Source organism: Glaciimonas sp. GNP009 (assembly GCF_054343755.1).
Genome location: NZ_JBTGUV010000004.1, coordinates 2,421,729 through 2,479,399, shown reverse-complemented (window position 1 = coordinate 2,479,399; position 57,671 = coordinate 2,421,729). Strand labels below are relative to the sequence as shown.

Annotated in this window: 42 protein-coding genes (1 of these 42 only partly in view); 22 read left to right on the top strand and 20 right to left on the bottom strand. The window is 49.7% G+C overall.

Annotated features, from left to right (window positions below; genetic code table 11):
- The 4 genes from guaD to xdhA form a co-directional block, all read right to left on the bottom strand.
- Positions 1 to 1,299: the 5' portion of a guanine deaminase gene (gene guaD, locus ACXX82_RS11755; RefSeq protein ID WP_458562972.1), read on the bottom strand. Its footprint begins 39 nt before the window's first position; only the first 1,299 of its 1,338 coding nucleotides appear in the window; its start codon is at positions 1,297 to 1,299; its stop codon lies beyond the left edge, outside the window.
- A 130-nt stretch (positions 1,300 to 1,429) separates the two neighbouring features.
- Positions 1,430 to 2,584 carry a xanthine dehydrogenase accessory protein XdhC gene (gene xdhC, locus ACXX82_RS11750; protein WP_458562971.1) on the bottom strand — a complete coding sequence of 385 codons (1,155 nt, stop codon included), beginning with the start codon at positions 2,582 to 2,584 and terminating at the stop codon, positions 1,430 to 1,432.
- Between the two features lie 96 nt (positions 2,585 to 2,680).
- Positions 2,681 to 5,050 carry a xanthine dehydrogenase molybdopterin binding subunit gene (gene xdhB, locus ACXX82_RS11745; RefSeq protein WP_322234876.1) on the bottom strand — a complete coding sequence of 790 codons (2,370 nt, stop codon included), beginning with the start codon at positions 5,048 to 5,050 and terminating at the stop codon, positions 2,681 to 2,683.
- Positions 5,051 to 5,084: 34 nt separating this feature from the next.
- Positions 5,085 to 6,677: a xanthine dehydrogenase small subunit gene (xdhA, locus tag ACXX82_RS11740; protein ID WP_458562970.1), complete on the bottom strand. Its 1,593-nt coding sequence runs from the start codon at positions 6,675 to 6,677 to the stop codon at positions 5,085 to 5,087.
- A gap of 577 nt (positions 6,678 to 7,254) precedes the next feature.
- Between xdhA and ACXX82_RS11735 the strand changes: the two genes are divergently transcribed.
- Positions 7,255 to 8,556, top strand: a complete 1,302-nt coding sequence (locus ACXX82_RS11735) for an NCS2 family permease (RefSeq protein ID WP_458562969.1) — start codon at positions 7,255 to 7,257, stop codon at positions 8,554 to 8,556.
- 277 nt (positions 8,557 to 8,833) lie between these two features.
- The gene (locus ACXX82_RS11730) at positions 8,834 to 10,357 is read left to right on the top strand and encodes an argininosuccinate lyase (RefSeq protein ID WP_458562968.1); all 1,524 of its coding nucleotides are present in this window, start codon (positions 8,834 to 8,836) and stop codon (positions 10,355 to 10,357) included.
- Between the two features lie 134 nt (positions 10,358 to 10,491).
- On the opposite strand, the gene ACXX82_RS11725 is transcribed toward ACXX82_RS11730, so the two are convergent.
- On the bottom strand, positions 10,492 to 11,187 hold the full coding sequence (locus tag ACXX82_RS11725) for a Crp/Fnr family transcriptional regulator (RefSeq protein ID WP_458562967.1): 696 nt from the start codon (positions 11,185 to 11,187) through the stop codon (positions 10,492 to 10,494).
- 184 nt (positions 11,188 to 11,371) lie between these two features.
- On the opposite strand from ACXX82_RS11725, the gene ACXX82_RS11720 reads away from it, so the two are divergent.
- Entirely contained in the window at positions 11,372 to 13,006 is a 1,635-nt protein-coding gene (locus ACXX82_RS11720) for an acyl-CoA synthetase (protein ID WP_458562966.1), read from the top strand.
- A gap of 242 nt (positions 13,007 to 13,248) precedes the next feature.
- Here the strand turns inward: ACXX82_RS11720 and ACXX82_RS11715 are convergent, their stop codons facing one another.
- The 6 genes from ACXX82_RS11715 to rocD form a co-directional block, all read right to left on the bottom strand.
- The gene (locus ACXX82_RS11715; protein ID WP_322234864.1) at positions 13,249 to 13,647 is read right to left on the bottom strand and encodes a hypothetical protein; all 399 of its coding nucleotides are present in this window, start codon (positions 13,645 to 13,647) and stop codon (positions 13,249 to 13,251) included.
- Complete coding sequence (locus ACXX82_RS11710; protein WP_322234862.1) at positions 13,644 to 14,051, bottom strand: hypothetical protein; 408 nt, start codon at positions 14,049 to 14,051, stop codon at positions 13,644 to 13,646. The genes ACXX82_RS11715 and ACXX82_RS11710 overlap by 4 nt, the downstream gene beginning before the upstream one ends.
- Positions 14,021 to 14,863 carry a DUF6402 family protein gene (locus ACXX82_RS11705; protein ID WP_458563985.1) on the bottom strand — a complete coding sequence of 281 codons (843 nt, stop codon included), beginning with the start codon at positions 14,861 to 14,863 and terminating at the stop codon, positions 14,021 to 14,023. The genes ACXX82_RS11710 and ACXX82_RS11705 overlap by 31 nt, the downstream gene beginning before the upstream one ends.
- A 495-nt stretch (positions 14,864 to 15,358) precedes the next feature.
- A complete protein-coding gene (gene metH, locus ACXX82_RS11700) occupies positions 15,359 to 19,117 on the bottom strand; it encodes a methionine synthase (protein ID WP_322234858.1) in 3,759 nt (1,252 codons plus the stop codon).
- Positions 19,118 to 19,284: 167 nt separating this feature from the next.
- Complete coding sequence (locus tag ACXX82_RS11695) at positions 19,285 to 20,247, bottom strand: dimethylarginine dimethylaminohydrolase family protein (protein ID WP_323506466.1); 963 nt, start codon at positions 20,245 to 20,247, stop codon at positions 19,285 to 19,287.
- Positions 20,244 to 21,479 (bottom strand): ornithine--oxo-acid transaminase, encoded by a 1,236-nt coding sequence (gene rocD, locus ACXX82_RS11690; RefSeq protein ID WP_322234854.1) that lies wholly within the window; start codon positions 21,477 to 21,479, stop codon positions 20,244 to 20,246. Before rocD ends, ACXX82_RS11695 begins: the two co-directional genes overlap by 4 nt.
- 118 nt (positions 21,480 to 21,597) lie before the next feature.
- Between rocD and ACXX82_RS11685 the strand changes: the two genes are divergently transcribed.
- Together ACXX82_RS11685 and ACXX82_RS11680 are read left to right on the top strand one after the other, a co-directional pair.
- Positions 21,598 to 22,065, top strand: coding sequence for an Lrp/AsnC family transcriptional regulator (locus ACXX82_RS11685; protein ID WP_322234853.1), 468 nt, complete (start codon positions 21,598 to 21,600; stop codon positions 22,063 to 22,065).
- Positions 22,066 to 22,328: 263 nt separating this feature from the next.
- The gene (locus tag ACXX82_RS11680; RefSeq protein WP_323506465.1) at positions 22,329 to 22,727 is read left to right on the top strand and encodes a tautomerase family protein; all 399 of its coding nucleotides are present in this window, start codon (positions 22,329 to 22,331) and stop codon (positions 22,725 to 22,727) included.
- Between the two features lie 86 nt (positions 22,728 to 22,813).
- On the opposite strand, the gene ACXX82_RS11675 is transcribed toward ACXX82_RS11680, so the two are convergent.
- Complete coding sequence (locus ACXX82_RS11675) at positions 22,814 to 23,713, bottom strand: LysR family transcriptional regulator (RefSeq protein ID WP_458562965.1); 900 nt, start codon at positions 23,711 to 23,713, stop codon at positions 22,814 to 22,816.
- Positions 23,714 to 23,975: 262 nt separating this feature from the next.
- On the opposite strand from ACXX82_RS11675, the gene ACXX82_RS11670 reads away from it, so the two are divergent.
- The gene (locus tag ACXX82_RS11670) at positions 23,976 to 24,743 is read left to right on the top strand and encodes a class II glutamine amidotransferase (protein WP_322234846.1); all 768 of its coding nucleotides are present in this window, start codon (positions 23,976 to 23,978) and stop codon (positions 24,741 to 24,743) included.
- 73 nt (positions 24,744 to 24,816) lie between these two features.
- On the opposite strand, the gene ACXX82_RS11665 is transcribed toward ACXX82_RS11670, so the two are convergent.
- On the bottom strand, positions 24,817 to 30,429 hold the full coding sequence (locus tag ACXX82_RS11665; RefSeq protein WP_458562964.1) for an autotransporter domain-containing protein: 5,613 nt from the start codon (positions 30,427 to 30,429) through the stop codon (positions 24,817 to 24,819).
- A 598-nt stretch (positions 30,430 to 31,027) separates the two neighbouring features.
- On the bottom strand, positions 31,028 to 31,801 hold the full coding sequence (locus ACXX82_RS11660) for an exodeoxyribonuclease III (RefSeq protein WP_322234842.1): 774 nt from the start codon (positions 31,799 to 31,801) through the stop codon (positions 31,028 to 31,030).
- Between the two features lie 393 nt (positions 31,802 to 32,194).
- Here ACXX82_RS11660 and ACXX82_RS11655 point away from each other — a divergent pair, with 393 nt between their 5' ends.
- On the top strand, positions 32,195 to 32,788 hold the full coding sequence (locus ACXX82_RS11655; RefSeq protein WP_458562963.1) for an IMPACT family protein: 594 nt from the start codon (positions 32,195 to 32,197) through the stop codon (positions 32,786 to 32,788).
- A 142-nt stretch (positions 32,789 to 32,930) separates the two neighbouring features.
- On the opposite strand, the gene ACXX82_RS11650 is transcribed toward ACXX82_RS11655, so the two are convergent.
- Complete coding sequence (locus tag ACXX82_RS11650; protein WP_322234838.1) at positions 32,931 to 33,230, bottom strand: DUF2917 domain-containing protein; 300 nt, start codon at positions 33,228 to 33,230, stop codon at positions 32,931 to 32,933.
- Positions 33,231 to 33,416: 186 nt separating this feature from the next.
- Here ACXX82_RS11650 and gcvA point away from each other — a divergent pair, with 186 nt between their 5' ends.
- The gene (gene gcvA / locus ACXX82_RS11645) at positions 33,417 to 34,331 is read left to right on the top strand and encodes a transcriptional regulator GcvA (protein ID WP_322234837.1); all 915 of its coding nucleotides are present in this window, start codon (positions 33,417 to 33,419) and stop codon (positions 34,329 to 34,331) included.
- A gap of 144 nt (positions 34,332 to 34,475) precedes the next feature.
- Here gcvA and ACXX82_RS11640 read toward each other — a convergent pair whose 3' ends face one another.
- From ACXX82_RS11640 to ACXX82_RS11630, 3 genes are all read right to left on the bottom strand, one after another.
- Positions 34,476 to 34,751, bottom strand: a complete 276-nt coding sequence (locus tag ACXX82_RS11640) for a DUF493 family protein (RefSeq protein ID WP_322240341.1) — start codon at positions 34,749 to 34,751, stop codon at positions 34,476 to 34,478.
- A gap of 84 nt (positions 34,752 to 34,835) precedes the next feature.
- Positions 34,836 to 35,693, bottom strand: coding sequence for a D-amino acid aminotransferase (locus tag ACXX82_RS11635; RefSeq protein ID WP_458562962.1), 858 nt, complete (start codon positions 35,691 to 35,693; stop codon positions 34,836 to 34,838).
- Positions 35,694 to 35,935: 242 nt separating this feature from the next.
- Positions 35,936 to 36,646 carry a LuxR family transcriptional regulator gene (locus ACXX82_RS11630; protein WP_458562961.1) on the bottom strand — a complete coding sequence of 237 codons (711 nt, stop codon included), beginning with the start codon at positions 36,644 to 36,646 and terminating at the stop codon, positions 35,936 to 35,938.
- A 1,122-nt stretch (positions 36,647 to 37,768) separates the two neighbouring features.
- Here ACXX82_RS11630 and ACXX82_RS11625 point away from each other — a divergent pair.
- The 14 genes from ACXX82_RS11625 to ACXX82_RS11560 all read left to right on the top strand — a co-directional run bounded on the left by ACXX82_RS11625 (position 37,769) and on the right by ACXX82_RS11560 (position 55,264).
- Entirely contained in the window at positions 37,769 to 38,389 is a 621-nt protein-coding gene (locus tag ACXX82_RS11625) for an acyl-homoserine-lactone synthase (RefSeq protein WP_322234832.1), read from the top strand.
- A 577-nt stretch (positions 38,390 to 38,966) separates the two neighbouring features.
- Positions 38,967 to 40,358, top strand: a complete 1,392-nt coding sequence (locus ACXX82_RS11620) for an undecaprenyl-phosphate glucose phosphotransferase (protein WP_458562960.1) — start codon at positions 38,967 to 38,969, stop codon at positions 40,356 to 40,358.
- 837 nt (positions 40,359 to 41,195) lie between these two features.
- Complete coding sequence (locus tag ACXX82_RS11615; RefSeq protein WP_458562959.1) at positions 41,196 to 42,065, top strand: EpsD family peptidyl-prolyl cis-trans isomerase; 870 nt, start codon at positions 41,196 to 41,198, stop codon at positions 42,063 to 42,065.
- A 135-nt stretch (positions 42,066 to 42,200) separates the two neighbouring features.
- On the top strand, positions 42,201 to 43,001 hold the full coding sequence (gene epsE / locus ACXX82_RS11610) for a polysaccharide export protein EpsE (RefSeq protein WP_322234822.1): 801 nt from the start codon (positions 42,201 to 42,203) through the stop codon (positions 42,999 to 43,001).
- A gap of 127 nt (positions 43,002 to 43,128) precedes the next feature.
- Entirely contained in the window at positions 43,129 to 44,487 is a 1,359-nt protein-coding gene (gene epsF, locus ACXX82_RS11605) for a chain length determinant protein EpsF (protein WP_458562958.1), read from the top strand.
- A gap of 165 nt (positions 44,488 to 44,652) precedes the next feature.
- The gene (locus tag ACXX82_RS11600) at positions 44,653 to 45,927 is read left to right on the top strand and encodes a polysaccharide polymerase (protein ID WP_322234818.1); all 1,275 of its coding nucleotides are present in this window, start codon (positions 44,653 to 44,655) and stop codon (positions 45,925 to 45,927) included.
- A gap of 12 nt (positions 45,928 to 45,939) precedes the next feature.
- The gene (locus ACXX82_RS11595) at positions 45,940 to 46,206 is read left to right on the top strand and encodes a hypothetical protein (protein ID WP_458562957.1); all 267 of its coding nucleotides are present in this window, start codon (positions 45,940 to 45,942) and stop codon (positions 46,204 to 46,206) included.
- A gap of 125 nt (positions 46,207 to 46,331) precedes the next feature.
- The gene (locus ACXX82_RS11590) at positions 46,332 to 47,432 is read left to right on the top strand and encodes an acyltransferase family protein (RefSeq protein ID WP_322234815.1); all 1,101 of its coding nucleotides are present in this window, start codon (positions 46,332 to 46,334) and stop codon (positions 47,430 to 47,432) included.
- Between the two features lie 95 nt (positions 47,433 to 47,527).
- Complete coding sequence (locus tag ACXX82_RS11585; protein ID WP_458562956.1) at positions 47,528 to 48,523, top strand: glycoside hydrolase family 5 protein; 996 nt, start codon at positions 47,528 to 47,530, stop codon at positions 48,521 to 48,523.
- A 190-nt stretch (positions 48,524 to 48,713) separates the two neighbouring features.
- Positions 48,714 to 50,228 carry a lipopolysaccharide biosynthesis protein gene (locus ACXX82_RS11580; protein WP_322234811.1) on the top strand — a complete coding sequence of 505 codons (1,515 nt, stop codon included), beginning with the start codon at positions 48,714 to 48,716 and terminating at the stop codon, positions 50,226 to 50,228.
- A 62-nt stretch (positions 50,229 to 50,290) separates the two neighbouring features.
- Complete coding sequence (locus ACXX82_RS11575) at positions 50,291 to 51,067, top strand: WecB/TagA/CpsF family glycosyltransferase (protein WP_458562955.1); 777 nt, start codon at positions 50,291 to 50,293, stop codon at positions 51,065 to 51,067.
- Between the two features lie 90 nt (positions 51,068 to 51,157).
- On the top strand, positions 51,158 to 52,393 hold the full coding sequence (locus tag ACXX82_RS11570; RefSeq protein WP_458562954.1) for a nucleotidyltransferase family protein: 1,236 nt from the start codon (positions 51,158 to 51,160) through the stop codon (positions 52,391 to 52,393).
- Positions 52,390 to 53,808, top strand: coding sequence for a mannose-1-phosphate guanylyltransferase/mannose-6-phosphate isomerase (locus ACXX82_RS11565; protein ID WP_458562953.1), 1,419 nt, complete (start codon positions 52,390 to 52,392; stop codon positions 53,806 to 53,808). Before ACXX82_RS11570 ends, ACXX82_RS11565 begins: the two co-directional genes overlap by 4 nt.
- Before the next feature lie 61 nt (positions 53,809 to 53,869).
- Positions 53,870 to 55,264, top strand: a complete 1,395-nt coding sequence (locus ACXX82_RS11560; RefSeq protein ID WP_322240339.1) for a phosphomannomutase/phosphoglucomutase — start codon at positions 53,870 to 53,872, stop codon at positions 55,262 to 55,264.
- Between the two features lie 206 nt (positions 55,265 to 55,470).
- On the opposite strand, the gene ACXX82_RS11555 is transcribed toward ACXX82_RS11560, so the two are convergent.
- On the bottom strand, positions 55,471 to 56,625 hold the full coding sequence (locus tag ACXX82_RS11555) for a D-alanyl-D-alanine carboxypeptidase family protein (protein WP_322234803.1): 1,155 nt from the start codon (positions 56,623 to 56,625) through the stop codon (positions 55,471 to 55,473).
- Positions 56,626 to 56,890: 265 nt separating this feature from the next.
- A complete protein-coding gene (locus ACXX82_RS11550) occupies positions 56,891 to 57,541 on the bottom strand; it encodes an alpha/beta hydrolase (protein WP_458562952.1) in 651 nt (216 codons plus the stop codon).
- Positions 57,542 to 57,671: the final 130 nt, after the last annotated feature.

Genomic DNA, 57,671 nt, shown 5'->3' with positions numbered 1-57,671 from the left:
CAGAATACTGCGATCATCCCCTAGCAATGCTATTGCAAACAGTAGCTCTTCAAGGCCGTCAGTATTAGCGGTGCGTCGCGCCAGCAGCGGCGTGGCATGCGGGTCCAGCACGATAAAATCCGCCTCCGCACCGGCGACAAAATTGCCGATCGTGTTTTCCAGTTGCATACTGCGCGCGCCACCCAGTGTCGCCATGTAAAACATCTGCAATGCTGGCAGAAACGTGCCGCCCATGCGTGCGACTTTGTACGCCTCATTCATGGTTTGCAGCATCGAAAAACTGGTGCCACCGCCGACATCGGTCGCTAACGATAGCGGCACGCGATGCGTATCAGCCCGTTCAAAATCGAATAAACCACTTCCCAAGAACAGGTTCGAGGTTGGACAGACCGAGATTGCCGATTGCGTTTCGGCCATTCTCCGACGATCACTATCATCTAACCAGACGCAATGCGCATACATTGAGCGTGGGCGTAGCATGCCATATTTGTCGTAGACATCCATGTAGCTGCGCGAATCTGGGAACAGTGATTTGACCCACGCCACTTCATCCGTATTTTCCGCCGCATGCGTCTGCAAATAGACGTCAGGATAGGCCGCTGCCAATTCGCCCGCCAGTTGCAATTGCGCGTCACTGGACGTGGGTGCAAAGCGTGGCGTGATGGCGTACATCTGACGCCCGCGGTTGTGCCATTTTTTGAGCAGGTCTTCACTTTCACGGATACCGCGTTCGGCAGTGTCTTGCAGAAAATCGGGGCAATGTCGGTCCATCAAGACTTTGCCGGCGACCATCCGCAGGTTGCGCGCTTCGCTTTCCGCAAAAAAAGCCTCGACGGACTCTGGATGCACGGTGCAATACACCATCGCGGTTGTGGTCCCGCAACGTAGTAACTGATCCAGAAAAAAATCTGCCACGTTGCGCGCATGCACCGGATCGCTGAACTTGCGCTCGGTCGGAAAAGTATATTTTTCCAACCAAGGCAGCAAACCCGGCGATGGCGACGCGATCATATCGGTCTGCGGATAATGAACGTGTGTATCAATGAAACCCGGCATGATGATCTTGCCGCGATAGTCGTGGATTTCTTGACCGTCTGGCAGCGATCCTTTTAAATACTGATAATCCCCAGCCGCGACCACCTGTCCGCCTTTGATCAACAACAGGCCATCTTCATACCAGCAAGTCGCATCGGCTTGATGCGCGGGGTCTGCAGGATCCGCAGTAAAGTGCAACACACTGGCGCGATAGGCCTGAAGCGTTGCGTGATCGGATTGCGCGGTGTTGTCGCCTGCTGCCATGAGATACATTCCTTTAGTAATCAAAATCTATTTTTTTACATCTATTCTGAGATGCGGTTTACACATGTTTCAACATCCAAGTGTTTCTGGTATCTATATACGAAAGTAACTTACCAAACCGAAGAGAATCTTAGAGAAGCGTTCCAGCGTCACTAAACATCTGCGGTGCTACTGTATTCGACACGCTGGAAACTTCGGATATAGCGGATAAAACAGGCGTGACCGGCAATGTGCGGCCGATGCTTTCCCACACCTGAAGCAGTTGTGCCGTCACTGAAGCAGCGATCACCGCTGGCTCTTTGCCAATGATTCCCGGAATGCCGATTGGACACACCATCTCGGCCAATCGCTGCGGTGGTATGCCGCGCTCTTCGAGTCGATGCTCGAACTGCATGCGCTTGGTTTTTGAACCAATCAAACCAAACCACGCCACATCGTCGCGCTGCAAAATAAGCTCCGATAAGCGTTGATCCAGCGCGTGGTTATGCGTCATCACCAAAAAGCTTGCGCCGGCCGGAGCGCTGGCGACCACGGCTTCGGGAATGTCAGTGGCTTCTATCGTGACATTGGCAGGCTGAAGATCGGGAAACATTTCTTCCCTTTCATCGATCCAGGTTATCCGACAAGGCAAATCGGCCAACGCGCGAACGATGGCTGCGCCGACATGGCCTGCGCCAAATAGAAATAATTGTGGCCGCGGCGCAAGGCAACCATCCAGTAACCAGCGCTGACCTGCGCTATCGCGTATCAGCATTGCGCCATCTATCAAGGCCGGTAACCGCGGCAACATACCAGGACCGTGCAGGCGCCGACCATCTACATCGCAGAGACTAGGCGCGGCTGCGCTATTCACGCTTTCCGTGCCGTCGACGCGATCCAAGGCAACTAAACGCCAGCTGTCCTCGGCTTTGCGCAGGCGTAATTGTAGATAATTAAAATATTCCGCGGCATTGGCATCGACGCGTTCAAACGCCAAATGCACCACACCGCCGCAACATTGGCCAAGCGACGGCCCCAACGAAAATCGTTGCAAGCGCCGCTCACCGGCTCCGCTAAAAGCGTCCGATTCGGCATCCAAAAGCATCTGATGCGCGATGTCGATGGCACACAACTCCAGGTGACCGCCACCGATGGTGTCAAACTGCGCCAACGTCGTCACCACCATCTTTGCGCCAGGCGCGCGCGGGCCGGAACCCTCGACCTGCGCGACCGTGATCAAGATCGCTGGATTGGCCGGTGTCGGCTGCTTCATCAGCGTGATCAATGCATTTAACCAAAGTGTCATGGCGGTTTACCTTTTTTGAAGATCATGTGCAGTGATCGACGTTTGCATCAATTTTCGATTTACAGCGCTTTAGCTGGCTTTGCAACTAGCGCCATTTCAAGCACCAGCGGCCATCGCTTCAACCGCCGTAATCGCATTCAAGATTGCTTCACTGGTCGCTGGCGCATTTAACGGCGGGTTGTAGCGATGATCAACGACGCTGGCAACGGCGTCACGGATCGCAAAAAACACCGAGAAAGGCAACAATAATGGCGGTTCACCAACAGCTTTGGAGCGATGAATACTGTCTTCTACGTTGCGATTCTTGAACAAGCGCACGCGGAAGTCTTGCGGACAATCGGATATGGCCGGAATTTTGTAAGTCGATGGCGCGTGCGTCATTAACTTACCATCCTTGTTCCACCACAATTCTTCGGTGGTTAGCCAACCCATCCCCTGAATGAACGCCCCCTCAACTTGCCCTATATCCAGTGCGGGATTGAGCGATTCACCCGCGTCGTAAAGAGCATCTGCGCGCAACAGTCTCCACTCGCCAGTAAGCGTATCGACCACCACTTCGGAGACCGAAGCACCGTAGGCAAAATAAGAAAATGGATGACCGGTCATGGTCTTGGAATCCCAATACAAACCCGGCGTGGCATAAAATCCGTCGGACCATAACTGCACTCGCGCCATATACGCTTTTTGCACCAGATCAGCGAAAGTAATGCTGTGTTCGCCCATTTGTATCAGACCCGCGGCAAAGGTCACCGCCGTCACATCGCCCGCATATAAGGTGATGAAGAATTCGGCCAGACGCTGACGTATTTTGTGCGCTGCATTTTGTGCTGCTTTACCGTTCAAATCAGCGCCAGTGGAGGCTGCGGTGGCGGACGTATTGGCAATCTTGCTAGTATCAGTTGCCGTGACGCGCACTAAAGCCAAAGGAATACCCAGCGCGTGCGCGACAACCTGCGCAACTTTGGTGTTAACGCCTTGCCCCATTTCGGTGCCGCCATGGTTGACCAGCACAGAGCCGTCGGTGTAGACATGCACTAGCGCACCGGCCTGATTCAAGTGGGTGACGTTAAAGGCGATACCGAATTTGACTGGCGTGAGCGCGAGGCCTTTTTTGAGCACCAGACTGTTGGCGTTAAAAGTATCGATAGCTGCACGGCGCTGGCGATAGTCACTGGTACTTTCCAGCTCTTCAACCAGTTCATGGATGACGTTGTCGACGACTATTTGACCGTACTGCGTCACATTGCGGCCTTCTTGCTCATTACGACCATAGAAATTATGTTTGCGAATATCCAACGCATCACGGCCAAGATTACGCGCAATCTCGTCGAGTATGTATTCAATCGCAATTGCACCTTGCGGTCCGCCAAAGCCCCGGAACGCCGTATTCGACTGGGTATTGGTTTTGCCGCACATAGCGCTGATGTCTACGTCTGACAAATAATAGGCATTGTCAAAATGGCAGACCGCGCGCGTGGCAACCGGTGCCGACAAATCGGCTGAATAACCCGCCCGACTGACCATCTGTACCCGCGCGCCAACTATGCGTCCGCCGTCGTCATAACCGACCTCATACTCATAATGAAAGCAATGCCGCTTGCCAGTCACCATCATGTCATCGTCACGATCAGCCCGCAGTTTGACAGGACGCTTTAATTTATGCGCAGATATTGCTGCAACCGCTGCCCATAAAGCCGATTGCGATTCCTTGCCGCCAAATCCGCCGCCCATACGACGACATTCAACCACCACATTGTGCGCGTGCAAACCCAGCGCGTGCGCTACAACGTGCTGCATTTCGGACGGATGCTGGGTCGAGCATTGAACCAACATGCCGTTACCTTCTTTCGGAATCGCATACGAGATCTGACCTTCCAGATAGAATTGCTCCTGACCGCCGACCAGCAACTCGCCGCTTAATTTATGCGGCGCATTGGCAAACGCCGACTCAACATTGCCGCGTGCCAGATGCATCGGCGGCAACACATACGACTTTGCCGCATGCGCTGCCTGCGGCGTCAAAATCGCTGGCAGTTCATCATAATCGACCACCGCTTTGCGCACTGCACGGCGGGCGTTGTCGTGGCTGTCGGCGACGACCACAAATATTGGTTGTCCGACATATTGGACCAGACCATCGGCAAGAATTGGATCATCATGAATGATCGGACCGCAATCATTGGTACCAGGAATATCGCCGGCAACGTAGACCGCGACCACGCCTGTGGCGCTACGGACCGCTTCCAGATTGATCGAACGAATCCGCGCATGCGCCTTTTGAGACATCCCGAGCGCGGCGTGCAACGTGCCTTGCGCTTCGGGTATGTCGTCGGTATAGGTAGCTTCGCCCAGTACATGGAGAACCGCCGATTCGTGCGGATGTGACTGGCCGACTTCCGCCCAGGTAGTCTTATCGGCGGGTGCGCCACTATCAGTTTTTAAAAAAGCGTCAGTTTGGGTATTCATAATCTTTCTTCCTTATGCCGAATGGCGCTTAATGTCAGGCAGCGCACGCAACGCTGGCAAACGCATTAACCTGGTCCGGCCGTAACGGCGCGTCAATACGGGTTTCTAACCAGAAGCGACGTAATAGATTCTGCGCTGTTTTCATCCGATAGGTGCTGGATGCGCGCATGTCTGATAAAGGTGCAAAATCTTCTGCCAATAAGGCCATGGCCGATTGCAAACGCGTTTCGTCCCAAGGCTGCCCTATTAGCGATGCTTCGGCTTTGGCGGCGCGTTTCGGTGTCGCCGCCATGCCTCCAAAAGCGATACGGATCGCACCAATGTTGTCGCCGTCCATCACCACAGAAAACGCGGCACATACCGCAGAAATATCCTGATCAAACCGCTTCGCCAGTTTGTAAGTGCGGAACTGCGTAGCGCCATTTGGAAGCGGCACCCTGACCGATTCAACGAACTCATCGGGTTGCATGTCTTTTTTCATGTAATCCAGATAGAGCGACTCCAATGGCATCACGCGTTGACCGGTCGGTCCGCGTAACACCACTTCCGCACCGAGTGCGATCAACCATGGTGGAGAATCGCCAATCGGGGAGCCATTCGCGACATTGCCACCGAGTGTGCCAGCATTCCGAATCGGTAACGAAGCAAATCGTTGCCACATCTCACGCAATTCCGGGTAATGCGTGCTGAGCGCTGAATACGCATCGTTAAGTGTGACGCCTGCGCCGATGTGAAGTTGACCGTCTTTGATGACGACGGTGGCGAGTTCTTTGACTTGCCCCAAAAAGATGATGTCGCCCAGGTCGCGCATTTGTTTGGTGACCCATAAACCAACGTCGGTCGATCCCGCCAGCATGCGCGCCGCTGGATGCATGGCGCGGATGTCGACCAATTGTTGTAAGGTGCGCGGCGCGTAAAAATGTTGTCCTTCGTAACTATAGGTAAACAGTTCGTCGCGCTGTAGTAGCTGCAACGATGCCTGCAATCTGTCGCGGTCGAAATTGACCAGCGGCAACTCGCCCATTCGGTGCGCCGCATCAATAATCGGACGATAACCCGTACAGCGGCATAGATTTCCGGACAATGCCAGATCGATATCCTGGCGCTGCAAAGGCTGCCATTGGATGGATTGCTGGGATTGCAAGCATTGGCTAGTTGGCGCAGCAGATGTCGCGGGCGATGACGAAAGCGCGTGCACGCCTTCGTTTTTGAGATATAAATCCCACAACGACATGACGAAGCCGGGCGTACAAAAGCCGCACTGCGAGCCATGGCATTCAACCATTGCTTGTTGTACCGGATGCAACGCGCCATCCTGTTGTTTCAAATCCTCGACTGTAAACAAGGCTTTGCCATCCAGCGTTGGCAAAAATTGAATACAGGAATTCACTGATTTCATCTGGACGCCATCAGCGCCGATTTCACCGATCAACACAGTGCAGGCACCACAATCGCCCTCGGCGCAACCCTCCTTGGTTCCGGTGCAATGCAGATCTTCGCGCAGATGCTGGAGAATGGTACGGGTTGGTGCGGCGCGGTCGACCGTGTGCACCTCGCCACGATAAAAAAACCGAATTGGGCTGCTGGCTGCGCCGGATGGTGCGGTGGTTTGGATGGCAGTAGACAAGAAAGACTCCAATATGATTTATTTATACACTATAGATTAGCAGTCGCGCACGTTGACGAGTGCGCTATACCGATGATGTCGACTATTTGCAGAATGAAATATCGATACGGTTTTTGATGCTGGCTGGTTGATACCGGTCTTGTATCTACTTTTTATCGACCCAAAACTTTTCAATTATTACTATGCGTCATCTTTCACCATCATTAACTACGATGATTCAGCATAGATCACCTTCATTATAGTAATCATTTAGTACCATAAATATTAACAATTGCTATGCGCTGACGTGTGCCGTTTTGCCCTGCAATTGCAATTAGAAATAACAATATTCCTAATTGGACGTTTATCTTTTACTTGCATCCATAATAAGTAAAATCAGGCGAGCGCAGTTATCATCTATTTTATATACCTATTATTCGCAAGGAAGCATCCTCCAGCCCGCAATCTGGAACACATTACGTTGCCCGAACGCTGCTTAATGCGCAATTAACGGGTAACCTCACAAAAACTAAAAACAGGTCAAAAGGGCAACTGTGGACGTCGACCACTGCGGCCTTACAATAATAAAGGAGACACCATGCAATTTCTCGAGAAATTTTTTAAGCTGAAGGACAATGGCACCGACGTGCGTACCGAGCTGATCGCCGGACTCACAACGTTTCTAACGATGGCCTATATCATCTTCGTCAACCCGACGATTCTGGGCGACGCCGGTATGCCAAAAGACTCCGTATTCGTGGCGACCTGTATCGCGGCCGCGGTCGGTACACTGATCATGGCGTGCTATGCCAACTATCCTATTGCGCTGGCGCCCGGAATGGGACTGAACGCCTACTTCGCCTATACCGTGGTCAAAGGAATGGGTGTACCTTGGGAAGTGGCGCTTGGTGCGGTCTTCATTTCTGGCTGCCTGTTTTTAATCATCAGTCTGGTCGGCGTCCGAGAAATCATCGTCAATGGGATTCCCCCCAGTATCCGAATAGCCATCACAGCCGGTATCGGACTATTTCTGGGACTTATTTCTCTCAAAACTGCTGGCATCGTGGTCGCCAATCCGGCCACCTTTATCTCGTTGGGTGATCTGCATCAAATCCCTGCGATTCTGGCGATTGTCGGATTTCTGATCATCGTCGTGCTCGACCGATTCCAGGTCAAGGGTGCCATATTGATCGGCATTGTGACGGTGACTATCCTGAGCTTTCTGATCGGCGGCAACAAGTTTATGGGCATATTTTCCATGCCGCCATCAGTCATGCCGACCTTGTTCAAACTCGACATCATGGGTGCGCTATCGATGGGCGTCATGAACATCGTGCTGGTATTTTTTCTGGTAGAGCTGTTTGATGCCACCGGCACCATGATCGGTGTCGCCACGCGCGCTGGTCTGGTCAAGAATGGCAAGATGGAACGCCTTAACCGTGCTTTGCTGGCAGATAGCACAGCGATTGTGGCTGGCACCTTTCTCGGCACTTCCAGCACCACCGCTTATATCGAAAGCGCGGCGGGAGTGCAAGCCGGTGGTAGGACCGGACTGACCGCACTGGCCGTGGCGATCCTATTTCTGGCGTGCCTGTTTATTGCACCATTGGCCGGAGCAGTTCCTGGATATGCGACCGCGCCAGCACTATTTTATGTCGCTTGTCTGATGCTGCGCGAAGTCACGCATCTGGATTGGGACGACAGCACTGAGAGCGTACCTGCAGTTATTACGGTATTAATGATGCCGTTCACCTACTCCATCGCCAACGGGATCGCCTTCGGCTTTATTTCCTACGCCGCATTGAAATTGTTCACCGGCCGATTTAAGGAAGTGAAACTGGTGGTGTGGATTATTGCCGCGGTCTTCTTGTTTAGATATATTCATTTGGGCGCTGAATAATAGACGCGCTAAACGCTCACGTAATAAGTGAGAGCATTAGTTGACCAACCAATAAGTTAATTAACAAGCGGCGATTTAAATATCGCATCGATTCAAGGCAGAACCAAGGGGCGTGTTGCAGAACACGCCCCTTTTACGTTCGCATGGTGTGCATGGTGTAAATGGGGTGTACATGGTGTATTTAATCACGGCAATGACCCGCGTTCCATTAGAATCGACGCTCCAACCAGCGCAACCCAGGCAAAAAATGTCCCGTCCTCATCTCAAGACCATTCAAATGTCCGTTCTCTCCCCATTTCCCCGACGGATCAGCATATTGGCGCTCATTCCTCTGATCGCATGCTCACTAGCGTATGCCGCAGCAGACGCACCAACTGGCAAGGATTTGCACGACAACTTTCACTTTCTGGGCGAAATGAACAAGGCCTCGACCGTCATGGTCGTAGAAACAGGCATTGTGCCGCCCGCCCTTGGTAAAAAGATCGCCTCCGCAGTCGACCAAGTCATCCAGAACGGTGACCAGCCCGGCGCGAAACGACCAGCAGACTATCTACAATATGAGCCGCTGATCCTTGCCATTGCTGGGCCGGACGGCTCGCGCATGCACTCAGGCCGCAGTCGCCAGGACATCCTATCGACGACCCGTCGCCTGATGCAACGCGAGCGCGCCTTGAAGCTGATGGATGCGATGAACAAATCGAAAGCCGAGTTCCTTACGCTGGCCGCAAAGCATCTCGACACGATTGTCCCAGCCTATACCAATGGTGTGCAGGCGCAGCCCACGACTTACGCGCATTATTTGCTCGCATTCGCGTCGGTGTTTGGTCGCGACAGCACCCGCTTGCAAGAGGCTTATGCACGCCTTAATCAAAGTCCGTTAGGCGGCGCTGCGCTGGGCACATCAAGCTTTCCAGTGGATCGGCGGCGACTGGCAGAATTATTGGGATTTGATGGCGTCATCGAGAACTCGTACGATGCCACCCAGTTAGGTGCGCTGGATCAAGGCGTCGAACTTGTCACGTTATGCAGCAATGCGGCACTGATGATCGGTATTTTGATGCAAGACATCCACACCCAATACCACCAGCCTTATCCCTGGATCATGATTCAGGAAGGACGCCTGACCGGGACCAGCAGCATCATGCCGCAAAAACGCAATCCCTACGCCCTCAATATCCTTCGCTTGCAAGCGAGTGATATCGTTGGTGGGTCAATGACATTCCAGTTAGAGGCACACAACGTCACGCCAGGGATGCCGGATTACAAACGCGATCAGGTCGAAAAGACGCTGGACATGACCACCGACGCCTTCATCAAACTGGCCGATCTGATGGACAACCTGATCATCGACAAAAAACGCTCGTTGCAAGAAGTAGACGAAGACTATTCGACAACAACGGAACTGGCCGATATCCTGCAACGCGACTCCGATATTCCGTTCCGCGTAGGTCATCACTTTGCCTCTGATCTCGTTACCTACGGTCGCACCAATAAGCTCAAGCCGACCGACATACCTTTTGACATCGTGCAACAAAAGTATGCCCAAGCAGTGAAGGTCTTCGGGTTCACCGAAACGCAATTTCCATTGACGCAAGAACGTTACAAAAAATCGTTGACCGCACAAAATATGCTGTCTTCCAGCAAAGGCCTGGGCGGACCGCAGCGCAGTGAAACCGAACGCATGCTCGCGGTTGAAAAAGAGAAATTGATGCAGGACGTCGCGTGGTTAAATACCCAGCAAAACAAACTTGCGCGTGCACAAGATAATCTTGATAAAACGTTTCATAAACTCGAAAATTAATAGACGCTTTGAGCCAGCAGTTGGAGTCCGCTCGAGACTCCAACAAAAATCCATCCACCGTTTCATCGGCAAATCTTGGATGTTAATTCAATGCGGCAAACATATTCCATTACCGCCAAGCCCGTCAATCAGTCTCATAATTCCGCCAAACCAAAGCGCCGCAATCCATCCAGATCCACCACCTGAATCGATTGGTAGGAAGTTGTCACCAGATTCAATCTGGCCAGTTCCTGCAACGCCTGATTGACGCGCTGGCGTGATAATCCGGTCAACAAACCGATTTCCTCTTGAGAAAAGGCGAGTACCGCCATCGTGCGGGGGTACAACACAGGATGAAATAACTGCGCAATCGCTTGAGCAACCTGCGCATCGGCACTTAGCAACCGCGTGTTTTGCAACGAAGCAATGAACTCGCCCATACGCTCATTCAGTTGCCGAATAACAAAGGCGGTGAACGGCAAGCTTTCAGCTAATAAAATATGAAACGTCTGCTCCGGAATTAACATAATCTCAGCGTCGCGTACTGCAATCACGTCATATTTGCGCACCTCCCGTTTGATCACGCTGCCCTCACCGACCCAACCACCGGCAGGAATACCTGAAAACGTACAACTGCGACCATCTGCGCTGTAGATAGCCAGCTTGATTAATCCGCGCTGCACACCGATCCAATAGTGCGAAATAACGCCGCGGCGTGCCACAAATTCCCTTGGGGCAAAATGCTGGATCACTGTCGTTTTTGCTACCAGCGTCTGATGTTCCGGAGCCAGCGCCAAAAACCACGCATGCATGGAAAGCTGATCAATAAGGTTTAACCCGACACTTGTCATGGCATCTACTATGAAATGGAAATAGTTGAATATTTTTTGTCCAAAGTGCGCAACCTGTCATCTGCATGACAAACAAAATGCCTAGCAAGTGATAGGCTAACGCCTGTTACACCATTACACCATTACGCCATTACACAATAACAAAACCAATCAGGATAGTGGCATATTCCATCAGGAGACTAGCATGGCAGCAGATTTCGACACCGGCCTTGGCAAGAATCAAGCCAACTTTGTAGCACTCACGCCCATCGATTTCATCGCTCGTGCCGCCGAGGTCTACGGCGACCGGCTAGCGATTGTGCACGGGCAACTCCGGCAAAACTGGCGCGAAACGTACGACCGCACCAAACGACTTGCCAGCGGTTTGCAGCGACTTGGCGTCAAAAAAGGTGACACTGTCGCCGTCATGCTGCCGAATACACCCGCAATGGTAGAGGCGCACTTTGGCATTCCGATGGCAGGGGCAATACTAAACGCGCTGAACATTCGACTCGACCTGACTTCGCTGGCTTTCATGCTGCGCCATGCCGAAGCCAAAGTCCTCGTCGTGGATACCGAATTCGCTGAACTGGCGGGGCAACTCGCACAGCAGATTGCTGGTCTGACGATTATTGCCGTGCATGATTTGCTCGGGCCGCAAGCCGCGCCATTTGGCGATACCGACTATGAAGCGTTACTGGCAACCGGCGATACCGATTTTGTCTGGGAGCCGCCAACGGATGAATGGGACGCGATAGCACTGAACTACACTTCCGGCACAACGGGCGACCCTAAAGGTGTGGTGTATCACCATCGTGGCGCAACGCTGAATGCCATATCGAATGTCCTCGAATGGGATCTGCCGAAGCATCCTGTGTATCTGTGGACGCTGCCGATGTTTCATTGCAACGGCTGGTGTTTTCCATGGACAATTGCCGCGCGCGCCGGCGTCAACGTGTGTTTGCGCAAGTTTGAACCAAAGCTGGTATTTGACCTGATCAAAGAACAGAAAATTACGCACTATTGCGCAGCCCCGATTGTGCATGCCGCATTAGCCAACTCACCCGCCGAATGGCGCGATGGCATACAGGGCGTCGTACGCGGCATGGTCGCAGGATCGCCGCCGCCCGCCGCCGTACTCGCAAAAATGGAAGAAATGGGCTTCGATCTGGTCCACGTTTATGGATTGACCGAAACCTACGGTCCCGCAGCCGTGTGCGCAGAACAAGCCGATTGGAGTGGACTCAGCGTCGACGCCCGCGCCGTCAAAAAATCACAGCAAGGCGTGCGCTATCACCTGCAAACATCGCTCGCCGTATTGCACCCGACGACGCTGCAACCAGTAGCAGCCAATGGCTTAGAAATTGGCGAGATCATGTTTCGCGGCAATATCTGCATGAAGGGCTACCTCAAAAACGAAAAGTCCACACAAGCAGCATTTGAAGGTGGCTGGTTTCATACCGGTGATCTCGGCGTGTGCATGCCCGACGGCTATGTCAAAATTAAGGATCGCAGCAAAGACATCATCATCTCCGGAGGAGAAAATATTTCGAGCGTCGAAGTCGAAGAAGCGCTCTATCGCCACCCAGACGTTTTAGCCGCCGCAGTAGTCGCCCAGCCGGACGAAAAATGGGGAGAAACGCCATGCGCTTTTGTCGAGTTAAAAGAAGGGGCAACAGTAACGGCAGCGGAAATAATCATTTTTTGTAAAAATATTCTGGCAGGATTCAAAGTGCCGAAAGCCGTGTATTTTGGTACGCTACCGAAGACCTCAACTGGGAAAATTCAAAAATTTGAATTACGCAATCGGGTGCACTCGCAAGCGGCTATTGATGTTTAAGTGGAGACTGCTGGATTAAATTGAGCTGGTGGGATTGACGCTGAATGTGGCGTATTGGAAAATATCATGATGAAACTTGCGGCCTGTTGAGATGTTAAGCAGGCCGCTTTTTATTAACAGAACAAAAATTTGTTCAGACTATATTTTTTCTTCGTATGGAATTTTCTGGTGAATATTTACATATTGAAATAGACAATCAGGAGGCATTATTAATGTGAACAGCCATTTTTTTCTGATATTTATCATGGCTCGCTTGAACTTCCCGGAAGGATAATTATGCCCTCGCCATCCTTGCCGCTTTCCTCACCATCCATCACTGCGAGTTTATTGCGCCACCAAGATTTGGTTGCCATTGGCATTCCGTGTGCGTAGGCTTCTCCAATAAAGTCTCCGGCCGCCGTATATGCTCTGACGTAACCGTCTACATAAAACAAACTGTCAGAACCTCCGCCCGGCAGCGGCATGAAGGGAATCAAGTCGTCGATGGTGAAGACTTTGTATCGCTGATAATAGAACTCCTTATTCGGGCTATATTGTTTTTCGCCGTACGGCGTTCCCTCATGCCAATTTTCATAAGAAAAATAAGCAAGCACGGGAAGGGCTATTAATATGAAAAGCCATTTTCTTCTGATTTTTATCATGGAAAACCTACATCTTTTGGAAACTTAATTCGTCCATCATCATCATTGTTACTAGCACCATCCATCACGACAAGAAAGTCATATATCCAGAATATGTTTGCCATCGGCATTCCGTGTGCGTACGCTTCTCCAATAAAATCTCCGTTTGCTGTATATCCCCTGACGTAACCGTCTACATAAAACAAACTGTCAGAACCTCCTCCTGGCATCGGCACGTACGGAATCCACTCCTCAATGGTGAAGACTTTGTATCGCTGATAATAGAACTCCTTATTCGGGCTATATTGTTTTTCTCCGTAAGGCGTTCCCTCATGCCAATTTTTATACGTAAAATAGGCAAGTACAGGAAGAGCTATTAATATGAAAATCCATTTTATTTTGATTTTGATTTTGATTTTTGCCACGGTAGCGCTATCTCCATTTTTTTAGGTACTTTTACCCACATCACATCCGAATACACCACAAAATCCCCACCTGTCTTATGGCGCGTTTGGTAGCGTCGGAAGTCGTCGTTAAAGGCAGGGACCACACTAGGAAATTGTTTACTCATGTTTGTTTTGTTTATAGCGCTGTACAACAACATGTAAGCAGCCATTTCATCTTTTGGAAGTAACCGCGTTTTGCTCCATACCCCCAAAGGAACCATTTCTTCAAAAGTGCTAGTAGTATTGAAGTCGTAGGTATCGCGTAAGTAAATGCCGATATGCTTGACATGAAATATGTCCTGTTGCAGCAACCAATTGGTGCTTGTTTCGCCGACTACGGCCAGTTTAAAAATGCCCTTGCCAACAGCACCGTATAGTTCGTCAAAAGTATCCAGTTTTTCGCCAAATTCTCGGTAATTCACCTGGCACTTACTATCTAGTTCACGCGCAGACAGGGTGCGGCTTCCTAACTTGCATGGCTCTATCGATTTTGGTTTCCAACCCCATTTTATTAATTTTTTAACAAGCTCATCCTTTCCATTATCCGTTGCCCAATTTTCCAAAACATCATCAAACGCCTCCACCGCACGCGGAAATTTCAGTAACCACGCCATCTTGATAATCTGGTCGTCATACTCCGCTGGCGTCAATTTACAAGGATCAAATTTCCCTATTTTTACGTCGTTGGGCATCACCCAACCAGAGTCGTTCTCGAACCAGTGCCGCATAATCTGTGCGGCGATAGGCCAGCCCATTTTTTCCATGATGTCGGGGATGTCACGGAGCTGCATCATTTCTATTGCGCATTCCACTCCCTTACGATCACTGCACGGGGTTGTCATGGCGACTGCAATGGGTAGACTCATTTTTTGTCCACTCCGAATCGCGTTTGTAATGCGTCCTGTCTTGTCATAGCATTCTCAATAGAGTTGGTCATCGAAATTTACGACGAGTATCAACGCTATTGTTTGCATTTTTACGATGTTTGAATGCTTGTTAGGTGTTCGACTTAGTATCGGGGGTGTATCCATTCTGAATAGAACGGAGGAACGGACCGCATGTAGTGGCGCAGACGCAAGCCAGTTGCGCAACTGCCGATTGCTGGATACGAACTAAGAACGCGCCATATAATCAACGCTGATCAAGGCGGTTCAGCAAAGACTTTGAACAGCGGTAATCCTCATCAACGATCAGCGCGCGCCTATCAACACAGTCATCGATACCAACCGCTATCGTATTTGAGATATAAAAAAAGCCCTTTGAGACAAAGGGCTTGAACAATAACGTTACAGATTCGGTGCCATCCAGCGTTCGATTTCTTCCTTCGGCACGTCACGCCGTTTCGCCATATCGCTGACCTGATCGTCACCGATCTTGCCGACGACAAAATACTTCGATTCCGGGTGGGCCATATAGAAACCTGATACCGCCGCACCAGGAAACATCGCGTAGGATTCTGTGAGTAGCATGCCGATTTCTTCGCATTGCAATACCTTGAACATGTCGGCCTTGACGGTATGTTCAGGACACGCAGGATAACCTGGCGCAGGACGAATACCGCTATAAGATTCCTTGATCAATGCTTCACTTGACAGGTCTTCAGTCGGCACATAACCCCACAAATCTTTGCGCACCCGTTCATGCAAGTATTCTGCAAATGCTTCGGCTAAACGGTCTGCCAATGACTTCAGCATGATGGACGAATAATCGTCGTGCGCATCTTCAAAACGCTTCTCGTATTTCTCGATGCCGATGCCTGCGGTGACTGCAAACAAGCCGATGTAATCGGCGATGCCGGATGACTTCGGCGCGATGAAATCGGAGAGGCATTGATTTGGTCGTGCGACGCCATCAATGATCGGTTTTACCGTTTGCTGGCGTGCGCCGTAGTAGGTGAAAGCAACCTGCGTACGGGTATCGTCTGTGTAGACTTCGATGTCGTCGTCGTTGACTGTATTTGCCGGTAACAAGGCGATCACGCCGTTGGCTGTCAGCCAGCGTCCGTCAATGACTTTCTTCAGCAAAGCCTGACCTTCTTCGAATACTTTGCTGGCAGCATCGCCAACCACTTCATCGGTCAAAATGGCGGGATACGGACCTGCCAAATCCCAGGTTTGAAAGAACGGACCCCAATCGATATAGCGAGCAAGTGTGCCGAGATCCACATTTTTGAACAGGCGACGGCCTATGAATTTCGGTTTTACCGGCGCAAAATCCAACTTGGTACGATTGGCCCGCGCATCTGCCAATTTCAACATCGGAACGGCTTTTTTGTTGGCGTGCTGGACGCGAATACGCTCGTAATCAACGGCGATTTCGGCAACGTATTGATCCCGCTGTTCTGGCGTCAGCAGCGATTGCGCCACTGACACGGAACGCGATGCATCCGGCACATACACCACCGGACCTTCATAATTAGGCGCAATCTTGACCGCAGTATGGGCGCGACTGGTGGTTGCACCACCAATCAATAGCGGCATTTTTACGCTACGGAAATAAGGATCGCGCTGCATTTCTTTAGCGACGTAGGCCATTTCTTCCAGCGACGGTGTGATCAGACCACTAAGACCGATGATGTCGGCATTTTCTGCCTTTGCCATTGCCAGAATTTCAGAGCACGGGACCATGACGCCCATGTTAACGACTTCAAAATTATTACACTGCAAGACCACTGAAACGATGTTTTTGCCGATGTCATGGACGTCGCCTTTGACCGTCGCGATAACGATTTTTCCCTTCGGCTTGGCGGCGATGCCGGTGCGTTCTTCATCAAGGCGTTTTTCTTCTTCGATGAACGGAATCAAATGCGCAACCGCTTGTTTCATCACGCGTGCCGATTTCACCACTTGCGGCAAGAACATTTTTCCTTGCCCGAACAAGTCACCGACGACGTTCATACCGTCCATCAACGGACCTTCGATAACGTGGATCGGACGACCACCGTTATCCAGCAATTCCTGACGTGCTTCTTCGGTATCTTCGACAATCCATTGCGTGATACCTTGCACCAACGCATGCGACAAGCGCTGCTGCACCGTGCCGCTGCGCCATTCCAGGGTTTCTTCTTCCTTCTTGGCGCCAGCTTTCAAAGTAGAGGCGATTTCAATCATGCGTTCGGTCGCGTCATCACGGCGATTCAACACCACGTCTTCGACCCGTTCGCGCAACTCAGCGGGCAGGCTGTCGTACACGCCCATCATACCGGCGTTGACGATTCCCATGGTCATGCCAGCTTTGATCGCGTGATACAAAAATACTGTGTGAATTGCTTCACGCGCCGGGTCGTTGCCGCGGAAACTGAAGCTGACGTTCGATACGCCGCCACTGATTTTGGCGTACGGCAGATTCTGATGAATCCAGCGCGTGGCGTTGATAAAATCTACGGCGTAATTATTATGCTCTTCGATACCGGTGGCAATCGCAAAAATATTCGGATCAAAAATAATATCTTCCGGGGGAATGCCAACCTGTTCGACCAGAATATCGTATGCGCGCTTGCAGATCTCAATTTTGCGTTCGTAGGTATCGGCCTGACCTTTTTCATCGAAGGCCATCACAATTACCGCAGCGCCATAACGGCGGCATAATGTGGCTTGGCGAATAAATTCCGGCAAGCCTTCTTTCATCGAAATCGAGTTGACGATGGCCTTGCCTTGCACGCATTTCAAGCCCGCCTCAATCACCGACCACTTCGACGAATCGATCATGATCGGCACGCGTGCGATGTCCGGTTCGGAAGCGATCAGGTTGAGGAAACGGGTCATCGCCGCTAACGAATCCAGCATCGCTTCATCCATGTTGATGTCGATGATCTGAGCGCCGTTTTCAACCTGTTGCCGCGCTACCGCCAGCGCTTCGTCGTATTGCTCGTTAAGAATCAATCGAGCGAAAGCTTTCGAGCCAGTGACGTTGGTGCGTTCACCAACGTTGACGAAGAGCGAACTGTCGTCGATGGTAAAAGGCTCAAGGCCGGACAGACGCATCTCGTGCGTCGTCTCGGGAACAACGCGTGGCGCAATGCTGGCGACGGTATCGGCAATGGCTTTAATATGATCCGGCGTGGTGCCGCAGCAACCGCCAGCGATGTTGACGAAGCCGCTTTCGGCGAAATCTTTTAGCAGCGATGAAGTCACATCCGGCGTTTCGTCAAACCCGGTATCGCTCATTGGATTGGGCAAACCGGCGTTTGGATAGATGCAGACAAAGGTGTCGGCAATCTTGGACAATTCTTCGGCATACGGCCGCATCAAGGCCGCGCCTAGTGCGCAGTTGAGGCCCACGGTCAGCGGGTTGGCATGGCGAATCGAATTCCAGAACGCGGGCACAGTCTGGCCCGATAAAATACGTCCCGATGCGTCGGTGACGGTGCCGGAAATCATGATCGGCAAGCGCAGACCGGACTCTTCGAAGAAGGTATCAATTGCGAACAAAGCGGCCTTGCAATTGAGCGTATCGAAAATGGTTTCGACCAAGAGTACGTCGGCCCCGCCTTCGACCAGCGCGCGCGTTTGATCCAGATAGGCCGCAACCAGTTGATCGAACGTCACGTTACGCGCCGCCGGATCGTTGACCTCTGGCGAAATTGACGCGGTTTTTGGTGTCGGTCCCAACGCGCCAGCGACAAAGCGCGGCTTGTCCGGGGTCGAATATTTGTCGCAGGCGGCACGTGCCAAACGCGCTGAGGCAACGTTCATCTCATACGCCAAATGCGCCATGTGATAGTCGTCTTGCGCAACGGTCGTCGCACCGAAGGTGTTGGTCTCGATCAGATCGGCGCCAGCGGCCAGATACTGTTCGTGCACTTCGCTGATGATATGCGGTTGGGTCAACGACAGTAATTCGTTGTTGCCTTTGACAAACAATTCGCGACCGGGACCTTGAAAGCCGATGAAGCGCCCAACTGGACCACCGCGATAATCTTCCTCCGTCAGCTTGTATTGCTGAATCATGGTGCCCATCGCGCCATCGAGTATCAAAATACGCTGCGACAATAACTGCCGCAAATGGGTTTCGGTAGGAGATATCTGGTTGACGACGGGCTTCATAGGCTTACTTTAGTCTTTGAAATGAACAGGTATTGATCCGCAGTCAAAAAAATGCAAAAACCCGGTCGCAGGCAGCGCCGGGTTAGACATACGGTGGATAGAAGAAATTATACGTTAAATCAAAGGGTTATGTTCTTTGAAACAATAGCTTAACGCGCTGGTATGGATCATTCCTGGCAATCGACAGCATCCACTAGCCTGATAACTGAAGGGATGGTTTGTTGGCACGGCACAGGTTCATTTAGTTTTAAAGTGAGACATTTAGCCGCGCCTCCTGCTTTTAAGAATTCGGTGAGTGGTGTTTGGTGCACGATGTAGCCATGCTCTGTGAGCACATTAACCAACGCCACCGATGCACAATTAAGAAAAATGTGTTGGCCGCAATTGACACTATTGCATGCAAAATGCAAGGCGTCGTCTGCGCTGACAATCAAACGTCGATGCGGGGGAACACGGGCCGCAATAGCTATCTGTGATGCAGCATCAAAAGCGTCCGGGAAATACATCACTTCGCCGCCCTCAAGCGGGCAAAAACAGGTATCAAGATGATAATACCGCGCATCGACCAAACGCAGTGGTTGTACTTCAACGTCCAACAGTTGAGAAAGCGGTTCTGCGCAAGCCACGTCAGAGCGATGGCCGTGTCCAAACCACAACAAGTCATCATGACGGTCTAACAAGGCGTCCCCCGCCCCTTCAAATGGTAAATGTGATGCCAGTTTTAACACTTCAAATCCGTGCGCCGCAAACCAATGTTCGAAATGACTTTCTTCCGCTTGTCGTTCAACATGGCGAAATCGGGAGAGCACCACTTTATTTCCCCGTACTACGCCGCCGTTAGCGGTGAACACGAGGTCAGGCACGCCAGCTTTGGCAGGAATCTGTTGAACGATGGCAACGGAGGCAATTTCACTGACCAATTCTTCCCATTGCAAACTGGCAACATCGTGGTCGGCATGCGCAATATTGCCCGCCATCCACGGATTGATGACGTATGCGACTTCAAAGTAATCTGGCGCACACATCAAGTAAGTTGATTTTGTGGCGCTCAACGTGCTAGCGACATTGGCTTCGACCAATTCACTTTTTTCGATGCCCGCTTGCGCCGTGTCATATCCGGCGTAAGTCATGCGTAGCTCCGTTCCGCTGGCGCGGTGACCGATGGTATTGCTTCGAGTGCCTTACGAATGATGTTGAGTCCGGTGTCTATTTCGCTGGCGCTAATTATCAACGGCGGCGCAAACCGCACCACGGTTTCATGCGTGTCCTTTGACAACATGCCTAACTCCAGCAATATTTCACAAAATGCGCGGGCCGAAATAATGGACGGGTCCAGTTCCATCCCGATCAGCAACCCTTTGCCGCGCACTGCACGGATGGCCGGATGCGACATCGCGCGCAAGCCGCTTTGCAAGCGCTGTCCCATGCGGTCAGCGGCTGCCGCCAGATGGTCATCGCGCAGCAACGATAGCGCGGCGTGACCAACCGCAGCGGCCAACGGATTGCCGCCAAAAGTGCTGCCGTGGTCGCCCGGTGTAAACACGGCCATGACGTCTTCTCGTGCCAAAAATGCCGATACTGGCAACAAGCCGCCACCTAGCGCTTTGCCCAGAATCAGGCCGTCCGGTACGACATTTTCGTGGTCGCAAGCCAGTAGCTTGCCGGTACGACCCAATCCGGTTTGCACTTCATCGCAAATAAGGAGGACATTATGGCGTGTACAAATTTCTCTGCACGCAGCGAGGTAGCCATCGGGCGGGACGATAATACCGCCCTCACCTTGAATTGGCTCGACCAAAAAAGCGGCTGTTCGCGGTGTAATTGCCGCTTCCAGCGCTGCTGCATCGCCAAACGGTATTGATACAAAGCCTGACGGAAACGGACCAAAACCGTCACGATATTGCGGCTCGGATGAAAATCCGATAATAGTCGTGGTGCGTCCCCCAAAGTTACCCTTGCAGACGATGATTTCGGCACTGTTATCAGGAATTCCTTTCACCTTGTGGCCCCATTTCCGCGCGGCCTTAAGCGCGGTTTCGACAGCTTCTGCACCGCTATTCATCGGCAGCGCTTTGGGTTGTCCGGTCATTTCACACAGCAACTGCAAAAATGGGCCGAGTTGATCGGTATAAAACGCACGGGAAGTCACGGCGAGCCGGTTGGCCTGACGGGTTAAGGCTGCGACTAAAGTGGGATTGCTGTGACCGAAACTGACTGCCGAATAGGCGGACATCATGTCGAGATAATGCTTGCCTGTTTCGTCCATAAGCCACACGCCGCGCCCGCTGCTGAGAACGACAGGCAAAGGTGAATAGTTATGCGCACTGTAGCGATTTTCTAGTGCGATGGCTGGGTTTTTCATGATGCGCTCCGGTCACAGTTTATGATTACATGATAATCACAAAGCATAAAAATATTTGTGCATAATGAAGCATGTTTCGCTACTTAAACGCATGATTCGTGCAGGAATGAGATGATAAATGGAAAAATTGGATCGATATGACAAAATTTTGTTGCGCACGTTGCAGGCGAACGGGCGGGCGTCTAATGTCGAGTTATCGGATCGGGTCAATCTATCGGCACCGCAATGCTATCGGCGGGTGCAGCGGCTCGAAAAGGACGGCATTATTCGTGGTTACGCGGCGCAAGTAGAACCTGCGGCGATTGGTTTGGGCGTTACGGCATTTGTCAGCTTGAACATCGCGCGTGAGCAGTTCAAACAGGTCCGCAAGGTTGAACAAGCGATTCGCGCATTTCCGGAAATTCTTGAGTGTTACACCATCTCTGGCGATTTTGACTACTTGCTCAAAGTAGTGGCGAGCGATTTGAAATCGCTGTCCGGATTTTTGACCGACCGGTTGATGCAGGTCCCGGGCGTGGCGGGCGTTAAATCGATGGTTTGCCTGGAAGAGATCAAACCACCAAGCCCGTTACCACTTGCAGATTGATGGATCGATGGATCGATTGCCTTTAGCACAGAGAAGACAAAGAGTGCGAACCTGCTTTCGATCACACTAAGCGATCCATTGGTGACGATTAGTGCGTAATTTGCACGAATTATGTGTTTAGGGATGGCTGTATTGCGGATTCCGGCGCGGCTACACTTTGGTCTCCATCTGACCGACGGGTTCCCCGAGATCAGCAGCAGCCAGGAAAGCACAGCGCCGCTGGGGCGTTGCGGGCCAGTCCGAAATACTATTGAAAGCACATCATGCCCATACTTACTGTACTTCTATCAACTCCGCCAAATGCCATAACGTCGGCCAAGGTTGCGCAATCGCTTTCGCAATTGACTGCGGACATTTTGCATAAGAAACCGGAGCTTACCTCGATTGCTATTTCGCACGTCGATCCGGCCCATTGGTTTGTCGGGGGAGAGAGTTTGCACGCGCAACACAAAACCAGCTTCTTTTTGGCTATTCGTATCACCGATGAAACGAATACGGCTGATGAAAAAGCCGCCTATATCGCCGCAGTATTCAATGCAATGGCAGATTTGCTCGGCGATTTGCATCATGAAAGTTATGTACACGTGCACGATGCACGCGCCGCGGCATACGGTTATGGCGGCTTAACGCAGCAACAAAGGGCCGTGGTCGCAAAACTGTAATGCGCGAACCGGCGGTCAATCTTCCCAAAAAAATGACCCGCATCGCTCCCTCGAAGGTGGCCGCCGTTTTGACAGCATGCCGATCACTACCAGCGTGGCGTCCGATACCAGTCACTCGCAAACTCCACAAAAGCGCGCACCTTCGGCGAAAGATGACGATTTTGTGGATACAGCACATACAACTCACGTGGCTTTAACGTAAATGACGGCAATACGTGCACCAAAGCGCCGCGACGTAAATCTTCATGCACGATAAAAGAGGCGGTTGCAGCGATACCCAAACCGGCGAGCGCTGCCGAACGAAGCGCAATACCGGTGTTGGCTTGCAAATTGCCGCGCACCGCGACCGGATGCGACGTTCCATCGGTTGCCGTGAAAGTGAACACGTTTGGCTTTGAGGCGAGAGTGTATATCAGGCAATTGTGGGCGACCAAATCCAGCGGCTGTTGTGGAATACCGTTCCGCTGAAGATAGTCAGGAGACGCCACCAACAGTAGGTCACTCACCGCCAGTCGGCGGGCAATGAGGGTCGAGTCCGCCAAGTCATGTGCCAGACGCAACGCGACATCGAAGCCCTCCTCAATGAGATCAACAAAACGGTCATTACACACCAAATCCACCTTTAATTGCGAGTGCGCCGTGATAAAGGTCGGCAGCCAACTTGCCAGTTCAATCGTCCCAAATGCTTGCGGTGCGTTGATGCGCAGCGTGCCGGACGGCCTCGCCTGATGGGAAGATATGGCTTCTGCCGCGTCATCCAGTTGATTAAGTATTTGTTTGCATCGCTCGTAATATTCCTGCCCTGCCTCGGTTAGCGAAAAGCGGCGCGTAGTACGATTGAGCAACTGTGCACCCAGCTCAATTTCAAGCTGGCGTATTTGTCGTGAAACGATGGTGTGCGACTGGTTGAGTTCAGCCGCGGCAGCGGTAAAACTGCCATTTTCCACCACCCGCCGAAAGGCACGCATCGCCGCCAATTGATCCATGACGCCTTGCTCCAAAAATCATTAACATCCAAAGTTATCAGATTCATCAATCGGTGACTACGAATGCTTTGGTACTTTGAAGTCTCAAAGGTGGAAAATCGCGCAGGTTGTGCCGTAGTTATCTTTGATTTTTAATAGGCTACTGCTCGTGTTGATATTTCTTTTTTGTCAAACGACTTGCACGTGGTAACGTTAGCAGTCTGTTTTCGCTTTGTTGATTCGTTGTAAAGCGGTTTTTTATACCACTTCTTGACCTGAAACCATGTGCCAGTTACTTGGAATGAATTGCAATGTCCCGACCGACATTGTATTTAGTTTTACCGGATTTTCGACCCGTGGCGGTCAAACCGACCATCATAGCGACGGCTGGGGAATTGCCTTTTTTGAAGGCAATGGCGTACGCCATTTCGTCGATTACCAGGCCGCTGTTGCCTCACCGGTGGCTGAGTTGATTCGTCGTTGCCCGATTAAGTCAAAAAACGTCATCGCCCATATTCGCAAAGCGACGCAAGGCCAGGTGGCGTTGGAAAACTGTCATCCGTTTGTGCGCGAATTATGGGGTCGCTATTGGGTATTTGCACACAACGGCGATCTTAAGGCTTTCGCACCGACGTTAAATGGCGCTTTTCGTCCGGTTGGCAATACGGATAGCGAGTTGGCTTTTTGCTACATTCTGCAAGAGTTACGACAACGTTTCGGCGAAAACTTGCCGACGACGGCGCAATTAACGATGGCGTTGCAAGAGTTGACTAAAGAGATCGCGCAACATGGCACATTTAATATGATGCTATCCGATGGGTCGGCACTTTTCGCCCATTGCTCGACCAATTTGTATTACATCATCCGCCAGTTTCCATTTGCCGAGGCGAAACTATCGGACGAAGATGTCACAGTCGATTTTTCTCAGGTAACCACGCCCAAAGATCGCGTCGCCGTGATCGTGACTTCACCGTTGACCACAAATGAAACATGGATGCAATTTGGCGAAGGGGAGTTAAAGGTTTTTATAGATGGTGAAGTACGACCCTGAATATCGTTTTATATCACTTCACCACCAGTTTGCCACATACAGCTAAAACAAATTCTGCATGCGGCGCAACTGTTTAAAAACCAATTTTCAATCCAATTGAACCTTCGACCGATGATCTGACCTGAGCATCGTCACTGTTACCTACCCTGAATAATTTTCCTACCTCACCATACAGGCTAGTCATTGGGGCAAGCTGCAAGGTTAATCCGAGCGCTGTTTCGGTTGAGGTGTAACCGACACTTGTTGATATTGGCGTTGTCGCAGCAGGATTCACAAAAGTCGTTGTGTCCTTCCCTGAAAATCCATGCCATAGATTTAAGCGTGCATAAGGCTGTAGATGTCCGAGTGAAGTCGCCATGTCCGTCGTAATACGGGCTCCAAGGCGGCCAAATACTTTTCCATTTGCATCCTGCTGCACAGTGGCTCCTGCGATATCTACGGTGTCGAGCTTGCTACGACCATAAATCAGTTGTGCTTGTGGCTCCAGAGCCCAGCCATGGCCCAAGGAGAAGCGCTTGCCAACCTCAATCGATGCCATAGTGCTAAACGCATTACTATTTGATTGTGTGTTCGGGGCGGTAACAGAAAGTCGGTGCATGCCATACTGAAACACTAAGTCGGTATAGAAACCGTTGTCCAGGTACGTCCCATAGCCACCTATAAATTTACTATCTGAGCGCATCGTGCCAGCGCTTCCAAAAATACCTCCGACGTTTCCGTTGACGCTACTGTTTGTCTCAAGCGCGCCCACATATACGCCGACGCCCCAATTGTGACCTACGTAAATGTCCACGCCACTCTGAAAGCCGCCCATGTTGGCGTGACTGCTCAAACTCGCGTCGCCTGCCTGAGCCATATTGATGTTACCGCCAATAGCACGCCCACAGCCGCGCCGATTTGCATTGACCCAACCTTCATCACTGCCATCGTCTACCACAATCTGCCTATTTTCATCGCCAACACGCCGATGCAAGGTGGATAGCATTGCCAAATCACCTTGCCGCAATATATTGGGCAGCGCGTTATACAAGGCCACCTCATTCCGATAGGCGCGATTGGTGGTAACTTTAATATCGGGAACTGCCGCAAAAGTGGTCAGATAACGTGTACCAGCCGCATCCGTCAGATGGTACTGATAAGCGCCCGCATCGATATGGCCACCAGCGTTTGCGAGCACAAACGTCCCGACATCCGCTGTCGCTCCATTTTGTACCAACACGACAGGGATGCCGCTTCCTGTGGTCAGCGCACCGAGCCCGCCGCGATTCACCACCAGCAAATTTGTCATTCCCTGTGCGATGGCTGCGGTACCACTCAATACTAAGGCATCCGTCGCACTGCTATCTACGCCGAGCTTAGAACCTAAAAGTACCGTGCCTCCATTGCCAGCTATCGGGCCGGTGATGGTGAGTTGAGTACCAGCCAAGAGTGCGTCGGAAGAAGAAAACAGACGCACAGTACCCGCGTTGTTCAGACCCGCGATACGTTGATCAAAACCTGCCAGATCCAGCGTCGCCCCAACATTAACTGTGTGCACGGATGCGGCACTGAAGGTATTGGTCGCCCCCGCGGCCAGCGTCCCGCCGAGGACAGTGGTAATCCCGCTATAAGTATTCCCACCCGTCAGGGTAGTTGTACCGGTCAGATCACGCGTCATGTTACCGCTACCACTGATCGCACCGCCGTAACTCTGGATATCGAGATTATCGAATACAACATTGCCCTTATCTGTAATGTTACGGTTTAATACGCTACCTGCGGTGGCACCGCTGCCGCCAATACGCAATACGGAAGTAGTATCGGCCACGTTAAGGGAAGAGGCGGCACTCTGCATCGATAGATCGCCAATAACGCGCATATCTGCACCGTTTGATAGCGTGATGCCATTATAGCTATTACCAATATTAAGGCCCCGCGTCATATCGTCTGCAGTAAACGAGCCAAAGCCACGACTGGCGTTTTGGGTGCCAGAAAATTCCAGTGTATTGCCCGTGGTACCGGCATTGGCCGTGACGTGACGTGTAGTTGCAAGGTCGACAGCACCAACCAACGCCTTGTTATTATTCCCTGAACCCAGGTTAATTTCACCCGCGAGTGTGCCCCCGGTCCAGTTGACCGTATTGGCACCGGAACCACCGTTGATTTTACCGGTCACTGCGCCACCGACCAGACTAATCTTGTCGCCGCCGTCACCGCCCAGAATCGCGACGTTAGCGTTGCTTGCTGCAACGATGGTCCCAGAGTTGATAATCATCTTAGCGGTGGTACCAGAAGCATCAATGACACCAATAGAACTGATGCTAGCGGAAGAGAGAGTTCCGGTATTGGTAATCGTGGCAGCATCATGCGCCACTATCGCTGCACCGCCGCGTGTATTACTGACAGTTATCAAGCCGCTGGTAATGACATCGCCGGTGGTCTTTGCCTGGATGCCGGTTCCACTCACACCCGATACGTTGATCGCGTAACGCGGCCCGACTACCACATTGCTGGCGACATCTGCGCCGGTGCCATACTGTTGGAACGCAATACCTGTTCCGCTTCCCAGAACGTTCAGCGTAACGCTGGAGGTTGGATCAAAACTGGTGGCTGTACGAATGGCCGAGCCACTGCTGGCGTTGATCGTTACGTTGTTGAGTTTGACAGCACCGATTTCAGCCTTGTTTTCGATACCTGCACCGGTTCCATTGGCTGTAATAGTCAAATTGCTGGCGTCGAGTGAAGCGGCATGGGTATCAAGCAGCACCCCACTGGCGGCGCCAGAGGTGGTAATCCTATTGTTGGTGCCGGTCAATGTCAAAGCCGCGCCATTCACCAATTGCACATCAGCAACTCCTGCATTGACAGTCACCGTGCCGAGGTTGGAAATTTCTGCATCGCTACCCGATGCCCTGACTCCAACACCGCCACCCACGGTAATGGTTCCCGTGTTATTCAAACGTCCAGCCTGCTGGACATCAATACCCATACTATCCGTACCGGTGAGGGCAATATTACCGCTGTTATCGAGCTGTCCCAAATTGCGTGTAATGAAGCCAACGATATTGTCCGCACTGCCGGTGAGCGCTTTTGCGGATGTCAATCTGGTCGCCGCATCGGGTGTCCCGACCAGCGCGCCAGTCAAACTATGCTGCTGACCATCGACCACGCCGCCAATGGCACCTGCACTATTAAGGTTGATGTCAGCCAATGCGCTAATATCGCCGGTAGCCCCGCCTTCAATCAGTACGGCAGTTGCGCCAGCGTTGTTGACGTTAATCACCGCATTATCGATTTTGATCGCCGTACCTGAGCCCGTACCTAACAACGCAGTACTATTGATACCGCTGGCGGTCATCTTCAATCCCTGACCACTAAAACTGGCACCGTCAGCAATGCGAAACAGCGTCGATCGATCGGTATTTACAATCAGATTCGCGGCCGAAACATTTATTTTGGCATGTGCGCCGTCAATAAAAAATCCGATTTCATCCGTGTTGCCAAAATCACGCAACACGTCTGCTCCTACATTAATCACGGCGTTTCCACGTGCCAACACACCGATAGCGCCAACCCCTGTCAAATTGATTGCGGAGTCAATATTGGCAGTCGCGACACCACTGCCGGTTCCCTCGGCCCAGACGCCATAATTGCGTGTTCCAGAAGTCGGATCAATACCGCCGGCTACCGTAATGCTGCCCGCGATCGTGGACGTTATTTCAGATCCGAAACTGCCTGTATCGAGAACTTTAATTCCGACATTATTCGCGCCGACTACAGAAATTGCACCATTGTTGATCGCGCCAGCGCCAGTACCCACAGTTGAATCCAGCACTAGAAAGCCGACATTTTGAAGCGGGGCAGCCAGCCCAGCGCCACCGTTGACATTTATTGCGCCATTATTGGTGGCACTAAAATTCGTCGCGCCGAGCACGGCAATTCCCGCCGCATCCTGGACTAGCGACCCGAGCGTCAACGTACCGTCATTCACAATAGAAACATTGTTACCATTCGTCATGATGGCAGCGTTGATGACATTTCCGTTATTGATGGCGACGTCAGGAACTATGTCCCCTGCGTGCGCTTGCGGTGCACGTCCAATATAAATGGTACCGCTCGCTTGATTAACAAAGCTGCCGGCTCCCTGGATCAGAACGCCGAAGGCTTGACCATTTGGTGCCGATGCATTAGTGCTGCCCCAACTCTCGCTAATATTAATAATCCCGCTGTTACTCGCTGCAGCGCCGCCACCATTTAAAAAAATTCCGATTGCTTGCGCTGGCCCTCCTTCTAACGCCGCATTAATGATGCCGGTATTCGTAAAGACACCATTATTGGTCACTTGTGCACCGAAGCTTTGATATAGGTTACCTTGTGAGAGTGGTCCTTGCGGCACTCGCGTGCCGTCGGCATTCAGCCATGCCCCAGACGTAACGACGCCGCTGTTGACGCCAGTGCTGCCGGCCCCGTCAATCGTCATCGCAATTGACCGAAGTGTGCTGCCACTGAACTGCATCACAGATAGCAGGCCGTTATTAATAATGTGCCCCCCTCCATCAGCGCGTAAGGCGCCGTCAGTCGAGCCCGCAACTTCCAATACACCGGTGCCTGTTAGTGTCGCCGTTGCATTGGTGCCGGAAGCGTGCATGACACTCAGATATTTGACGTCAAGGGCAGCAGCGTCCGTCGTATTGGCCTGTCCGTTGGTCCATTGTGGGGCACTCACCGTAATCGGCGTCTCTGCTCCCAATGCTTGTTTAAAGGCGGCATTGTAAGCCGCCTGAGTGAGGCCGAATGATCCTGTCACCAAGCTAATAAGATAGGCGTTGTAGGTTTGCAAGGCGACCGGATTTGTGACGGAAAACAACGCACCGTCCGGCGCGATGACAGCCCCTCCAAATTGCGTAACGTAGCCTTGAATAGTTGTCGCCGCAACCGGAGCGATGACCGGCGTGCTATCGAAAATAATACGATTTTTTGACGTCCAGTTAATGTTGCTGGCAGCGCTACCCGTACCGTCGGCAAAAGTAATATCCGTTTGCCTCGCGGCAATCTTTAACGCATTCCCACTGTCTGTGGTGTTGACGTTATCACCAATATTGACGTTCAGTGTGCCGCCTGTGTGGTCGACGCTCGCCATCCCGGCCTGAATATATAAATTGGCAGTGCCGGGCGTTGCGACAATAAATCCGAAATTCCCCGCGTCTCCGATTGTGGCATAGCTAAGGCTGGCGTCGGTATATACAGAAACTGTCCGATTCACTTTCGTCACCGGATCCACTTGTGTGACTGAAGCGTTCTGATTTGTAGGGCTAACAGCCCAGTAGTTATTGAGGTTCAAGGGCAATGCAATAGGATTGCTTTGAAGATTTGGCAGGTTCGCGGCATTGGCCGTATTGAGTGTGTAGCTATTGAAGATGGCGCCATTTCCTACCACCGCGTTCGCATTGAACGGGGTCGTGAAGGCAGCCGTATTTCCATTGCTCACGGTTGTTAATGTCTGGCTGTAACTGTTGCCCGTAGGGGCAATATAGCTTTGGGCAAAACTGTTCAAAGCTGGAATACCAATGAACGCCAGTGCAGTCATCGACAGAATAGCGGAGGATCTGCTGCCCTTGCTACTTTTAACTCTGCCCTTAGCATTCTCGGAGACAACTATCCAAGAACCAGTAGCTTCATTCCATACAGATTTATAAATTTTATTCACGTTTGTGCCTTTTAAAATTGACATCTATAGATGTTTCTACTGAATAAAAAAAAGGCCACTTATTCGGCGACGCATAAAAAATAAGCCAAAAAAATATTTTTTATATGGCATTTCTGATGGCAAAGTTACATTTTGAGAAGGGAGGCAGTCAATGCGATTAATGACAGGTAGCGCACAGAATAAATTGCAAAAAAATCGAAAAAAGAGACACGATTTTTTAGCCGTGGCGGACTGCGGATGCGGTCCCAGCGCAGCAGGACGCTACTTCGTTTTCGTAACGAAATATTGGCGATATTAGAGGGAAAATGTCGGCTTGACGGCGACGAAATAAAACCGGGAAAGAGCTACCGTTTCGTGAAAAGAATCCGGCAAAAATCCACCGTGAACGCTCACTGGGTAGCGGTACGGTGGATGGGTAAAGCTGCCAACTTTTACAGGCTAGTTTTTAGCGTGAACAACACAGCTCGATAATTGAACACGCGTTAACCAAGCGCGGAATATGACAATCAAAGCAGGGAGTTATCGGCGCAGGTAAGTGGAAAAGATGAGGCAACTCACCTATCCAATTTTTGCCGGAATTTAAAGCTTATTTTTAAACTTATTGATCCGCGTAATCAATCGTCAGCGGAGCGTGATCGGAAAAGCGCTCATCCTTGTAGATGGCGACGGTGTGTGCTTTTGCGGCAATGCCTGGCGTCGAGATATGATAATCGATACGCCAACCAACATTTTTAGCCCAAGCCTGGCCGCGATTGCTCCACCAGGTGTATTGCTCTGGGCGTGGATCCACCGTCCGAAACACATCGACTAACGCGACCTCATCAAATAACTGGGTCAGCCAAGCGCGTTCTTCAGGCAAAAATCCGGAATTCTTTTTATTCCCTTTGAAGTTTTTCAAATCGATTTCGTGATGGGCGATATTCCAGTCGCCGCAGATCACGACTTCCCGCCCGCTGGCTTTCAACTCTTGCAAATGCGGTAGAAAACTTTCCATAAAGCGAAATTTTGCTAATTGACGTTCTTCGCCGGACGATCCTGATGGGCAATACAGTGAAATCACCGTTAGATCGCCAAAGTCACATTCAACGTAACGGCCTTCCGCATCAAACTCCGGGTTTCCAAATCCAATCCGGACCGCGTTTGGGGCGCGTTTGCTGTAAAGTCCAACGCCTGAATAGCCTTTCTTCTCCGCATAGTGGAAGTGGCCGACGTAACCTTCTGGCGCGAGCATTTCAGGCGACATGTCAGGAGCTTGGGCTTTCAACTCCTGCACGCAAATAAAATCGGCAGATTGTTTGCTCATCCATTCAAAAAAACCCTTTTTAGTGGCGGAGCGAATACCGTTGAGATTGGCAGAAATAATTCTTGGCATAGAGATGTCGACAATAAAGGTGTTAAAACAAGTGCTGTTAAGAGGGAATAGAGAAAAACAACCGCAGCAAAGTCGATCAGCTATTCTGGAACATCAGGATAACCGATCTGGCGGTCGGGTCAAATGACGGTATGTTGTAAACTAGAAGTAGGGAATTGGAAGGTCGCCTAAAAGGTGTGTGACATTTCACCAATTGGCATAACGAAAAATGGATTGCGTGCGATAGTTCGCATCAACTTCAGGTGACTTTACTTCAATGTAATCTGCCCGGGCCTAACTGACATGACTAGCATTTATGTAAGCAACACCCTTTCGAGCAAGAGTATTTCTAGACTCCAATGTCTTTTTATCAATAAAAACTCTATTTCTACGACCAATTAACGCGGATCAAACATGGCATTTAGCTTAGCTCAACCTGCGCATAGCAAAATTGATATTAAGAAAAGTACGTTTATCGGTTTTGTCACCGCTGTTGCCGGACGACCTGAAGCTTTGACTGAAATCGCCAGATTGCGCGGCGAACACCCGAATGCCACCCATGTTTGTTGGGCGCTGTTGGCTGGCGGTCATTCTGGCGCATCGGATGATGGCGAACCGGGCGGTACCGCTGGTTTGCCAATGCTCAATGTATTACGCCATCAGGATTTGGAACAGGTTCTGGCGGTCGTGGTTCGTTATTATGGTGGCATTCGATTGGGCGCTGGGGGTCTAGTACGTGCTTATACCGATACGGTGGCACAAGCCCTATTAACGGCAGAAAAAATCGCATTGGTCGTGACTGTCACGCTGCGCGCCGCTGTACCGTATGCCTCGGAAGGACCTTTACGACGGTTGCTACAGCAAAGCGGTGCAATCTTGGCTGAAGTGACTCATACCGACGTGGTCAGCATGTGCTTTTCGTTACCACTTTCTGCAGCACCGGGATTTCAGCGAGAGGCAAATGACATTTGCCATGGTTCTTTGCAATGGCGCGAAGAGAGTCTTTAATTCGCCGATCCGTCCTGCTAGCCCATGGCGATTGCCAGCATCAATTTCCAAGCAGTCTAGTCCCAGTCATCCGCCATGTTCTCGAAAAACAAGAACGTGGTATTCCACGTCTTTTTTGCCGAAAACTATGCCGCCAATCGCTTTAGCTCAGTAACGCTAGGCGACCAGACTGAACAAATCGACTTACTGCCGGAATTTGAGGACGCAAATGCATCACACTACGGCCCTTGTCGGCCTCAAGAACCATGAGACTACCAGCGGCCACGTTGAGATAATCACCTGCATTCAGCCAGTAATCGTCACTTTGACCAGAAATAGTGACCCAGACACGACCGCTGGAAACTTGCAATATTTCTGCAGATTCTGCTTGCATCGACAACACTTGGCCTGCGTTGAGGGCTAATGGCTGTTGCATCTCTTTAGTGAATAAATTTCTCATCATGTTTCTCCGATAACTGCTGGTATAGTTCTACAACCCACCCGGATAATCTCTGTCAGCCCCTAATTGCAGCTGATGGAAATCTTTGCTGGACCGGTAAGAACATTCTAGTCAACACATTCGGTAAAACAAAACGAGTAATTGCACGCGTTCTTGCTAATTTTATTCACATAGGGATGCGCGACAACTATGGCCGACCTACGCAAACTTCCTCCCCTTTCTGCCTTGCGGGCTTTTGAGGCGGCATCACGCTATGACAGTTTTTCGCGCGCTGCCGAGGAAATACGCCTGACGCCCGGTGCGATCAGCCATCAAGTGCGTGCGCTTGAGGTCGAATTAGGCCTCGCATTATTCACGCGCCACGGCAAGCGCATCGCAATCACTGACCAAGGCCAACGGTTTGCCACAACGATACGCAAAGCGCTGACTGAAATTGCGCTTGCTGCAGAGGCCTTGAAAATCGATGCCAAGCAAAAACGACTCACTATTTCAGCCCTACCGTCATTTGCCGCACGTTGGCTGGCACCGCGGTTATGGAAATTCATTGACCTGCACCCGGATACGGAAGTCGTACTGCAATCATCAAGCCAACTCCAGGACCTCGCGCAGGAACAGATCGATGTTGGTATTCGCTTTGGCGTCGGGCACTATCCGGGATTGGTGGTGGAAAAATTGATGGATGATTTTTATTATCCGGTCGTCAGCCCTCGTTATCGGCAAGGCCATTTGCCAGAAAAGCCAGAGGCTTTAGCGCAATGCACGCTGTTGCGCATGGATTCAGAGGAGTCCTGGCAACCGTGGTTTGAGGCTGCAGGTATAACACTACCAGAACCAAGTCGTGGCTTGAGAATTCAAGATGCATCGATGCTACTTCGCTCAGCCTCGGATGGGCTTGGTATCGCCTTGACGCGGCATGCCATCGCGCTACAAGAAATCGCCGCCGGTGAGTTAATTCGGTTGTTCGATGTTGTCGTGCTATGTCCGAATGCGTATTATTTTGCTTGCTTACCGGAGGCCATGAATAAACCACAGGTCCAAGCCTTTCACGGCTGGTTAACACAAGAAATAGCAGAATTTAAAGCACAAAACAGTTGGCCCGGTTAACCAGAACAACTGTTTATTTTTGCGATTGACACAAACCTATTTTCGACGCTCGCGAAACGGCACGCGCGATGCCATAGCATAACTAGTCCATAATCATTGGCTCGGCAAGCGTCCGATCGCAATACACTAACCTGATAATTACGATTACAGAACCATTTTCACCATCGGATGAGTCGATAATGCGCTGTATAAATTATCAAGTTGCTCACGACTAGTCGCTCGCACAGTGACTGTCAAACCAGTGTAATTGCCTTTAGCGGATGGTCGTACTTCAAGCTTATCGATATGAAAAGTTGGGTCATGTTGCACCACTAGGCCGACGATCGTTTCCGCAAATGCGTCGTGCGTTGGCCCCATAATCTTGATAGGAAAATCGCTCGGATAGACGATCAGGCTGTCTTCGTGAGGAATGGTCGGCATAGTCATAACGATTGCTTTCTAAAAATCAGGCAACATAGCAAAAGACACGTTGCCCGAGGGACAAATCAAGCTATCAAGGTCACCTTAATCACACAAGGCGGCTTTCGCTCCCTGATAGGCTTGATATAACGCCTTATAAATGGGGCCAGGTTGACCGTTTCCAACAGTTTTGCCATCAATAACGGTCACAGGCAAAATTTCTTTAGTTGCCGATGACAGCAGCACTTCATCGGCCTCAACTACTTCCGCGCGCGAAATCTGGCGCGCAACAAACTCAAGATCATGTGCGGCGCAAAGCTCTTCGATCAAACCGTAACGGATGCCTTCCAGAATGAGGTTATTCTTGGGGGGCGCCATCAGGACGTTATTTTTGACAATCCAGACATTAGACGACGACGCCTCAGTCAGAAATCCATCACGGAATTGGATTGCTTCCATTACACCGTGCTCAGCCGCATTTTGCGCTGCCAGTACGTTGCCAAGCAAAGAAATCGACTTGATCTCGCAATGCAGCCAACGTTGGTCTTCCATAGTGATACATGATACGCCTTTGGCGCGTACCGCATCGCTTGGCAGAACCAAAGGATTGGTCATGATGAAAACCGTGGGCGTAATCACGTCTTTGGGAAACGCATGTGCCCGCTTCGCCACGCCCCGCGTAACGTGAATATAAACCATCTGGTCGTCTTGTCCATAAGGCGCGACCACTTGGTTAATCAAGGCCATCCACTCTTCAACCTTATGCGGATTTGGAATATCTATCGCCGCTAGACTACGAAATAAGCGGGCCATATGATGCTTGGCACGGAATGCTTTGCCGGAATACATTGGAATGACCTCATACACACCGTCACCAAAAATAAATCCACGATCCAGCACAGGAATACGTGCGTCGGACAGGGGCGTCATCACGCCATTGAGATAGACGATGGAATCTTGCATGATTATTTTCTTAAGAAGGTGGGGGATTTGATTCTTGCACAAGTATGAACAGCAGAGTATGCAAAAAAAGTATAGAAATTCGACGCCCGCGATACTGCATTGTAACAACTTTGCTCTATCCAATTCTCATTCCAAATATCCAGATACTGGAATAATTATTAATAGCAAAACATAAATAGTCAAACGTGGAAATGGGAGATATCCAACGCGCCACACATTCTTTTACGCTCCTCCAACCCCGGTTATAGCAATCCTAAAATTGCTGCCTTAATGACGGCTCCGGTTTTATTTGCTGCGCCAAGTTTTATTAGCGTATTAGTGATGTGGAAATTCACCGTCCGCTCTGCAATATTCATGATATGACCAACTTCACTAGAAGTCTTACCGTCGGCGGTCCAGCGAAGGACTTCGACTTCTCGCGCGGTTAGTCGCGCAACAGCCTCCGGCATCAACTTTGGAACCAGCAATCGAGTCAATCCCTCATGCGCGGTGTGGGTCAGCCAGGTTAAATTTGACGTGATGTGATGCAGTTCTTTTAATGAGAGTGCTTCATCAGAGCGCGATAAGCTGAGCAACCCTCCCACGCCTCTTGTGTCGTGGCAAGATTGGGCCCAACCCACACCGAGACCATGCGCGTGGGCATCCTCCCAAAAAGGGCGGGATTTGACACCAATTTCTTCCGACCAGACCAATGGCATGCTTGAGCGCATGCCGTGTGCGATCGTTGGGTCGGTCATAAGGTAATTTTGTTCAAAATAACGCTGTTTCCATGCTCTCGAATAGTTGTTGAGCATGACCAACTTCGGCTGAGAGATAGGAAGCGGCATCCGCATACCGTACGCGCAATAGTCGAATCCAAGTTTATGAGCAGCACCAGATAGCGCGGTAAAAAAGGCAGCCTCGTTCTCTGCGGTTAGTAAGGCTTGAACTTGATCTCCCTGAAAGCTATTCATACTCCCTCACAATTTTTTTATGCATAAATAATGTCCGTTAAAATGTCACACAGGAAATATACACGCAATTATTTGTATTTTTGGAATATCTTTCGATGATTGTCTTCTTTTGTAGAAGGACAACTTATCAGCACAACCATGACCAGAATGTCAATAAATAAAAAATCTGCCGCTCCAGTTAATTTTCGATAGCAGTTAACTCTATCGCCGTTCAATTTTTTTTCAGATTTACCGTATTTCTAAAATAAATGCATCACAAGAATCAACTCAACTCGCCCCCCTTAAAATGATCCATTTACAACTAGTCGCATCTCGATGGGTGCATATGCGGTTGCAATGTGAAGAGCTTCTTCATAAAGAGCCAATCCTTTTCATTTCAGGGCTGAGCCCCCGTATGCGGTACTCGACAGCCTCCATCCACATTGGGCCGGATACCAAGCAGCATCGTTATGAGCAGAGAGGTCGAGCAGATATCCGGCAATCGAAAAATCGCTCTTCTGAAAGAATTTAGTGACACATTTAACTAACAGCCGGTAGTGCAAGAGCAAATCACCGTGTGTCGCTCGGCAAGTCCCGTAGCACGTAAAATAGTGCTTAAAATCTTATTTAAAATACTAATGCCGCATCGACACGCAGAGTTCACCAAACCAGTTCTCCATCTCAAAAAAATGGCTCACGAAATAGCTATTTAAGTAATCAGACAACTCCCAGTAAATCTTTGCCTGATGCAGCGCTGCGACCTAATATTTTTTCCTCCATTTCGACTCTATTACCGTCCAACTTTCGCACACATCGAATGATCTGCATGCTACCGCGGTGCCTGTTCGGGACGGCTAATCAAGCGACAGATCCCTCGGCTCACGTGAAAAATAATCAAAGTGATACAGCGGCTATCCAACCGACACTTCCATTCACCGCTGATATTCCCGCCCCAGCTTTCAAGACTCAATCCTGTTCGAAAATTTAGGCGCAAATTAAATTACCAAAAAGTGCATTTAGTGTCAGCAAGTATCAGTCGTTATTGTTACGTCGTAAGACTGTAATTAGTGACAGTTACCTAGCTTTTTGAACTCCGTCATCATTTCAATATGAAAAAAAATAAGAATTTTCTGGGGTGGAAAAATGAACGTTATTTCGGGCGCTAGAGACCTCTTAACAAGCGAGTTAATCACGCAAATGTCAAGGTACCGGCATAAAGTCTTTATTGAAACACTTGAATGGAACCTTGAGAGTAGCAATGGGGCAGAGTTAGATCAATTTGATCGTCCAGATACCGTGTACGTGGTCGCGCATGACGAACATGGAAATTTGAACGGCTGCGCCCGTTTATTACCCACTACCTCGCCTTACCTCTTGGGCGAAGTATTTCCCCAACTTCTCCATGGCATGGCCATGCCCCACACACCAGAGGTCTGGGAGTTATCTCGCTTTGCTGCGATGGATTTCAATCATCAAACAAATTCGGCCATGGGCGAATTTTCTTCGCCGATTGCCATTAACCTGATGCAGGAGTCAATTCGCTGTGCTGCCGAGCATGGGGCTAAGCGGCTCATCACCGTCTCACCACTTGGCGTTGAGCGCTTGTTGCGACGCGCGGGATTTCAAGCACATAGAGCCGGACGACCAGTGATCGTCGATGGACAACCTATGTTTGCGTGCTGGATTGAAGTGGAATTAAACCGTAAGTTGATCCCAGGTAAGGAGAAATCTGACACCAAATTGTCAGGTCGTTACCGTTTTTGATTACACCGACATTTATTTGCGAACCCGAAGAGTAAGGCCTTATTGTCGGAAGACGGTCTTTCCCACAAATTAACGCGATACGTACCAAAAAAATGTTTTCGAACGTTGGATTTTTGCGTCCAGCTGCGTCTTGACGATTAAAGAAAGATAGCTAAATGAGCAAAGGTTTAAAACGCCTCACTGGGCCTCAATCGTTACGTTGGAAACCCATTTTAGTACTACCTATTTACTCCTGCATTGCTGCGTTGGGGGACATTGGCGACCTCATTGCAACTAATTTCATGACACCACCCTTTGATTCCTCACGCCTTATATTGGTTACGGTATGAAAGACAAAAATAATTTATTGAAAGTGGCAAGTTCAGCGGCGGCCCAAGATTTGGGTGTGATCAGCAAGTTATCAGAGGTCACCTCTAATACTCCGTTTCGACTTGTTACGAAAGGAAGAAATTTTTGTTCGTCAGCGGGTCGCACTCTCAGAGGCCTGCGATACAGAAGTTCTGGCCATTGCTACAGGTCGATACGCAAGCAGCGACATCACGGCCAATACGTGCCATGTATTTTAAGGTAAGACAAAATGACCGAGAATGATATCCCCCTCATTTCGTTCTTCAAGCGTTTGCTCGATCCAGCCATTATTCTTGGGCTTCTCTATTTGGTCATCGTCGTTCAGGATGAAATGTTTACCGGTAATTATTTGGCGTTAATGATTATTGCCTTCTTTATTTCTTCGTTTATTTACGAACAGATTGATCTTTACCGCACTTTACATGCTGGGAAAAAACTGGCTTTTGCAACAGATATTTTTATGGGATGGGCAGTAGTCGTTTGCCTGTTGGCGCTAATTGGTCAGGGTACCTGGCTTCGATATGAATTTTCGGATCAAGTCGTCTTGACCTGGTTTACGCTTGCGCCATTCGCGCTTTTATTAAGTCGTTTGACTGCCTATCGGCTGGCATTCAATATTGGCAAAGACCGGGAGGTGCGCTCGGCTATCATCGTCGGAGCGAATAATCTAGGGACCGATATTCTACGACGTTTGACATCCCGCAGTAATGCGGGCATGGACGTACACGGATTTTTTGATGACCACTTAGCTCTCAACCAAAAGTATGCGGTCCCAATGCCGTCACGCCCCTATCTTGGCCTGATCGCCGACGTTGCTCTCTACGCGCGTACGCATAAAATTAGGACCATTTTTATCTGTCTGCCAATGTCTGAAAATGCGGGTTCCTCCTCCTTAATGGAAGAGTTGAGAGACACGACGGCATCCGTCTATTTTGTGCCCGACATTTATACCTTTGATCTTATTCAGGCGCGACTTGATCACGTCGGCGGCATTCCTGTCATTGGAATTTGTGAAACGCCATTCACCGGCTTACGGAGCGTTCTAAAGCGCAGCAGCGATATCGTCCTGGCGCTACTGATTCAGATCATGTTGTTACCAATTATGTTGCCTATTGCAATTGGTGTGAAATTATCGTCGCCAGGCCCGATCATTTTTGCACAGCGTCGCTACGGTTTGAACGGGGAAGAAATAGTGGTCTACAAATTCCGTTCAATGGGCGTTTGTGAAGACGGGGCGGTGGTGGATCAGGCTACCAAAAACGATATCCGGGTGACCCGTTTTGGCGGCTTTTTACGCCGTACATCGCTAGACGAATTGCCGCAATTTATCAATGTCTTACAAGGTCGCATGAGCATTGTCGGCCCTCGTCCTCACGCCGTTGCACACAATGAAATGTATCGAAAACTGATTAAGGGATACATGTTGCGACACAAAGTAAAGCCCGGGATAACCGGATGGGCCCAGATAAATGGTTTCCGGGGTGAGACCGACACGCTGGACAAAATGCGGTCAAGGATCGAATTTGATTTGGAGTATTTGCGTAACTGGTCACTAGGACTGGACCTGTTAATTATCATGCGCACGGTCAAGGAAGTATTAAAAAAAGACAATGCCTATTAATAATTAAGTCGTGCGTCCCGGTAGGTGGAATCGGTGAAGAAGATGGTAATTTTGCATACAAGTGTTGCGCGTTTCAGTACATATCCTTAAAGGAAATATGATGAAAATAGTTATGTTGTTGTTGGGTTTCATGAGCTCAGGGCACGCTGGCATTGTTAGCGCCACAACGCCATCTATTCATTTTTCATCGCACGAAATCAACACCCTGTGGTCAGCCCAAAAAATTGACGTAAGCGTTGGCGATAGCAGTCACACTATCTCCCCAAATATTGATTGCGTGAGTTTTCAGAAAGCCATCTCTGTCCCTCAATTAAGTCTAAGGAACGCTGCCATAACGCGGCATGGTTTCTTTATCGCGTCTGATAAGTCAGGCGGCATCTTCCGACCTGGAGATGCTGCAACGATAGAATCCCACGCTCCCGTCGAGGCAAATCACGTATCCCAAAAAACGGTCTCACATACCAATGCCGCGGATGATTCACGCTATTACCTCTTTAGAAGTTTTAGAAAACAAACGCCACCAAAACCTGCGTCATGGACACTACTTCTGACGGGGCTTTGCTTGTTGCTGTATCAGGTACGCCGTCGTTCAGTCAGAGTATCGATCGGATTGCATTCGGCTTCATTCAGCTTATACGCCACGCCAGACTTACGAAATATTCTGCCAACAGATACGGGCTTTGCCCTTCGTAGCTGGTAACGAGGCGTGAAGGTTCTAGCCATGAGAAAAATAGAATGACGGTATTTATTGGCGGGAGTCGCACCTTGAGTTGCTCAAAAAATTTTTATGCTCTCTTTTACGTTAGTGCAGCTTTAAGCCGCAATAGGATAACCATATTGAAAATATTGTCGCTTCTCGTGCCGCTTGCTGCCTTGAGCTTATGCGGGTGCGGTGATACCAATACCAATACCAATACGAATACCAGCAAGATTTTGGTACGGGTAAATGAAGAGGAAATTACCACGCGCCAACTTGAGGACGAACTGGCACACGAAAATCCGGTAAATGACAGCAATGTGGCAGTTACACCAGCCCAGCGAAATCAAACATTGGAAGTGCTGATCGACCGGAAATTATTGTTGAAGGAAGCGCGGCGACAAAAATTGGACCGTGATCCAAAAGTGTTACAGATTATTGAGCGCTACAAAACACAGGCAATCGTGCAGGCGTATCTGGAAACACAAACAGGAAAAATCGACCAGCCGACCAAGAACAATGTGAATGAATTTTTTCGGAGTCATCCCGAATTGTTCACGCATCGAAAATTGCTTAATGTCGACCAATTAAGTATTGCCTCAGCGAATTTCACCAACCAGCTAAAAGGGGTAATGAACGCGGGAAAATCACTTGATCAGGTAGAGGCTTGGCTGACTGCGCACAAAATTGTGTATATAAGAACTGCCGTTTCCTATGATAGCGCTGAGTTGCCCGCTGATATCTATAACCAGCTTCATAGCCTTGCAAAAAATCGTCTATTTGTTTTAAAAGATGGCGACCGGAATTTACTTTCCGCAGTGACAAAATTGGTGGATAACCCAGTTCCGCCAGCGTTGGAAAAAATGCAGATTGAACGCTTCCTGATGGCAAAAAACATGCAGGAAATAGCGGCAAAAGAAATTGCCCGTTTACGCCCGTTCGCCAAACTTGAGTATGTCGATAAAAGCGATAGCAATCAGGAAAAAAGTCACACCCGGCAACGGCAGTAAACAAAAATGATGACTATTATCAGCATCGATATTGGTCGATTGGCAGCACCATCACGCTACCTGAAATAGAAAATGGCAACTGAACCCCTGATCAAATTTTCCGCAACGGTGAAACACCTCATGAAGATGCGCACAATGATAAAAAAAATTTACTTAGTCGTACTTGAACTGTTAGTGGTTCTAGCGGCGCTAGCAGCATTTAGCGCGCATGCGGCCGATATTCCGCTTGGCGCCGGTGATGTCGTAAAAATAACCGTATTTGGAAATCGTGATTTAAACCTGGAAACGAAAGTCAGTGAGACCGGAAGCATTACCTTTCCACTCATAGGTGAAGTCGGGGTGGCAGGATTATCGACATCGAACACGGAAAAAAAGATCGCGGGCTTATTAGTCAGCGGTGGCTTTTTGCGCACGGCACAAGTCAACATCATGGTCACGGAACTACAAAGTCAAAAGGTTTCGATGCTTGGACACGTTTTGCACCAGGGCATGTATCCCATTGATGGCCCACGCACTGTCACCGATATGCTTGCCCTAGCCGGCGGTGTTGGTCCTAATGGTGGCGATACCGCAACCATTATCTTTACGCGTAATGGCGTAGTTAACAAGCAGATTGTCGATCTTGTCGACATGGTTCACTCCGCTGACATGAGGCCGAATATGCCGCTGATCAGTGGTGACATGGTGTACGTCGAGCAGGCACCTAAATTTTATATCTACGGTGAAGTCCAACATCCCGGCGGGTATCGACTAGAGCGGCATATGAGCGTGATGCAAGCGTTGTCTGTTGGCGGCGGCCTTACACCGCGCGGCACGGAAAACGGCTTACGCGTCAAGCGTCAAAATACAGCAGGAAAAGTGCATACGTTTGGCGTAAAAAATGACGATGAATTGTTACCGGACGATGTCGTGTACGTCAAAGAAAGTCTGTTTTGATAACCGCCATAGCTTTCTATAAAAAGGCGCCTGGCAGGGCATCTACCAGTCAATGAATATGTGTGCGCGCCGGATTGCCGGCGCCATTAATTTTATTTTTTACTAGCTTTGTTTCAAAGGTGCAGTCATGAATTTTTATCAACTGTTAACCATACTTCGTACTCGTTACAAAATCGTGCTCACAACATGGTTTTTGGTGGTGATGGTGACTGCTGGTGTCAGTCTACTTTTACCAAAAATGTACAAAGCATCAAGCACGATACTGATTAACTATAAAGGTACCGATCCGGTGTCGGGAGAGATTTTGCCCGCACAGTTAGCTACCGGTTACATGGCGACTCAGATGGACATCATTACCAGCAAGACTGTGGCATTAAAAGTTGTTGCCAATCTAGGTCTGGCGAACGATCCACTTTTACGCCAGCGTTTGGACAAAATCGCAAGTAGCGACTCGATCAGCGACTTGCTAGCTGATATGTTGCTAAAAATGGTCGATGTGACGCCAGCGCGAGAAAGTAGCGTGGTCGAAATTAATGTCAGAGACAACGATCCAATATTCGCCGCAACTGTGGCAAATGGTTTCACCAAGGCATATCAACAGGTCAGTCTCGAAATCAAGGCAGCGCCGTTACGACAAGCCGCAATCTATTTTGCACAGAGGATCAAGACCTTGCGCGCGAACCTTGAAACGGCACAACATAACCTATCCGAATACCAGCAAGTGCACGGACTAATAAGTACCGATAAACGTCTGGACGTTGAAACCCTGCGTTTAAATGATCTTTCAAGTCAGTTGGTGATCGTTCAGGGACAGGCAATGGAAGCGTCGTCACGCAGTAAACAGGCAATGGGTAGTGGCGGTGTAGATTCGCCGGACGTCATTGCGAATTCGCTGGTTCAGACGCTGAAATCATCACTGGCGCTAGCTGAAGCAAAGTTTGCGCTGTTATCACAAAATCTGGCACCTAATCACCCTCAATATCAGGCTGCACAAGCGGAAGTAGACGGCCTGCGTGATGCGCTAAGCAGCAATATTAAAGCAACAAATAACGGCTCTTCGCATAACGGCCGCATATTACGTCAGCGTGAGGCCGAAGTGCGCGCCGCACTTGCGGCACAAAGAACCAGGATATTCGAACTCAACCGCTTCCGCGATGGGCTTGCAGTTCTGGTCGAAGATGTTGATAACGCACAGCACGCTTACGACGCCGTCCATTTACGCCTGACCCGCTCTAATCTCGAAGGCAATTCCAATCAATCCGATGTGTCTTTACTTAGTGTGGCAACGACACCAATGCATCCGTCGAGCCCCAATGTTCAATTTAACGTCGTTCTGTCGATTTTGATGGGATTGATGCTTGGAGTGGCACTCGCTGTATTAAAAGAATTGACGCATCGCGGGGTCGGCTCCGGCAGGGATACCCCAGTGCCAAATGTGCCCACGCTTGCCAGCATTAATAGGGCAATACCGAGCATGCCAAAGTGAAATCGGTCGATTGATTATTACGGACGAACTGAATCTGGGATAAAGGAATTGTTGGTATTGAGGACTTAGTCGAGGATTTCGAGCATCGGTGGCTCCCGTGATTAGCAATCGCACCGCCTTAGGGCCGATTTAATCGTTTTGCGTTATTAAAGGTCAATAAGCCATATGCATTATTTATCCGCCATCAGGAATTTTATTTTCCCTCGACAGCTCGATCTACAGATACCGGATAAAGGTCTGGTATTTTGGATTTTGATCGGCGCATTGGTGTATCAGACAGTCTTGTGTGCGATCCATACGAATATTCATCCCATTTCCATGGCTGGCGTGGAATTAACAGAAGCGTTCATCTATCTTGCCGCTCTCCTGGTATTGGTCCGACACATCAGACTTGAATTTCTGGCAGTTGCCGCGTTGGTCGGGACATACCTGTTTTTGATGGCGATTTTTCGTAACCAACTAGATCCAAAGGGTTTCCGGGACGTGATGATTCCACTCCTGTTTTACGCTCTTGGGCGTCATATTGGGGATAGCAATTATGCCGACCGTGTACTCAAAATGATGGTGCTCGTGGTGCTATTTTTTGGTTTTTTCGAATTATTTTTTCTGGATGCGTTTTCCCGTATTTTTAATATCTTTTCGTATTACGTCACTCAGGGCGGCCTGATAGCAGGTTCGAATTGGACTAAGGGCAGCGTCTTAGGACTGAACGGCATGCGGCCGGAGGGCATTGGGAGAACGATCTTGCCAGCCTTACTTGGCGGTCACCGAATATCGTCGATTTTTCTTGAGCCAGTATCGCTTGGTAATTTTGCGGTGATCATCGGAGCGTGGGGTTTATCTAAGCGAAGTAACGATCTCGTCAACATGCTTTTCTTTGTGTTTGCAGCCATGACGATGATTGCATTAAGTGACTCGCGCTACGGATTGATTACTTTAGCTTTTCTGGTGTTGATGCGCTGCATCCCTTTCAGTAAAAAAAATATCTGGATGATTGCTTTGCCATTACTTATCGTAGGAATGCTGTTGAGCATTGCCCTATTTTTTGACGGTCGGTATAGCGATAGCGTGATCGGGCGACTGTTCGTTAGTGGCAAGATGCTGCTGAGTCTGGACTTAGGAATGATATTTGGTGGAGTTGGATTTGACATCTATTTCGGCGATATGGGCTATCCGTCTCTGCTGACAAGGCTTGGTGTGGTGCTATGTCTCTTTTTATGGATCGCGTTCTGGTTGGTAAACATGGAGGACGAAAGAGGCGATCGTTTTCGGGCCTCTATCACCCTATACATGTCGCTGATCTTAAGTGTCAGCGGAACGTCGTTATTCGCTTTGAAGACCGCTGGCGTTCTCTGGTTCCTTGTCGGTTGCCTGGCAGCGCGTCAAAAAATGACATTACCAGCGACATCCGGATGCGCTGCAGCCTTCTCCCGAACATAAAGGACTTTCACTATGCCTATTAAAGCCGTGCTCATTGTGCGTCAACGTTCTCTTTCCTTCGGTGGCATGGAAGACGTGGTACAAAATATCGCCCGACAGCAGCGGGAACACCATGACCAACCTCTGAAGGTTATGACGCTTAACCGATTGTTTAGAAACTCTGCGGAATTCCTCGCACCTGACGCGGTGGTGAATGGTATCGGTGTTCTGAGACTTCCATTTCACGGCAATACCGGCTCCCCTTTGCCCTCAGGTATTACAGCATGTCGTCGACGCTGACGTGATCTGGCGAGATATCGCCAATAAATATGCAGATGTCTTTAAAAAATATGATGTCACGTTAAAACGCCTTATCTTTTTTTTAATCAAAAATAGTTTTGAATAACATTGAGTCTAATACAGCCATGACAAAAACGAAAATAAATGAAATTACCGGATTACGTGGAATAGCAGCGTTAATGGTGATGTATACGCATTTCGTAAGTTGGTTTTCGCTTCCTCTGAGAACAAATTTTTCCGGCGAAATCGGCGTAACGATTTTCTTTTCGCTCAGCGGTTTTTTGATGGCTTATCTTTACATAGAAAAAAATTTCTCGGCGTCAGATGTGATCGAGTATGCAATCTCCAGATTTTCAAGAATCGCGCCTGCTTATTTGTTTATTATTTTTATCGCTTACATCATCAGTACGAAACTTGATCCACATTTTATTTACGATATTACAAACAGAAATATTATTCGCCATATTCTTTTTTCCGGAAACATAGCTGTTTTCTGGAGCATTACGCCCGAAGTTGAATTCTATTTTCTCTTTATTTTTATCTGGGCTGCGGCCAGCCGTCTCGTGGTGCGATTCGATATTGTTGCCCTTCTGGCTTTGATTCTCGGCAGCATAGTCTTATTGTCATACCGGGATATTTTTCCTGGAACTTTTGTGGGCTCAAAGCTGCACTTTTTTTTGTTCGGCGTAATTGCTGGTGCAATGCGTTCAAAAATTAAGGAGGGACAAGGCAGAAAAGCAATGACGCTCTTACATTTGGCTCTAGTCTCGTTGGTAGTATTAATGGAGATGGGATTGATATCTTTACCATTCGCAGATAATAAAGAATTTTACAACAGCATATTGACGGCAATTTTTGGCGCTTTTCTTGTTTTCAGTTTTACGTTTCCGTCCGCCATTGGAAAATTATTTCTTGAAAACAGGTTAGTTATTTTTTGCGGTGAATGCAGCTTTTCAATTTATTTACTGCATATGCCTGTGCTGTATTTATACAAAAAAATTCTTCCAGGGCAGCCTGCTGATCTTGTTTCGATCGGGGCTAATATTATTTTCTTCACCTCACTTGTCATCATCGTCTTGCTGGTTTCCTGGCTTAACTTTCAGTATATCGAGAAGCCTGGAGCGCGCCTCATTAAATCTCTCGGAAATCGTTTAAAGAAGAGGGTCCTAGGGCTATTTCCAGTCGCGAAAAGTACACAACCGTTCTCCGTCAAGGGTGGTAACTGACCATGAAAAACTTCTGTAGCGACGTATTACAATCCTTTATAAATACCATAAGATTTGCGCACCGCCACACTTTGAGGAGTGGATTTTCGGTCAAAATGTTTCTCGCCGTCCTGGCGGGCTGTTTTGCAATAACACATGGCGCAGTTGCTAATTGCCTTGATAGCAAACGCCTGACCGGCGTCAATTTAAGCGGTGCGGAGTTTGCCGCAAATAAGTTACCGGGATTAGTTTTTCACGATTATATCTATCCCGATATCGCCGATATGCGCCATTTTCAATCACAAGGAATGAATACTTTTCGGCTGCCTTTTTTATGGGAGCGAATCCAACCAGCGCTATTCGGCGACCTTGACGCGCCGCAGCTCAAATTAATGATGGATACAGTCGCCGATGCACGTTTGCTGGATGTCTGCATCATTCTTGACGTGCACAATTACGGTGAATATCGCGGTCAGCCTATCGGCTCGGTTACCGTGCCACCAGCCGCTCTGGTCGATCTTTGGAAGCGGTTACTGCCGCACTTCACGGACCCAACTAACGTCGCGTTCGATTTGATGAACGAACCAAGTAAGTTGCCGATAGCGAAATGGGCTGCAACAGCGCAGGAAACAGTTGATGCTTTACGGAAAAATGGTGCCAAAAATCTGATTCTGGTTGCGGGCGGAAGCTGGAGTGGTGCACATGCGTGGTTTGCAGACGCTAGCGGAGTATCAAATGCGGATGCGTTTCGCACATTTCATGACGCAGCAAATAATTACCTGATCGAAACTCATCAGTATGCGGATGAAGATTTCTCGGGCACCCATAACACCTGTGTTGATCCCGCAATATTAACCACGGTCATGTCAAAGCTGACGAAATGGGCAATCTCGACGCAACACCGTTTATTTCTTGGGGAGGTAGGGGTCTATCCCACTTCACCATGTTTGGCAGCGTTAGCGGCCATTGTCAACAGTACAAAAAACGCTTCGGCGTGGCGCGGCTGGACCTATTGGTCGACTGGTCCATGGTTAGCAGAATATCCATACAACCTGCTGCCCGACGCAAACGGTGAGAAACCACAAATGGCGGTGTTAAAGCAAGCGATGTAACCCTCTTGAGTTGGCCTAAATGTCACTCTTGTTGTATCGCTTATTTAGCATTTACTTGGCACTTATGCGGCACTCATGTGGCAATTACGTGGCATGACATCAATGAGTATTCAGCCAATACGCATTGTTGACCACTTCAAAAATATAAACGAAAAACAGGAACACACATGATGGGGAAACCGAACATCAAATGGAACGAAGCGCCGCGATGAAGATTAATCAATCGGGCGGTGTTGCTTCAGGTTCGATCTGGTCGATCGTAGATAACCTTGCTCAGCAAGCCTTGTCTTTCATTATCTTTGCCGTTCTGGCGCGCTTTCTTGCGCCCGATGCTTTTGGCTTGCTGACGACCGCCCATCTTTTTATCCTCTTCACCCGACTTGTCGTATTCGATGCGATTGCTATGCCCATCGTGCGGACAAAAGATCCAACCGACCGCCTTTACTCTTGGGTATTCACCTGCTGCATGTTGGCAAGCCTGGTGCTCGCTGGCGCGATGTTTTTTTCGGCTGGATTGATTTCTGCACTATTTCGCGCACCCGACCTAAAAGTGGTGCTGCAAGGCATGAGTTTATCGATTGTGTTTTACGGTTTAGTGCGCGCCTATGAAGCCAGGTTAGTGCGCAACATGATGTTCCGACAACTCGCTGTGCGGTCCATTGTCTCCATAACCGTCGGTGGCCTGGTCGGCATCTATCTGGCCGCGCATGGATGGGGCGGCATGTCTCTGGTAGTACAGCAGGTAACGGCATCCGGTCTCGGCCTGCTGTTGGTTGTTGCCCAAAGTCGCTGGCTGCCACGGATGGTTTTCGACAGCGCCCTGATGCGCCGTTATCTGGCAGATATTCGCCAGGTCGGATTGTCCGGTTTGCTTGGTTTTGTCAATACCAACGGTGATGCATTACTAGTCAGTTTACTGCTTGGCCCATATGCTACCGGCGTCTATAACCTTGCCAAGCGCGTCACCTCGGCCGTGTATCTGGTCATCTCCAGCTCCATGCACAAAGTCGCACTACCCGTATTCTCGGATGCGGGTACCGATTTAGCAGCGCTGCGTAGAGGATATTTAAAAATACTCGGGATCACTATTTTCTGCGTTGCGCCATTGCTATGTTTTCAAGCGGTGCTGGCGAAGCCTTTGGTAGCGATAGTGTTCGGCACGAAGTGGTTGCCTGCCGCACCAACGATTGCTGCATTAGCAGTGTTGTATTTGCTGTCCTCGGTCACGCAGTTAAATGATTATCTGTTTTTTGCGATGGGTAAGAATCGTGTTCCAGTACTGCTGGGAATAATCCAATTACTACTGGCAGCAGGATTTTCTGCGATCTTTCAAAACTTCGGATTGATCGGAATGAGCCTCTCATTTTGTGGGGCCTTTTTGCTGGTGTATCCGATTTCGCAGGTATTTCTGAATCGAATACTTAATCTAAACCTTCGCATGATGTGGCACGCGCTGGCTCCGCCTCTAGTCGGCAGCGTGATGTTATTTGTAGGACTCAGCGTCTATTTACTGTGTATCCCGGATCATTTAACCGATGTGGCTTCTATTGGCGGTGGCGTACTTGTGTCTTGCCTCTTGTATCCATTCATCGTCGTTATTACCGGTTGGAAAATAAGAGCATTCAACAGTTCCTGGCACGAAATGCTGATGGCAGCACTGCGGGTTCGTCGATTCTTTACGCGATCATCAAGTGAAATACTTTGACCGGTGGCCCGTTGCACTGCTCTGCGGCCGCGTAGTAAGAAGTTTTTTTTAGGGAGTTATTGATGAATGAAGAAAAATGTATTGCTATCGCGGGTTATCCGGTCACTAGGACGACTTCACCAGTATTGGCCAGATACTTGCGTCAAACCGTAAAGAAAGAACGAAAGGTGTCACTATTTTTTGCCAACACGAATTTTATCGTTCAGTGCCGCTATCTCCTAGGGACAATGAAAAGTAATTCCACCACCATTGTTAATGATGGCATTGGCTTGGATATTGCCGCATTTTTGTTCCGTCGTGAAAAATTTACGGAAAATTTAAACGGAACGAATTTCATCCCCTATTTTTTTTCTGGGGTACAAAGACCACTGCGTGTATTTATGCTTGGGGCAAAGCCCGAAACTCTCGCCAAAGCAGTTGAACATGTTCAGATGGCGTTAGGCCAGACGGTCGTAGGCAAGTGCGACGGATATACCGGCCTTGAACATGATCACGCCGAATTAATTGAAGCAATCAACCTCTCTCATGCAGAAGTGGTGCTGGTCGCCCTCGGCAATCCGATTCAAGAGGAATGGATACTATTGAATCGCAGCAAGCTACATGCAAATGTCGTGATCGGCGTCGGGGCATTGTTCGAGTTTTGGAGTGGCGAAAAAACACGCGCCCCCATTTTTTTACAAAGCATCCGGCTCGAGTGGTTGTATCGATTATGGCTTGAACCCCGCCGCTTAATTCGACGCTACACCATCGACATTATCCAATTTTTGATTGCATGCCAGAAGCATCGTGGCGACCGTCCCAACAGATCAATTAGACACGCGACAAACCTTAAAGTCTGAAGTAACAACGCCGCACTTAGGGCATGACGGACAGGTGGAAATTTGAAAATATTAGCCGCAATTAAATATTAAATTTTCGAGGTATACAAAATGAAAGCAATGATATTGGCAGCTGGCAAGGGTACGCGGGTTCGTCCTTTGACCTATGATCTTCCGAAACCAATGATACCGATTATGGGAAAACCGGTAATGGCTTATCTGGTCGAATTTCTTGCCAGTTATGGCGTGCGAAATATTATGGTGAACGTGAGTTATTTGCACAAAAAAATTGAAGACTACTTCGGGGATGGAAGTCAGTTCGGCGTTCAGATCGGCTATTCCTTTGAAGGTTATGTCAACGAGCGCGGGGAACTGATTGCTGAACCTTTAGGTTCTGCTGGCGGCATCAAGAAAATTCAGGAGTTTGCGAACTTCTTCGACGATACGACTATTGTAATATGTGGCGATGCGCTCATTGATCTGGATTTGGCTTCCGCGCTGCTTGAACATAAGCAAAAAGGTGCAATGGTCAGTGTAATCACCAAAAAAGTACCGTGGGATAAAGTCGATAACTATGGCGTGGTGGTGACCGACTCCGATGGACGGATCAAATCGTTTCAGGAAAAGCCGAAACAAGAAGAAGCACTCTCCAATTTTGCGAGCACTGGAATCTATATCTTTGAGCCCGAGGCCATTGATCTGATTCCTTCTGGCACGATCTTCGACATCGGCTCTGATCTGTTTCCGTTGATGGCTGAAAAGGGTCTAACGTTTTACGCCCAACAACGGTTCTTTAACTGGATTGACATTGGCACCGTCACCGATTATCTGAGCGTGATGCAACGCGTTCTTTTAGGCCAGGTGGCGCAACTTCAAGTCCCGGGAACACCTATTGCCGATGGTGTATGGGTGGGTCTCAATACCCAGATTAACTGGCAAGACACGATCATTCAGGGGCCAGTTTATATTGGTGCCGGTTGCCAGATTGAGGCTGGCTCTACCATCATCGGGCCGACCTGGATCGGACATGGCAGTCACATTTGTTCCGGTTCGAAGGTGGTGCGTAGCGCCTTATTTGAATACACGCGAATTTTCCCTGGCGCTTATCTCGAAGAAATGGTTATAGTCAAAGACTATAGCGTGAACCGTGCCGGTGAAATGGTGCACTTACCAGAAGCCGGTCATCACGCGTGGGGCGATGCCCGCGATAAGCGATCGGTAGCGCTGCCGGTGTTGACGCCGGTATTATCAATAGAATCGCCAACTTTAGTGAAGCCAGAGTCACAATATAATCTGCAAGAGCCCAGATGGGACCTCAACGCAGGCCTGCCGGTAGGTGCCGCATGAGAATCTATCCGGTTATTCTCGCTGGCGGTGCCGGCACACGCTTATGGCCATTATCGCGTGAGGCGCTGCCCAAGCAACTATTGCCCTTATGCTCTAATTATTCGATGTTGCAGGAAACGCTGTTGCGGTTATTGGATTGGACTGAATTGATGCCGCCGCTCATCACCTGCGGTAACGAACATCGATTTCTTGTGGCAGAGCAATTGCGCGCCATCGGTGTGGCACCCACGGGCATCTTACTGGAGCCATGCGGAAAAAATACTGCTCCTTCGGTGGCCGCTGCCGCACATTTTTTATTAAAAGAGGATAAAGAGGCACTCATGCTAGTGCTTCCTGCCGACCATATGATTGCGGATGTTAAGGCTTTTCATGTGGCGGTGCAGCGTGCGGCACAAGCTGCATGCAACGGTGCTCTGGCAACCTTCGGTATAGTGCCGTCCGGGCCGGAGACTGGCTACGGCTATATTCGCCGTGGCAAGTTGGCAGACGGAACTGAAGGTTGTTACGCCGTTGAAAGATTTGTAGAGAAGCCAGATAGTTCGACCGCGGAAATGCTCATTGCAGACCCTGCTTATAGCTGGAACAGTGGGATGTTTTTGTTTCTGGCGTCGCGCTACCTAGAAGAACTCACCGCCTTTCGTCCAGCAATCGCCGTCAGTTGTCAGAAAGCGTTCAAGGACGCCTACAGCGATCTGGACTTCTGTCGTCTCGATGAGGTTCTCTTTGCGGAATGTCCATCCGAGTCGATCGACTATGCAGTAATGGAACACACTGCCCATGCAGTCGTGGTCCCAGCAGAGATAGGCTGGAACGATGTCGGATCGTGGTCTGCGTTGTCGCAAATACTGGATGCCGATATCGAAGGCAATGTACTCCGTGGCGACGTGTATACCGACCATGTTAAAAATTCAATGATTCGTGCAGAAAGTCGCTTGGTGGCAGTGGTCGGCGTTGAGAATCTGATAGTTATCGAAACCAAGGATGCGGTATTGGTAGTTCATAAAGATCAGGTTCAAAGAGTAAAAAAGATCGTCGAAGAATTGCAAAAAAATAATCGTACCGAACATTTGAATCACACAACCGTCTATCGGCCTTGGGGAAGTTATGAGGGAATCGACCTTGGCAATCGTTTCCAGGTGAAGCGCATCACAGTTAATCCTGGTGGAAAGCTATCGCTGCAAATGCACCATCATCGCGCCGAACACTGGGTCGTGGTAAGCGGAACAGCGCGCATTACCTGCGGAGACGAGGAGAAATTTCTTACTGAAAACGAATCAACGTATATACCTATCGGCGAAAAACACCGACTGGAAAACCCCGGGAAAATGCCATTGCATCTCATAGAAATTCAATCCGGCGGCTATCTCGGAGAAGACGATATCGTGCGATTCGAGGACATATACAAGCGAAATTAGAGAGACTTTTTGGCGTTGTTTATGTTCTATGACTTTTCTCTTCAGCAACGGATTAAAAATGATGCCATCAATACAAAGTTCTATATTTAAAGCCTACGACATCCGCGGCGTCATAAATAAAACGCTCGATGCTAATGTAGCCCGGCAAATCGGTCGGGCTTTCGGTTTGGCCGCGCTTGCGAAAGGTCAAAAAACCGTCATAGTCGGCCGTGATGGCCGGTTATCGGGCGCTGAGATGGCGGCGGCCCTTGTAGCAGGATTGCAAGACTTGCGCGTGGATGTGATTGACCTCGGCGTTGTCGTCACGCCAATGGTGTATTTTGCGACGCATATGTTGGGCACACAATCCGGCGTCATGGTCACCGGTAGTCACAATCCTCCCGATTACAACGGCTTCAAAATGGTTCTGGCGGGTGAAGCTATGTATGGTGAAACCATTCAGGCACTCTATCGGAGCATCGTCTCAGGTGCGGCGACAGCGGCCGCCGCGCAAGTCCAGCATCCGGGTGGTTACTGCACCCACAATATTAAGGGAGCCTACCTTCAGCGCATTCTCAGTGACGTCAAACTAGCAAAGCCGATGAAAATTGTGGTCGATTGCGGCAATGGCGTGGCAGGTGCGTTTGCCGGAGAACTCTATCGCGCCCTGGGTTGCGAAGTGCAAGAATTGTTTTGTGAGGTTGACGGAACATTTCCGAACCACCATCCCGATCCAGCGCATCCGGAGAATTTGCAGGATGTCATTCGGGCGCTGCAAACCTCTGACGCAGAAATTGGCCTGGCGTTCGACGGCGATGGCGATCGTCTGGGCGTCGTCACCAAAGATGGTCAGATCATTTATCCGGATCGGCAATTGATGCTGTTTGCCGCTGATGTCCTGACCCGTCATCCGGGCCAGGAAATTTTGTACGACGTCAAATGCACGCGCCATCTGGCGCCATGGATTACGCAGCACGGTGGCAAGCCGCTGATGTGGAAAACCGGCCATTCACTGGTCAAAGCCAAGATGCGTGAGACCGGTGCGCCGCTGGGCGGTGAAATGAGTGGGCATGTGTTTTTCAAAGACCGTTGGTATGGTTTTGACGACGGCTTGTATGCCGGTGTCCGATTGCTGGAATTGTTAAGTCGGGAAAGTGATCCGTCTGCGGTGCTCAATGCACTACCGCAATCGACTAGTACGCCTGAGTTGCAATTAACATTGGCCGAAGGTGAAAACTTCACGCTAATTGCCGCTCTTCAAGAGCAAGCGGAGTTCCCCGGTGCTGATAAGATTATCAAGATTGATGGGCTGCGCGTCGAATATTCGGATGGTTTTGGATTGGTGCGGGCATCGAATACCACGCCGGTGGCAGTCATGCGTTTTGAGGCCGAATCGGAAGATGCGCTGGCACGGATACAGGCGGAGTTTAAGCGCGTGATTTTGTTGGAGAAACCGGATGCTGTTTTAAATTTTTAACTGGTGTTCGTTTTACAAAACACAATATTGCGACTGTTACCGAGTTTAGTGACCGATCACATTATTGCGGCGCCCGAAAAAAATCCACGTTGAGCATGCAACTAGCCAATGAAGTCACATCATCGCCACATAACTGCGCCCCGGTCACGTGCATGACAGGGGCGCTATTCACTCATTCACTCATTCAACCGATTAATTTGAATAGACTACCAAAGCTTCTTGAAGAACAAACGAATCGAATCCCAGATCCGGCCAAAAATACTCGCCTGATTCACTTCTTCCAAGGCCAGCACATCCAACTGCGTCAGCGCGGTATCGCCCACCATAATCTTCAATGTGCCGATCTTGTTGCCGAGGCCAATGGGAGCGATGAGCGGATCTGTACGCTCCAATACTGGTTTGATTTTTTCGGCGACACCTTTTGGTACCGTCACGAATATGTCGCGGTCAAATCCAACCTTGATTTCGCTTTTTGACCCCTTCCATACCTGCGGCGTGGCCAGCGCCTGTCCCTTTGAATAGAGCTTGACGGTGTCAAAGTTCTGGAAACCCCAGTTCAATAATTTTTGCGCTTCCTGCGTACGCGTCTGGTCGGAGTTGGTCCCCACAACAACTGCCAGCAAACGACGTTCGCCAGTACCATTGGGACGTTTGGCAGATGCAATAATCGAATAACCGGCGCTGTTAGTATGACCGGTCTTCATGCCATCAACAGAAGGATCGGACCAGAGCAAGCGGTTGCGATTGGGTTGTTTGATCTTGTTATAGGTAAACGTTTTTGTTGAATCGATTTTATAAAACTCTGGAAAATCAACGATAACGTGGGCGGCAAGTACCGCCAGATCCCGTGACGTTGTGTAGGTATCGGCGCTCGGCAGGCCATGCGGATTGCCAAAGTGGGTCGATTTCATGCCCATGCGCTGCGCTTCGCGGTTCATTTGCACCACAAATGCGTCTTCAGTACCGGATACTGCTTCGGCCAATGCCACTGCTGCGTCATTACCCGAAACTACCATCAGGCCATATAACAGGTCACTGATCGATACCGGCGTCGCTGGATCAATAAACATTTTCGAGCTGCTCGGATCAACTTTCCAGGCGCGTACGGAGACGGTCACCATCTGATCGAGCGTCAGTTTTTTGTCCTTCAGAGCGTCAAACACGACATAGGCGGTCATGATCTTGGCTAACGATGCGGGTTCGACGCGTAAATCGGCATCTCCCGAGGCAACGATTTGATTGCTGGTGGTATCCAACAATAACCAGGATTTGGCAGCGACGGATGGCGGTGGCAATGTCTGGGCAAAAGCAACCGAAGCGGACAAGAGTGTTGCAGCTAAGGCTGCGAATATTTTTTTCATAGGGTATAAGTGAATGAAATCGGTGAAGTCGGTGTTAAGGACGTTGGCACGACAGACAGCAAACAGCTATCGCACGGATGAATAGGTAGCAGAACCAGAGGGTAAAGACGCACTTAACCAGGGAACTACAAAAAAACAATTAACCGGAATTATAGCCTCCTCAGTTGCGCAAGATAACGTGGTCACGATTTCAAGTCCAATATCGACAAAAATCGCCGAACAATGACATGCCATTTCGACTCATTATTTTGTGTGCATAGCCGCTTTAGCCGGCCTTGGATTCCCGATGCCACATTTCGACCATCAAGTTCTTAATATGTTGCAATCTGCGATGAAAAAAATGATCCGCACCAGGAATGACGATAACCGGAATGTCTTGCGGACGCGCCCATTCAAATACCGCACTTAACGGAATGGTTTCATCGAGTTCACCATGAATCAAAATACTGTTTGCGGGAACTGTCGGCATTGGCCATTTTCCAGCAGCAGTGCCAACCAATACCAACCGTTCTGCTGGCGAACCGGCCGTAATCAACCGTTGCTGCAATTGTGACTGCACAAAAGTGCCAAATGAAAAACCACCAAGCGCTAGTGGCAATGCGGGATATTTTTCGCGCATGTGGACCAGCAACGCGGCCATATCATCGGTCTCACCACGACCTTCATCGTAGACCCCGGATGAATTTCCGACACCGCGGAAATTCATCCGAACCGCCACATATCCCAATGCCAGAAATCCACGCGCCAAGGTTTGTGCAACCTTATTGTCCATTGTTCCGCCATATAGCGGATGTGGGTGGGCGACCAGCGCCAAACCTCTTGGCTCTGGAAATTGATCCGAAGCGGGAAGGTCCAGCGCACATTCAAGTGCGCCAGAGGGACCGGTAATAGAAAAAGAGGTGGTCTGTGCGTTCATGTCTTCTCGTTTGATTCTCAACGAATTGGCTGACATACCCGGCGACTAAAAATAGTATCGCATTCAGGGGGATTTTTGTTCGTCCATGTCAGCCAATGATAGAAATAATAAGGCGGATATTATGCTGAAA

Excerpts from the sequence above, each read along its gene's own strand:
- xdhC (WP_458562971.1), bottom strand. The coding sequence starts at position 2,584 with ATGACACTTTGGTTAAATGCATTGATCACGCTGATGAAGCAGCCGACA.
- xdhB (WP_322234876.1), bottom strand. The coding sequence starts at position 5,050 with ATGAATACCCAAACTGACGCTTTTTTAAAAACTGATAGTGGCGCACCC.
- ACXX82_RS11735 (WP_458562969.1), top strand. The coding sequence starts at position 7,255 with ATGCAATTTCTCGAGAAATTTTTTAAGCTGAAGGACAATGGCACCGAC.
- ACXX82_RS11730 (WP_458562968.1), top strand. The coding sequence starts at position 8,834 with ATGTCCGTTCTCTCCCCATTTCCCCGACGGATCAGCATATTGGCGCTC.
- ACXX82_RS11725 (WP_458562967.1), bottom strand. The coding sequence starts at position 11,187 with ATGACAAGTGTCGGGTTAAACCTTATTGATCAGCTTTCCATGCATGCG.
- ACXX82_RS11720 (WP_458562966.1), top strand. The coding sequence starts at position 11,372 with ATGGCAGCAGATTTCGACACCGGCCTTGGCAAGAATCAAGCCAACTTT.
- ACXX82_RS11715 (WP_322234864.1), bottom strand. The coding sequence starts at position 13,647 with ATGATAAAAATCAGAAGAAAATGGCTTTTCATATTAATAGCCCTTCCC.
- ACXX82_RS11705 (WP_458563985.1), bottom strand. The coding sequence starts at position 14,863 with ATGCAGCTCCGTGACATCCCCGACATCATGGAAAAAATGGGCTGGCCT.
- metH (WP_322234858.1), bottom strand. The coding sequence starts at position 19,117 with ATGAAGCCCGTCGTCAACCAGATATCTCCTACCGAAACCCATTTGCGG.
- ACXX82_RS11695 (WP_323506466.1), bottom strand. The coding sequence starts at position 20,247 with ATGACTTACGCCGGATATGACACGGCGCAAGCGGGCATCGAAAAAAGT.
- rocD (WP_322234854.1), bottom strand. The coding sequence starts at position 21,479 with ATGAAAAACCCAGCCATCGCACTAGAAAATCGCTACAGTGCGCATAAC.
- ACXX82_RS11685 (WP_322234853.1), top strand. The coding sequence starts at position 21,598 with ATGGAAAAATTGGATCGATATGACAAAATTTTGTTGCGCACGTTGCAG.
- ACXX82_RS11680 (WP_323506465.1), top strand. The coding sequence starts at position 22,329 with ATGCCCATACTTACTGTACTTCTATCAACTCCGCCAAATGCCATAACG.
- ACXX82_RS11675 (WP_458562965.1), bottom strand. The coding sequence starts at position 23,713 with ATGGATCAATTGGCGGCGATGCGTGCCTTTCGGCGGGTGGTGGAAAAT.
- ACXX82_RS11670 (WP_322234846.1), top strand. The coding sequence starts at position 23,976 with ATGTGCCAGTTACTTGGAATGAATTGCAATGTCCCGACCGACATTGTA.
- ACXX82_RS11660 (WP_322234842.1), bottom strand. The coding sequence starts at position 31,801 with ATGCCAAGAATTATTTCTGCCAATCTCAACGGTATTCGCTCCGCCACT.
- ACXX82_RS11655 (WP_458562963.1), top strand. The coding sequence starts at position 32,195 with ATGGCATTTAGCTTAGCTCAACCTGCGCATAGCAAAATTGATATTAAG.
- ACXX82_RS11650 (WP_322234838.1), bottom strand. The coding sequence starts at position 33,230 with ATGATGAGAAATTTATTCACTAAAGAGATGCAACAGCCATTAGCCCTC.
- gcvA (WP_322234837.1), top strand. The coding sequence starts at position 33,417 with ATGGCCGACCTACGCAAACTTCCTCCCCTTTCTGCCTTGCGGGCTTTT.
- ACXX82_RS11640 (WP_322240341.1), bottom strand. The coding sequence starts at position 34,751 with ATGCCGACCATTCCTCACGAAGACAGCCTGATCGTCTATCCGAGCGAT.
- ACXX82_RS11635 (WP_458562962.1), bottom strand. The coding sequence starts at position 35,693 with ATGCAAGATTCCATCGTCTATCTCAATGGCGTGATGACGCCCCTGTCC.
- ACXX82_RS11630 (WP_458562961.1), bottom strand. The coding sequence starts at position 36,646 with ATGAATAGCTTTCAGGGAGATCAAGTTCAAGCCTTACTAACCGCAGAG.
- ACXX82_RS11625 (WP_322234832.1), top strand. The coding sequence starts at position 37,769 with ATGAACGTTATTTCGGGCGCTAGAGACCTCTTAACAAGCGAGTTAATC.
- ACXX82_RS11620 (WP_458562960.1), top strand. The coding sequence starts at position 38,967 with ATGACCGAGAATGATATCCCCCTCATTTCGTTCTTCAAGCGTTTGCTC.
- epsE (WP_322234822.1), top strand. The coding sequence starts at position 42,201 with ATGATAAAAAAAATTTACTTAGTCGTACTTGAACTGTTAGTGGTTCTA.
- epsF (WP_458562958.1), top strand. The coding sequence starts at position 43,129 with ATGAATTTTTATCAACTGTTAACCATACTTCGTACTCGTTACAAAATC.
- ACXX82_RS11600 (WP_322234818.1), top strand. The coding sequence starts at position 44,653 with ATGCATTATTTATCCGCCATCAGGAATTTTATTTTCCCTCGACAGCTC.
- ACXX82_RS11595 (WP_458562957.1), top strand. The coding sequence starts at position 45,940 with ATGCCTATTAAAGCCGTGCTCATTGTGCGTCAACGTTCTCTTTCCTTC.
- ACXX82_RS11590 (WP_322234815.1), top strand. The coding sequence starts at position 46,332 with ATGACAAAAACGAAAATAAATGAAATTACCGGATTACGTGGAATAGCA.
- ACXX82_RS11585 (WP_458562956.1), top strand. The coding sequence starts at position 47,528 with ATGTTTCTCGCCGTCCTGGCGGGCTGTTTTGCAATAACACATGGCGCA.
- ACXX82_RS11580 (WP_322234811.1), top strand. The coding sequence starts at position 48,714 with ATGGAACGAAGCGCCGCGATGAAGATTAATCAATCGGGCGGTGTTGCT.
- ACXX82_RS11575 (WP_458562955.1), top strand. The coding sequence starts at position 50,291 with ATGAATGAAGAAAAATGTATTGCTATCGCGGGTTATCCGGTCACTAGG.
- ACXX82_RS11570 (WP_458562954.1), top strand. The coding sequence starts at position 51,158 with ATGAAAGCAATGATATTGGCAGCTGGCAAGGGTACGCGGGTTCGTCCT.
- ACXX82_RS11565 (WP_458562953.1), top strand. The coding sequence starts at position 52,390 with ATGAGAATCTATCCGGTTATTCTCGCTGGCGGTGCCGGCACACGCTTA.
- ACXX82_RS11560 (WP_322240339.1), top strand. The coding sequence starts at position 53,870 with ATGCCATCAATACAAAGTTCTATATTTAAAGCCTACGACATCCGCGGC.
- ACXX82_RS11555 (WP_322234803.1), bottom strand. The coding sequence starts at position 56,625 with ATGAAAAAAATATTCGCAGCCTTAGCTGCAACACTCTTGTCCGCTTCG.
- ACXX82_RS11550 (WP_458562952.1), bottom strand. The coding sequence starts at position 57,541 with ATGAACGCACAGACCACCTCTTTTTCTATTACCGGTCCCTCTGGCGCA.